Origin of the sequence: Shimia sp. R11_0 (assembly GCF_017744035.1) — a bacterium.
GTDB lineage: Bacteria > Pseudomonadota > Alphaproteobacteria > Rhodobacterales > Rhodobacteraceae > Shimia > Shimia marina.
Genome location: NZ_JAGHQY010000004.1, coordinates 341,902 through 399,572, shown reverse-complemented (window position 1 = coordinate 399,572; position 57,671 = coordinate 341,902). Strand labels below are relative to the sequence as shown.

Here is a 57,671-nt window from a genome sequence, read left to right as displayed (position 1 = left end):
CGGAAGATCCGCAAAACAATTTCATTCCAGACTACGGCCGGATCACGGCCTATCGTTCTGCCACTGGTATGGGCATTCGTCTGGATGGAGGCACCGCTTACGCTGGTGGGGTCATCACGCGCTACTATGATTCTCTCCTGACCAAGGTAACGGCTTGGGCTCCGACGCCAGAAAAGGCGATTGCACGGATGGATCGGGCGCTGCGCGAATTCCGTGTGCGGGGTGTTTCGACCAACATTGCGTTTGTGGAAAATCTGCTGAAGCACCCGACGTTCCTGAACAATCAATACACCACCAAGTTCATTGATGAGACCCCGGATCTGTTCCGTTTTGCAAAGCGGCGTGACCGGGGTACCAAGGTGCTGACCTATATCGCGGATATCTCTGTCAACGGGCATCCGGAAACAACGGACCGCCCAATGCCTGCGGCAGATCTGAAGGCTCCGATGCCGCCCGCCAAGCATGGCGACATCATGCCGGGAACGCGCAACCTGCTCGAGGAGCAGGGCGCACAGGCCGTGGCGGATTGGATGAAGGCGCAGAAGAAACTCTTGCTGACCGACACGACGATGCGCGACGGACATCAATCGCTTCTGGCGACGCGCATGCGCTCTATCGACATGATCAAAGTGGCGCCAAGCTACGCCGCCAACCTTCCAGAACTCTTCTCCGTTGAGTGCTGGGGGGGAGCAACCTTTGATGTGGCGTATCGCTTCTTGCAGGAATGCCCTTGGCAGCGTCTGCGTGATTTGCGCGCCGCGATGCCGAATGTGTTGACGCAGATGCTCCTGCGGGCCTCAAATGGTGTGGGCTATACTAACTACCCAGACAACGTGGTGCAGGCCTTTGTAAAGCAGGCGGCAACCACGGGGGTTGATGTCTTCCGCGTGTTTGACAGCCTGAACTGGGTTGAAAACATGCGCGTCGCGATGGATGCGGTAGTTGAGAGCGGCAAAATCTGTGAAGGTACCATCTGTTACACGGGGGACATTCTGGATCCGAACCGGGCTAAATATGACATTGGGTACTATGTTGATATGGCTAAAGAGCTTGAGGCCGCTGGTGCGCATGTGCTCGGCCTTAAAGATATGGCTGGTTTGCTGAAGCCTGCTTCTGCGCGGGTCTTGGTCAAGGCATTGAAAGAAGAGGTCGGCCTGCCGATTCACTTCCACACGCATGACACATCGGGCATTGCCGGTGCGACGATTCTCGCCGCAGCGGATGCTGGTGTAGATGCGGTTGATGCAGCCATGGACGCCTTCTCTGGTGGGACGTCTCAGCCATGTCTTGGATCTATTGTGGAAGCCGCCCGCAATACGGATCGCGACACCGGTATCGATATCAAGTCTGTACGGGAAATCAGTGATTACTGGGAAGGCGTGCGTGCACAATACACAGCCTTTGAAAGTGGTCTCGCCGCGCCTGCGTCTGAGGTGTATCTGCACGAGATGCCCGGCGGGCAATTCACCAACCTCAAGGCACAGGCGCGTAGCCTGGGGCTGGAAGAGCGTTGGCATGAGGTTGCGCAAACCTATGCAGATGTGAACCAGATGTTTGGCGACATCGTCAAAGTCACCCCTTCGTCGAAGGTGGTCGGTGACATGGCGCTGATGATGGTGAGCCAAGGCTTGACGCGTGAGGAGGTCGAAGATCCCAGCAAAGAGTTGGCGTTCCCGGACTCCGTGGTCGACATGATGCGCGGCAACTTGGGGCAACCACATGGCGGCTTCCCGTCCAAGATCATCGACAAAGTTCTGAAAGGTGAAAAGCCGAACACAGAGCGCCCGGGTAAGCACCTCAAGGCGATTGATCTGGAAGACACCCGCGCGGAGCTTTCCGCTTTGCTCGAGGGCTTCAAAGTTGATGATGAAGATCTGAATGGCTATCTCATGTATCCTAAGGTCTTCCTCGACTACATGGGACGTCACCGCCAATATGGTCCTGTTCGAGCGCTCCCAACACGTACCTTCTTCTATGGAATGGAGCCAGGCGAGGAAATCACCGCTGAAATCGATCCAGGCAAGACGTTGGAAATACGGCTGCAGGCGATTGGTGAAACGGATGAGAATGGTGAAGTTAAAGTTTTCTTTGAGCTCAACGGCCAGCCACGTGTAATCAGAGTGCCAAACCGTCTGGTAAAGTCTGCAACGGCATCACGCCCCAAAGCCGAAGTTGGCAATGCCAATCACATCGGCGCGCCAATGCCTGGTGTTGTGGCGTCGGTAGCGGTCAGTGCAGGTGCTGAAGTCAAAGAAGGTGATTTGCTGCTCACGATCGAGGCGATGAAAATGGAAACGGGCATCCACGCAGAGCGTGATGCGGTTGTAAAAGCCGTCCATATCGCCCCGGGAGGTCAGATCGACGCCAAAGATCTGTTGGTCGAGTTGGAGTGACATCGACATCTTCGCGCACAGAAAAAAGCCCCCGCATCTGCATGATGTGGGGGCTTTATCTGTTTACTCGCTGGGTGCGGCTTCCTCAGCGGGCTCTTCTGCGACCGGCGCTGGGGCCAGCGATGCGAGATAGGCAACGACATCTTCGCCGCCTTTCTTCAGTTTGAAAGACATTTTGGACTTGGTGGCATACCCGTTGTCCTTCAGCCATGCTTTGGGGTCCACCACATAGGCGGCAAGCATGTCCTCTGTCCAGACGGCGCCAGCTTCGTTCGCTTCCAAAAGTCCTGCGCCATATTTGAAGTCCTCAGACCCAACGGCGCGTCCGACAACACCATAGAGATTGGGGCCGGTTTTGCCGCCTTTGTAGAGTACGTCTCCCTCCGGGTTAACGATGGAGTGGCAGGCTTTGCATTTCTTGAAGCCTTTTTCGCCAGCTTCGACATCACCTTCTGCAAGAAGTGGCGAGGCTGCCAAAACGGCGGCCATTGCTGCTGCTGCAACTTTCATGTGAGTTTCCTCGTATTAGATTCCTACGATGCGCATTCCGCGCTCATACACTTAGGCAAAGATGGGGAATGCACAAATCAAAACAACTGAAACGGGGCTTTGATGCGCCTTCCGCGACGATCGGGCGCGGATGCACAAGCAGGGAATCGCGCGGGCAGGGAGATTAGAACTTCAGCCGGAGGCGCAGGGCTGCCTTGGTGTTTTCCAGAAGGCTGCCACGTGACTCATTTGTGTCGGTGTTCTGAAAGACCTCAAAGTTGAGCGCTACCCCATCTTCGATCGGGCGCTCTACACCAAAACCAACCACCGCAGAGCTACCGGAAGCCCTCGCGACGCTATTTGCTTCAGAAGTTCCTGTGCCGGTGAAGAGGCCGTACACCGATCCATTCTCTATATCAAAGCGCATGACATCGCGAATTGAACGTCTATTGGCTGTGTCCGTTGAAGGCAGTTGGGACAATTCCGACGCATCCTTTTGCGGCGGGTGGATAAGGGTGCCAAGCCCCGCAAGTAGACCTTTGTCCTCTGTAAAGGCTTTGCGCAATAAGCTCTGTTTGGCGTCCGTCTTTTGTTCCGCGTGTGCAAAATGACCAACACTCCCGATCAGGGCTAAGATCATGCAGATCGTTGAGGTCTTCAGAGTGCGCATGGACTATCCGCCTTTCACAGTGTCGTGCATTTCAGATATCATTCAGAAGCCGTCAGACACGCAAAGTAGGAGCGCGTATGCTTGAAGCTAGCAAACGCGGAGTTAATTTTGTCTTGCGTAGGGCGCGTTTTCTTCTGAGAGGGGCGCGGACTTCAGTTAGGACGCCGACGGAGATTGGCTCTCAAAGACCTGCTCAAAACTGCGCTTGAGGGCGACGTCAACGTCTTCTAGGGAGACAGGTAGCCCAAGGTCCACAAGGGACGTCACGCCGTGTTCTGAGATACCACAGGGCACAATTCCCTCGAAGTGGGAAAGATCCGGTTCCACATTGATCGAGATGCCGTGGAAGCTGATCCATTTTTTCAGCCGGATACCAATTGCGGCGATCTTATCTTCGGCTTTGTGGCCATTGGCTTGCAAGGGTTTGTCATCGCGCTCGATCCACACGCCAACGCGTCCCGGCTTGATCTCGCCCTTTAGGTTGAAATCGGCGAGTGTATCGATAACCCATGTTTCGAGATTTTCGACAAACTTCCGGATGTCCCGGCCACGAGTGTTCAGGTTCAGCATGACATAAACAACGCGCTGTCCTGGTCCATGATAGGTATATTGCCCGCCGCGTCTGGCTTCAAAAACAGGAAAGCGTTCGGGATCGGTCAAATCCTCGCGCTTTGCAGATGTGCCTGCCGTGTAGAGTGGGGGGTGTTCCAGAAGCCAGATACACTCATCTGCACGCCCTTCGTGAATGTCTCGGACCCGCTGCTCCATAAACGCCAAGGCGACATCGTATGCGACTTGATCGTTACTGTGAATCCATTCAACCATAGGCCACCCGTCTGCTTTCTGTGCTCCTTCATCTAAGCCCGCTTAACAGGGTCTTCAATCGCTGTGTTTCTGCCGTCTGGGGAAAATACTCTGGTGAAGAAGAGGGGAAGGACCTGATGTAATCAGAAAAATTTTCAAAACAGGTCTTTTGGGGCTTCACATCCTCGCCTGGTCTCGGTATTAGCCCCTCACCCACCAGGGCAAGTGCGGTCGTGGCGGAATTGGTAGACGCGCAGCGTTGAGGTCGCTGTTCTTTAACCGGAGTGGAAGTTCGAGTCTTCTCGACCGCACCAAAATCTCTAATGATTTCGTAAGTAGCGGCTCAGATTTTCTGAGCCCTTTTGCGTTTGTGTAGTATATAATAAAACCCCGCCGGAGCGGGGTGTTTTAGGGCTATTCACGGAATAGGCTGCACTTTCGGGTGTGTACTAAAACAACTGCACATCCCCAATGCTGCTGTCGACTTGGGGCTTGCGCGCTGCCGGTTTGGGGGCGGCTTCTTCCTCAAGGATACGAGTGTCTTTCATAAAGCGCCGTTGAATGCGGCCGCCAACAGGCCAGAAACGTAGGTTGCGGCCACGTTGTCCGCCAAGGCAGCAATCTACCAGTTCAAAACCCTCATTTTTGACAAACCACGTCGCAAATTCTGCGTTCTTCGTGCCTATGTCGATCCGGCTATTGAACATTTTAGCGCCGCCCAAGAGTTTGACGCGAAGACGATCTCTGCTGGCACCGGCTTGGATCAGGCCGTTTACAAGGAGTTCCATAGCGTGCACACCATGGCTCATGGCACCAGCGCTGCTGTCATCATTTCCCGGTAGCAGGAAGTGATTCATTCCCCCCACTCCGGCGATTTCATCCCACATGCAGGCAGCAACGCAAGACCCGAGAATTGTCGTCATAACCAATTGGTCGTCGTTGGAGACCTTAACGTCACCCTGCAAAAGAGCTTGGACCTGGTACCCTTTGATCGCTTCTGCTTCACTTAGGCTCATAGCGCGTTCCGTTTTTTGTTGGTTTTATTGAATTGAGGCAACTACATGCATGCTTTGCATGGATGATGAGAGTTTAGAAATCCTCCCAATCCTCGCTTGCCAAGTTGCTTGCGGCGGGAGTGACTTTGGGGTTGGGGTGCGCCTGCTGTTGCATCGTAATTTTGACCTCTGGGGTGCCACTTTGTGGAGTCGCTACCTTCGGGCCTTCATCTTCTTTGAGGGCTTTGGCAGGTTTTGCAATTTTTTTCTTTGCAGACTTCTTGGGCGCGGATTTTTCAACCTTTGCATCCTGCTCGGCGTCTGCGTCCCATTCCTGTGCAATGGCCTCACTCTCGGACGCGGATACAGACGAGCTGTTGTCTTCTTTCCCACTTTGTTTTGAGGGTTTCGCAGGTTTGGGAACTTTTGTCGTGCTATGCTCTTCAACGGCCATTGGTGTCAGTTTGAAAACTTGGAGCACATCAGCCATGCGCCCGGCTTCTTCAAAGAGGTTGCGGCTTGCAGCGGAGGATTCTTCGATCATGGCCGCATTGCGCTGTGTGACGCGATCAAGTTCGGTCACACTCTCTTTGATTTCGCGTAAATTATCGGCTTGATCTCGTGAGCCCGTTGCAATCAGGGCAACCAATTCAGAGGCTTGGGTGACGCCTGTGATGATCTCCTGAAGGGAACTGCCGGCTTTGTTCACAAGTTCGCTTCCTTGAGTGACTTGCTCGCCAGAGCGCAAAATGAGCTCTTTGATTTCATTTGCCGAATCCGAAGCACGCTGCGCTAGGGCGCGGACCTCTGAAGCGACAACTGCGAAGCCGCGACCCGCTTCACCAGCTCGTGCCGCTTCCACACCCGCATTCAAAGCTAACAGGTTTGTTTGAAAGGCGATGTCATCAATCACACCAGTAATGGCTGCAATCTGTTCAGAACTCTCTTCGATATTGCGCATGGCCTGAACGGTCAGTTCCACAACTTCTCCGCCTGCTTGCGCCTGCTTGTGGTTCTGCAAGATCCGCTCACTGGCGTCTGCGGCGTTTTCCGCAGTTGTCTCCACCGAAGAACTTAGGGTTTCAATTGCTGCAGCAGACTCTTCCAATGTGACCGCTTGCGCTTCGGAGCGTTTGGACTGGTCAACAACACTGTCGGAAATTTCACGTGCGCTGGTTTTTACAGATTCTGCTGCCTGCGTGGCTGTGGAGAGCACGCTCCTTAGGTTGGAGAGAACATCGTTGAAGTCTTCGCAGATCCGGAGGTAATCTTGATCAAGGTTTGAGAAGTCTTGGATGTCGATAGGGCGATCGACACGACCGTCTGCAATCTCTGCGAGGCCTGCCCCCAGACGATCAAACAGTCGCATGCGTTCTTGATCTTCGGCAGCACGTAGATCGCGCTCTTCATCGTCTTTTGTTAGGCGGTTACGAACATGCAGAAGGCTTGTTGCAATTTTACCGATCTCGTCTTTTCTATCAGTAAATGAAATCTCTGCCTGATAGTTGTGCTCGGCAATCTGCTCTAGTTCATGGCCGATTTGCAAAACCGGGCGGGTGACCATGCGACCGATCAGAAGGATCATCAAGCCAATACCAATAACGGTTGCGATTGCACTGACAAGTAAGCTTTTGAAGGCATCGCGCGATGCCATCGCATGCGCTGGAGAGAGATCCCAAGCTATGATGAAGAAACCAACAGGTTTGGAGCTGCTGGTTGATTTTATGGGGGAGGCTGCAACGACCACTTCAGTATCGATTAGAGAGGCCTGAAGTTCACCGCTTTCAAGAATTCTCTGGGCTTCTAGCATTGTCGCTGCGACAGAAGGCGCGCGCTCTTCGGTCGCACTAAAGGAAGACAGGCTGCCTTCCGTCGCATGAATGACATCCACTGCGATAATGCTAGGATCGTCTTCAACCACGGATCCGTAAATCGCAGCCACCCGTGTGCTGTCTAGAAACTTTGTCGGCGCACCGAGTTGGCTTGCCACCAAATCAGAAATCAAACCAGAGTTCTGCACCAGTGTTGCTTCCAGCGACGCTTTTTTGTTGGCCACTTGCAAATTGTAGCCAACAGTCAAAGCAAAGGTGGCTGTAAGCGCTACAGCCCCCGCTAGTTTTGCCTGAATGCCAAGGCCTGTCATGCGAGAGCGAAGTCGTGCGAACAGAGTCATCTGGTATTCCTGTTTGGTGAGTTTCCAGTCACGAAAACGGATTGCTGATTAAAGTGAAGCACCTTTCTGGGTGATTTGGGATGACTTGGCCGAGAGTTCGGCGAGATGGCGATCTGTGTTGTCGTGAAAGTTCTCCAAACGGGCAATGATACCATCTAGGCCGCTGTCCACATCACGCATGCGGCCGCTTTCCACTTTGCAGAGCAACTTCACCACATCCAGTCCATTGATGCGTCGGCGCAAACTACGGCAGATATCCGGGATGGATTTGCCGACAGATGCGATTTCGATCAAACGCGTGCGACTGAGTTGTTGCAGCCGTTCGTTGTGATCTTCCAGTAAGCGCATGCCTTCAGATGCCATGTCGGTATCTGTTGCCGCGTCGCTTCTTGCTTGCTTTAGCAACTGTGCCATTTGAAGCGCTGCGCGGCCGTCGCTCACAGCATCATTCATCTGGCGTAGTGCCCCAGATTCAGGATCATGCAAGCGCCCAACGAGCCCATGCATTTCCTTGGCCATGGCATCGTAGTTTTGCGAAATCGTGCCAAGGGCTGCGCCCGCGCCTTCAAGCCGCCCGGCCAGGATCCGCAAGTTCACAGGCTCACCACGCACGCGCGCAAAGCCCTGTTCAATGCTGTTCACTAAGCTTTGCATATCATGTACGAGGCCAGCCAAATCATCCATAAGAGCGAATGAATTGATATGCTCTGCTTCAATGATATTTCGTAGTTTGAACTCCTCGTTCAAGATGCTGTACCCGTAGCCTTTTATATCGTCGAAGCCCATCTCTTTGAGCTTTTCGGTCAAGAGCGCTGCGCTGTGCTCTGGGGTCATTCCCGACGCTTCTTCTTTCAAGAGGTCGGCATATACAGCTTTGGTTGCCTCAAATAGCTCTGAACCTGGGCGAATACGGGCGGATAGATATCCGTTTTCAGTGTGTGTGATGACAGCCAGAACCCAGTAGTACCCGCCAGATTTCGTCTTATTTTTGACATAGGCGCAAACTGGCTTTCCTGCTTTCAGGTGATCCCACAAAAGATAGAAAACGCCCTTAGGAGTATCCGGGTGGCGAACGAGTTTATGGGGCGCGCCGAGAAGTTCGTCACTGGTGAAACCGGCCACTTCGCAAAAGCGTGGGCTTGCGAAGCCAATCACACCACGTTGATCTGTTGCAGAGGTTAAAATTTGCTCAATGGGAAAGCGCACCTCGGTTGAAGCAGTATCTGTCCCGGAGCTCGCGATCTTGGTCATGGCGTTCATTTTGACATTCCAGTTTTGACTGATGAGCTGTTCGGCTCAGAAGAGGTTAACAGTGCCCGCGTCAGGGGACATGTCGGCGGTTTTCTTGCTGTCGCAGAGGCGCGACTTCAGGTAGTCCAGTCGCACGCTGTCTTTTAGGTCCTGCACACTCAATTCAGGCCCGGCACCAATCATTTTCGACATGCTTGTCAACAGCACTGCGATGTCATCGAGATGCTGAAAGAGCGCGTCAACCCGCTGTAGATCACGGATTTTGTTTTGATCAACGCCGGACAAGTCTAACTCGCTGGTTAGGTTGTCCAAGGCGTGAGCAATGGACGCCAGATCTGCCACGTCTTCTGAGATCGTGGAGAGGACATCTGCTGTGGTGCGTGTGCTCATGTTAAATCCTTTTTAGGTGCCCCCATCACAGGGGCCCTACGACCTTCTCGATGCATGCTTTCAATTGGGCCGTTTGGAACGGCTTCTTGATGAAGTTGTTCATGCCCAGCTTCACGCCCTTGTTGATTGTATCCGGATCTGCGCGGCCCGTGATCAAAATGAAACCTGTGCGAGCTGTCGCTTTGTTCGCGCGAATGCCCTCCAAGAGCTGCAGACCGTCCATCCCGGGCATGTTGAAGTCTGACAGAATCAAATGCACAGGCTTGGACGCCAAGCTACGCCATGCTGTAGCACCGTCGTTTTCTGTACGGTAATTGGTAATCCCGATTTCATCGAGTGCCTGCGTGATCAGACCACGGCTCGTGGACATGTCATCTACAACCAGAATATGCAGCTTATCTTTCAAGCTCATTGTATGTTCCCCATGTGCAAAGTTGCATTGGATGTGCTGTTTCCAATGCGAGAGGTGTCTGTTGAAAAAACGCCTCGCCCAACCATTGTGAATAGTTCGGCATGTTCAGGGCCAATCCCCTCGGAATGGCCTATGAAGAGGAGTCCGTTCTGGCAAAGCTGCTCGCCAAACCTTTGCCAAAGCCGACTCTGGGTCGGCGCATCAAAATAGATCGCAACATTGCGACACATAATGATGTCAAACTTGCCTTTGAACGGCCACTCGCCGTGCAAATTTAAGCGCCGGAAGCTGATCAGGTCACGCACTTTGTCGTTCACTGAACGCCGCTCTCCAGACCCATCCACAGGCATGAAGTACTTGTCTCCCTGACCGTTGGGGAGCGAACCCGTGGATGACGCTGGATAGACACCGCGTTTGGCCGTGGCCAAAATTTCGGTATCAATGTCTGTCGCCAAGATTTTGACGTCTAAATCACCGGCCTCAGGACAGGCATCCAATACGTTGAATGCCAAGCCATAAGGCTCCTCGCCGCTGGAGCATCCCGCAGACCAAATACGAACCCGTTTGCCTTTGCGGGCCTGGTTCATAAGGTCAGGTAAGATGTCGTTGGCGAGCTGCTCAAAATGATGCCCTTCGCGATTGAAGCGCGTCATGTTGGTTGTATACGCGCTTACAAAGCGCGTTTGCTCATCCTGCCCTTGGGGCGAAAGCATGTAGTCGATGTAGCTATCGACGGTGTCATAACCAGTGGCGCGCAAGCGCTTTGAAAGCCGGGATGCAACCATCGTGCGCTTGTGCGGTTGTAGGTCGATGCCCATCATCTCCCGCACGAGCCCGGCAATGCGGCTAAAGTCCGCATCACTGATTGAGCCTTCTTCAAGTGTATGCTGCGCCATCTGGGTCATGCTGCTGACAGAGTTTCCTGGGGCATGATCTGATGAACGTCGATTGCCCGAACGATGGTTTCTTCCAGCGTGTACACACCACGGATAAATGCCGTTGTTTTTGTGGATGAAACCTCCGGCGTTGGTTTCATTTCCTCGGTGTTGACGGTGATAATGTTGGACACTGCATCCACCAGGAAGCCGACGCTCTTTTCATCGATATGTGCGATGATGATCACATGCCGGGATTCTGGAATGGTTTTGCCCAAGCCAAGACGCATAGAAAGATCGATCACAGGAAGAACCGCGCCCCGCAGGTTCATCATGCCGACGACATAGTCTGGGGCATGCGGCAGCGTGGTTGTGTTGGTCCATCCACGAATTTCCAAAACGTGGCCGATGTCCAGACAGAAAGCCTGTTCACCGATCGTAAAAGACACAATCTCAATCCGATTGTCGGTCTTCTCGAGTGTTGCTTGTTCAGACATAAGAGTTCACCTCTGCGAGTTCGGACCCCTTGCGCAGTCCTGGATTTCCGTTGCCGGGTGATGGGATCATTTGGTCGGTGTCTACGATCAAAGCGATTTTGCCATTGCCTAGAATTGTGGCCGCAGCGATGCCCGGGATGGATTGATAGTTCTGCTCGAGCCCTTTGATGACAACTTCGCGCTGTTCCACGATGCCATCCACAGCAAGCGCGGAGCGCCGCCCGGACTCACCTTCAATCAACAGGAGGGATTGATTGTTGAAGTCATCCAAGGGGGTGCGGAAGCCAAGTGCTTCTCCCAGGTCCACAATCGGGAGCATGGAGTCGTTCACTGACAGGCCGCGATCACCGTCACAGAAATCGTGTATGTTGGCCTGTCCTGGCTGTAGCGTTTCGCGCAAGGCCACCGTTGGCACGACCAGAGATTCTCCGGCGACTTCGATTAGCATACCTTCCATAACTGCGAGCGTCAGAGGCAGGGAGATCGTGATCGTTGTGCCTTTGCCTGGCTCCGACTGTAGATTGATCCGGCCGCCAAGCGCTTGAATTTCAGAACGCACCACGTCCATACCGACGCCACGACCGGAGAGCTGCGAAATTTCATCCGCGGTCGAAAACCCGGGACGGAACAACAGATTGTCAATGTCGCTATCTGTCAGGTCGTCCTCTGGACGCACCAGACCTTTTTCCTCGGCTTTCTGGCGCACTTTGACGCGGTTCACGCCTGCCCCATCATCAGAGAGTGAGATCACCACTCGACCAGAGCGGTGGGCCGCCTCAAGCTTGATGGTGCCCATTTCCGGCTTGCCAGCAGCGAGCCGGTCCTCGGCAGTTTCCAAGCCATGGTCGACTGAGTTTCTGATCATGTGGGTCAGTGGTTCGACGAGCCGTTCGGTAACGGTTTTGTCGACTTCTGTTGCTTCACCCACCATGACGAGACGTGAAGTTTTGCCCGCCTGACGCGAAGATTCACGCACAATGCGGCTCATGCGTTGAAACAGACCACGCACGGGTTGCGCGCGAATGGCCATGACGCTTTCTTGCAGCACGCCAGAGAGTGTTTTGAGTTGTCCGATTGCTTCGCTCACCGCGCTGTTGGCAGAGACTGGCAATTCATTCATGGACTGGCGCAACATGGCTTCACTGATCACAAGTTCCCCGACGAGGTTGATCAGACGGTCTACGCGATTCAGATCCACGCGGATGGTGCTGTTGCGCGGTTCAGAAGACTTTTTTCCACTGTCTCCGCTTTTGGCCTCCTGTTTCTCAGCCTTCGGCGACGCTACTGGCGCCTTGGCTTTAGGCTTAGGAGCGGTTTTGACAGGAGCTGCTGCGATTTCCTCTACGGGCGCCGGCGCTGGCTCTGGCGCTTCAGGCTCTTCTGCGGCAACAGTTTCGGAGATGGTCAAAGAGCATTGACCTTCCACAAACTCGAAGATTTCGCGGATCGCGCTTTCATCTATGCCGTCATCTGGACGCAGTGTGAGTGTCCATGAAATTGCGGCCGGAGGCTCCTGCAGGTTTTCTAGTGGCGCAACGCTGGTGCGATCCGCTTCCACAGTCAGGTCCCCCATTTCTCCAAGAGCTCTGAAGAGAAGGGCTGGGTCGTGGCCACGAGCATAAAGTACTGGCTCAGCTTTGAATGTGACCACGTAGTGTGTCGCACTGTCGGCTGCGGGCATCAAGGGGGGCAGACCAGGCAAATCGCCCGGGCCATCATCCTCTCCGCCCAAGTCCAGACCGATGTCCAATGTCAGCGCAACAAAGTCATCCTCGGAAACTTCGTTTGCATCGTCCTCGTCATCGGCGGCGCCACCGTTGGCGTTTTGGGTCGTCTGTTTTAGCTCGGCAAGGACAGCCGCACCGTCGGAATCCGGCAGATCGTTGTCTTCGCGGGCTGCATCCACCAAATCGCTCAGGTGGTCAAACCCGGAGAACATAAGAGCGGTGATGGTGGGGTCTACGTCCAACTTGTTAGAGCGTAGGTCATCCAGCACATTTTCAAATGCATGGGCAAATTTAATCAGGCGATCAAGGCCAAAAGCCCCGGCGCCGCCTTTGATGGAATGCACGGAACGGAACATCGCATTGATGGTTTCCGCATCCGAGGTCTCGTTCTGGAGATCATCCAGACCGGTCGACAGAACCTCTAGCAGGTCGTCGCATTCCTCAAAGAACATGTCACGAAGATCGGACATCACTCAGTTCCTTTCAGACAACCAGACGGTTAATGATTGCAACAAGCTTCTCGGCATCAAAGGGTTTGACGATCCACCCCGTCGCGCCAGCGGTACGAGCGCGTTGTTTGAGCTCTTCGCCACTTTCGGTGGTAAGCACTAGTATAGGCAGCGAAGCGCACTCAGGGCGGGCCCGTACGCCCTCGATCATGCCGAAACCATCCAGGCGTGGCATGTTGATATCAGTGATGACGAGGTCTGGATCGGAGCCGCTCAGTTTGTCGAGCCCGTCTACACCGTCTTCGGCAAGATCAACGTCAAAACCAGCATCAGTGAGAGCGGTTTGAATCATCGCGCGCATCGTGCGCGAGTCATCAACAGCGAGAATCTTGGTTGTCATGCGTTGCCCCTTTCAACAAGACAGTCATGGGGCAGGCCGAGCCGCTCCATGCCTTTCAGGAATTCATCGGATGGTTGTTTCAATTCAAAAGCTAGGCCGCGCGCATCCCATTCCGCGCGTGTCGCTAAAAGCAATTCTGCTCCAGCCCCGCCGAGGAATTCCACATGGTGCGCATCAAGTGCCAGTGGCTGACCGCGAGAGGCTTCGATTGCAAGTCGCAGTTCAGAGCAGTGAGCAAAATCCAGCTGCTGCGGCAGCGCAATGCAGTCTGGTTGAGGAGAAGTGTTTTCTGTGTTCATGGCTCAGTTGGATTTCGGTTTCGGACAGGCTGATTTGAAGCACCGTAATGCGACATGCCTTAACACCGCGTTACCCCCTGTTCTCCCGGTTCAAAGACGCCAAAATTATTGAAAAGTTCCGAGGATAAACCATAGGAGGGAAGTGATTTAAGGCACTGAAAAGGAAAAGAAATCTGGACTTTTCTGGCGCAAGATACACGTCGGGAATTCCAGTGCGAGAGAATGGCACAATGAGAAACAGCGCCCGTAGGGACGCTGCTATGCCGAGCTGTAGATTTTAGTGCTAAGCTGTGGAATCGTACGCGATTTCGTGCTCAGCGAGAATCCTATTGTGTCTCGTTGCTAAGATGCGATTTTAGCTTCAAATAGCGCCGTTAAGAGCCAGCGAACTCTGTGAGAATTCTTGTGAAAGCCTCGACACCTTGGGCTCCCGACGTGGCCTGTTTGGCGCCGAGAATCATAGTTGGAACGCCGGAGACACCGCGCGATGTCCAGAAAAACTGTTTCTTTCTGACCTCTTGCGCATAAGTTTGGCCGTCTAAAGCCGTTTGTGCTTTGGCGACATCTAATCCAAGTGAGTCGATAACATCTAGCAAGACATGCTCGTCACTCACATCACGTCCGTCTGTGAAATAGGTATCAAACAATGCAAGTTTCAACCGATGTGTTTGACCGATGGTGGAGGCCCAGTGCAACAATTGATGCGCTTTAAAGGTGTTGTAGATGCGGCTCTCTTCCGTCCAGTTAAATGTGATGTTCAGCTGCGCTCCCACTGTTGAGAGATGTGCGCGAGCGTCTTCTGATTGTTTTGCCGTTGAGCCATATTTGCGCATGATATGCTCTTTTAGGTTTTCCCCCTCAGGAACCATATCCGGATTGAGCTCGAAAGGATGCCAATAGGGCTCAATTTGAATGCCAGTGTTTCTGGATGCTTGCTCCAATTGACGGAAGCCGACAATGCACCAAGGACAGACAACGTCAGAGATGATGTCGACACGAATAGGATCAGAGGTCACGAAATTTTCCTTTGCGGCTGGAGCGTTGTTGCATGCTTGGCGGCAACCAATGCAGGAGGCAAATCACCCTTGGGTGATATCAAGGCAGAGTCCCCAACCACAGCCAGACCGATACAACAGAGAAGGCCGTCCCGATCAGGACGGTAGAGGCCGCTACCCGCATGCCTCTGCCATACATATTTGCAAAGAGATAAGCATTGATGCCTGGCGCCATGGAGGCTGTGACAACCGCTGATCGTAGGCTCTCTGTCGCGATGCCGTTGATTGTGCCGAACCCATAGGTGAGAGCAGGGTGTAACCCGAGAGAAACTGCGCAACAAAATAGAATCGTGCGCATGTCGCCTTCTGGCCGGTATCGATACAAGACACCGCCCATGCCAAACAATGCTGCAGGCAGAGCGGCCGAGGCCAGAAGGTTGACGGCATGCATCACTGGTTCGGGAACAGGAACGCCACCAAGGTTAACTGCAAACCCAAGGCCAATTCCCAGTATCAGCGCGTTTGAGAACATTGCCTTGAGCACCGTGAGCAGGACGCGAGACTGTGCCGTACGGCGCGCGCGCATGACTTCCATAGTTGCTATGCCCAAGCCATAGCAGAATGGCGCATGGATAGAGATAATGGCGTAGTTCCCTGTCAAACTATCGGTGCCATAGGCCCTCTCCATAATTGCCAAGCCCAGAAGCAACGAGTTTGAGAACAGGCAGACAAAACCAATAGCGGTGGCGTCCTCCCAATCGCGTCCAAACAGAAACCTGGCGCCAATCAATCCCGTTCCAAAACACAAGAAGGCTGCGCCATAGAAGCTACCCATCATGCTCATGTTGTATTCCGCGGCGAGATCCAAATTGGATATCGCACGAAATAGCAGCACAGGAACCGCGAAATTCGTCGCAAAACGCATGAGGCCATCGACATTGGTTGGGCTGAAATAGCCTCGCCATGCTGCCAGATAGCCAAAACCAATCAAAATAAAGACTGGCATGATGACGGAGATCAGCGTTTGCATGGGGCATATGTCTCCGCGCACACAGAGGGTGTTATAAGTCGAAGACCACCTTCATGCCGTCAAAAGCCGGAACGACATGATCCGGCGTTTCTGCTGCAACAGTGTCATAGTCCAAATCGATGTGCATGTTAGTCAGTATCGCCTGTTCTGGCGCAAGTTTTTCGATCCACTCTAGAGCCTGATCTAAATTTGCATGCGTCGGGTGCGGGGCACGACGCAGCGCATCAACGATAAAACACTTCTGACTAGCCAATTTTGGCCAAGACTCATCATAGATTCTCGCCGCATCAGGCATGTAAACAACGTCATTCACCCGAAACGCCAATGCATCAATGCTACCATGGTCTACGCGGATGGGCTGAAAAGTAATATCACCACCTGCCCCCGAGATGACGAAGTTGTCTTCGTCAATTGTGTGCAATTCCAAGATCGGAGGGTACGGTGAATCCGCCGGTTGCACAAAGGCATAGCCAAAGCGTGACAAAAGGTCGTTCTGCGTTGCTCCATCCGCCCAAACCGGCACACGTTTGCGCATGTTGAAGACGATCATACGCAGGTCATCAATGCCATGTACGTGATCAGCATGAGGATGCGTGTAGACGACAGCATCCAGTGCGCCCACATCTGCCGATAGCAACTGCTCTCGCATGTCCGGTGATGTGTCGACCAAAACTGTGGTCTTGCCTACATCAGTTTCCTTTTCAATCAGAAGGGAACACCGTCTGCGCCTGTTTTTGGGGTTGTCAGGATTACATTCACCCCAGAGGCCACCGATGCGCGGCACACCTCCTGAACTGCCGCAGCCTAAGATCGTAAAGGTGAGGCGAGATGTCATGCGGCGTCAGCTTTCAGTTTTGCTTTGCTGAACAAACGTTCGAAATTTGCCTGTGTTTGAGCTGCAAAGGCAGGATAGTCGAGATTGAAAACCTCCGCACCGATGCGCGCTGTTTTCTCCACATAGGCAGGCTCGTTGCGTTTGCCTCGATAAGGGGGAGGCGCAAGGTAAGGTGCGTCAGTTTCCACCAATATGCGCTCGACAGGGGCTGCAGCAAAAATATCTCGAACGTCTTGAGAGCGCGGAAACGCAGCAATGCCTGACATGGAAAGATAAAAGCCCAAATCCAGCATGCGTTTTGCAAGCTCTGGGCCAGAGCTGTAGCAGTGCATCACACAGGAAAAGTCCGCTTGTTTGTGCTCTTCCGTAAGAATCGCTGCCATGTCATCGTCTGCATCGCGACTGTGAATGATAAGGGGAAGCCCTGTTTGACGCGCTGCCTCGATATGCACACGAAGCGACGTTTGCTGCACCGCCTTGCTGTCCGCCGTGTAGTGGTAATCCAGACCTGTCTCGCCGATCCCGACCATCTTCGGGTGCTGCGCGATTTCCACCAGTTGATCAACGGTTGCCATCGGTTCGTCTGCCGCGCTCATGGGATGCGTTCCGGCCGCATAGAAAACAGGTACATGCGCTTCGGCGATGGCGCGCACCGATGGCTCATTTTTCAGTTTTGTGCATATCGTGACCATTCTTGTCACACCAGCCTCTGCGGCCCGTGCAATAATCTCAGGCAGTTGGCCTTCGAAATCGGGAAAATCCAGGTGGCAATGGCTATCGGTGATGAATGGGACGTTTGACAAGGTTCAGGCAGCCGCTGTTTGGTGTATCTTGAACACCGTATCCAGCACCAAAGAGGCCGGGTCAAGGTTCACGGCCTTACCGTGGCGCGTTCTGTCTGTAATCTCCTGAGCAGCTTGCGCCCATGCGCGCGCTTTATGCGCCGAGGGGGCGAACCGCATCAAAACCTCCGCCTCATGAGGGACAATTTCCACTGACGGCGGATGGCCCAAGGCACCTGTGCGGGCGAGACGTGTCAGGAAAAGGTCGATAATCGTCAATAACATTTCAAAGCGAGCTTCGGCACCTTTGGTGCCAACAGAGTTCACCAGGTTCAGCGCCTTGGCACGATCAAATCCACGCGGCCCCGCGAACAGATTGAGCAACTCGGCATAAAGTGGCAGCCCGTCCTGTTGTAGGATCCGCAAAGCCTCGCCAACAGATCCTCCCGCCATTTCGGAAAGAGCTGGGCTCTCACCTGCTTCAAAGCCTGCTTGCTGTAGCGCAAGATGCATATCGTCTGGAGAGAGAGGGTGTAGACGCAGCTCTCGACACCTCGACCGAATGGTAGGTAAGAGCCTTGAGGGTTGATGCGAAATCAACAGCATGACCGTTCGCGCAGGCGGCTCCTCAAGCATTTTGAGCAAAGCATTTGCGGCGTTTACGTTCATCTCGTCAGCACTGTCCACAATAACCACACGGCGTCCGCCGTCAGCCATGGACATATGTAGGAAGCTACTGAGTTCACGTACTTCGTTCACGCGGATCTCGGCAGCAAATTTGCCGTCTTGTCGCGACTTTTCTCGTGCACTGTCCGTGCTGCCGGCAAAGCCACGTCTCAACAAGAATACACCCGGTTCGGACAAAGCGCGAATGCGGTGTGCAACAGGGTGTTCCGAGTCTACGGTGAGTGAGGTATGCTCAAGGGCTTCAGTGGCGAACATCCCACCACCCCCTTCTGCCGGTTGGCTGAGCAGGAAGCGAGCAATACGCCATGCCAGCGTTGCTTTTCCAACCCCCATTGGCCCGGAAATCAACCATCCATGATGCAGGCGATTGGAGTTGAACGCGGTAAGGAAGTCATCCTCAGCACCCGCCTGACCGTAAAGGTGGTCAGTTTCTCGCGGATGTGGAGCACCTTCGACGCGATCAGGTTCATGTTGAGGATCTGCGCTCACGCGTTCAGACCTTTTTGAAGATGCTGGGTGACGGCGGAAAGCACATCGCCCGCCACAGCCTCCTTGTTGTCTGCGCCATTAATAACAACAAACCGCTCGGGAAATTCTCTTGAAAGACGAAGGAAACCTTGGCGCATCTGCTGTTGCAGACCTTCTCCAAAATCTTCAAAGCGTTCTTCACTGGTTTGGCGAGACTTGGCGCGAGCCAGCCCGACAGAGGGATCCATGTCAATCAGAATAGTCAAATCCGGTTCTCGCCCGATCATCAGGCTGTGCAACTGATCCACAAGCGAACGCAGATCTCCTCTGGAGAGACCCTGATACATGCGAGTGCTATCTGCAAAGCGGTCGCAGATTACGGTTTTCCCTGCAGCAAGCGCTGGCAAAATTGTACGCTCTAAGTGATCACGTCGCGCCGCGGTAAACAGCAAAATCTCAGTTTCTGCAGACCAACGATCCGGGTCACCTTCCAGAACAAGGCTGCGAATTTCCTCAGCCCCGACCGATCCTCCGGGTTCGCGGGTTAAAATCACATCATGTCCCAAATCACGCAGTAGATCCGCCAGCAGCGCAGCCTGTGTGGATTTTCCAGAGCCATCAATGCCCTCAAAGGAAATAAAACGGCCTTGGGTCACGAGGCACCTTCGGCTTGAGGACCAAACTGTGAAATCAAAAGGCTGGTTGCTGTCCGCAACCTCACCATGAAGCCGCCCTCAGGAACATCGGTCTCCGCAACCAATGGAATACGCATTTCAGGCAGATCATCTGGGGACAGCACTAGTTCTGCAAGTGGCATGCCTTTGGTGATGGGGGCTTGGATCGGTCCATTGAAAATCACTTCGCCCTTGACGGCACTGCGAGACAAGACCGGAAGCAAAATTTCAAGATCTTGGGCAGGGACAAGACCCACTTTGGGAGTTTTCCCCATCCATACATCCGCTTGTGCGACACGCTCCCCCTCCCGAACCAAAGTGGTTTCGGAAAACTGGCGGAAAGCCCAGTTTACGATCTGTTCTGAGACTTCTGCGCGATCCTTCGCGCTATCCAATCCTGAGAAGGCAAAAATCACCCGACGCGGGCCCTGCTTGGCAGATCCGACCAGCCCATAGCCCGCCTCCTGTGTGTGGCCGGTTTTTAACCCATCTGCACCAATGTCCAGCCGCAGCAATGGGTTCCGGTTCTGAGTGTTCTGTGGTGCCCGTCCATCAAACGGGAACTCGGTCTCAGAGAACATCGGGTAGAACTCAGGAAAATCGGTAATCAACCGATTTGCAAGCAGAACCAGATCACGCATACTCATTCGGTGACCCGCAGCGGGCCAGCCATTTGAATTTACAAAAGTTGAATTGGTCATGCCCATCTGGCGGGCGCGGCGTGTCATTTGGCGCGCGAAGCCTGCTTCGGTACCGTCTGGGCTGAGCGTTTCCGCCAATACAGCACAGGCATCGTTGCCCGACAAAACGATCACGCCGCGCAAAAGGTCTTCCACTTTCACACGATCGGTCGTGTCTAGAAACATCGTGGACCCACCATAGTTCATGGCGTGTTGGGACACCGGCAATGTTTCACTCATGGACAAGCGGCCATCCCTGACGGCTTCGAACGCCATGTAGAGAGTCATCAATTTAGACATGGACGCTGGTGGCAACGCATCATCGGCGTTTTTGGCCATCAAAACGGTGCCCGTTGTCTGGTCCATCACAAAAGCTGCCTTTGCTTTGGTCTCAAAGGCCGCAGCCTGTACGGCAAAAAACACGCCGCATAGTGTTGTCAGCATAACGTTCAGAAAGGGCTTGCCCATCGAAATCTCTCCGTCAGTTCGTTACGGCGTAGGCGTCGGTGAATCCAACGCCGTGAACTTTGTCTGTCATGGCCTTTAATTCAGATTTGCTACTGGCCGGACCGACCAGCACACGCCAGAACTGTTTGTCGCCTGATGTGGTCTTGCGAATGAGTGGCGTCAGCCCCGCACCGGACATTTGCGACGCAGCGCGTTTCGCATTGGCTTCTAACGAGAAGATACCAATCTGCACGTAAGGCTTTGTCAACGAAGACGACGCAGGCTTAGGCGCAACTTCGGATTTTGCTGCTGTCGCGGCTGAAGCTTCGGCAGCAGCAATAGCAGCCGAAGCAGCGGCCACCGGCTCCAGTGGGGCCTCTTCAACAACGCTTGGCGATATATCTTCGGCTGTGGAGTCGGGGGCTGCTGGTGTTTCTTCAGCAACGGCTTCCCGCCGCAAAGCGGTGACATTGAGCGCGACAGGCTGCCCGGCGATCATACCGAGTGCAGCAGCCGCGTCAGACGACACCTGAATACGGGGGCCAGGAATGTCCCGTTCCCGCCGGAAAAGGGCACCAATCACGAATTTACCATTGGATTGGTTGCGGATGATGACGCGCTCCGGATCCGTGACATCTGGATGCGCGGCCCACACGCCGCCCAGGGAAGGGCGACCGTCCCAAAGCCCCGACTCTGACGTAGAGAAGACCTCTGGTGCCTCCACATCGCGCTCCACCAATTTCGTCGTCTGCCCCGGCGTTCCGACCTCTTGTTCAACAGGCCCTGATCCATTTGAAGCAAAGGGATTTGATACATCCGAGCACGCTGACAGCGCCGCAGCAGCGGCCAGTGCGATAGCCAGAAGTTTGCGGTGTGAGTGGATTCCCATTGCGCCTGAAAAAAATGTCATTCGGGTCCCTTTGCCTGCTCGTCGTTACGCGAATGTATTGCGTATGTTTGGTGCTGGTCCTTTTGCGATTTCGCGCTTTGCCAGCTTTGTTTTGCCCAAACTCTAACCTGCACTCTTGTGCAAGGAAAGTCCGCCTGTGCCTCTGCGCAAAAAATTGCACGGGTTTTTCGCTTGAACCTGTGCGATTTGCAATTTAGTGAAGCCCTGTCGGAGGAGTGGCAGAGTGGTCGAATGCACCGGTCTTGAAAACCGACGAGGGTTAACGCCCTCCGTGGGTTCGAATCCCACCTCCTCCGCCATTTTCCTTGTTTGAAACGATGGCTATCGCGAGTTGAAAGGGTTGCGCAAAAGCGTGAGCCTGTTAGGCGTTGCGCATGCTTCAGTAGGGTTTCAACACGGCGGTGGAGTTATGAGAGGTAAGCGAGTTACAGCGCAGGATGTTGCTGACAAGGCTGGCGTGTCTAGGCATGCGGTGTCGCGATGCTTTCGCGAAGGTACTTATCTTTCTGAAGCGAAGCGTGCCAAAATCGTGGCCGTGGCCAATGAGCTTGGGTATCGGCCTAATGCCCTCGCAGCGAGTTTAAAGGGCCAAAATACTAAGCTGATCGGAATCGTTTCTGGCAACCTCTCAAACTTCTACGATGCTCAAATTATTAGCGGGCTTGTGGAGCGCCTTTCAAGCAATGGGAAATGGCCTGTGGTTTTAAGTGGAGGGGACGATGATTTGTTGCAGTCACATGTTCTGGATGTTTTGGCGTACCCTCTTGAGGCTATGATTTTGCGTGCTGGCAGTCTGGATTCTGCACTGTCGGAGCAGTGCGGTAGATTGGGGATACCCCTGATTTTGTCAGGCGCGCGTCCGGATGATCGTAGCGTCGGCGATTCCGTGTGCTGCGAGAATTCGCTCGGTGTCGGGCTCGCCGTCAAATGTCTGCATGATAGGGGGCGCCGGCGAATTGCCTATGTTGGCGGGCCAAAGCACCTCGTTTCCGAAAAGGAGCGTTTCGGTGGGTTCTTGGGCGCTTTGGGGGCGCACGGATTGTCGCCGGTTCGCGTGGTGCATAGCGATTTTAGTTTTCCTGGTGGGGAATGTGCAGCGGGGGAGCTTTTTGGGGGTAGTGAAAAGCCTGATGGCATTTTTTGCTCCAACGATGCCCTTGCTTTGGGGGTGCTTTCGGCTGTTCGCGCGCGCTTTGGGGTTTCGGTGCCGGACGACGTTTCCATTATCGGGTTCGATGATATCCCTATGGCGCAATGGCCGGATTTTCAGCTGACAACTATTGCGAACCCTATTTCTGCAACTGTTGAAGGGGTTATGGAGCTGCTTACGGAGCGTTTGGCCAATCCTGGGGCGCCGTCTCGGCATGTTGCAATCAAGCCGGAAATCATCTTGCGAAACACGCACTAGTCTGGATTGTGAATGCGCGCACTTGTTGTGCGTAGGATTTTCCATTGCGAAATCGGGCGGTTTTCCGAGGATGCCACCAGTGCAAAGCTGCCAATGGCGGTCTGCAACCCGCTAAACTCGTCTTCTATCTCTGCGATGGGAGCCCCGAGTTCGGGTGACTTTTTTGCGCCGTATGCGACACTTATGTGTGGTGGGAAATCTGGTTGTAGGTCCCGCTTGGCGAAAGCTTCTTCGCGTAGAGCCGCAATTGGGGCGGGAAGGCGAACAGGCAGATAAATTGACTGAAAGTAGCGCTGTCCCCAAGCGATCCTATCAAAGCGAAGTGTATCTTCCTGTGTGCAGTTCAGGATCGATGCCTTGTGTTCAATTTCAAGGCAGTCTTCCCAGGTCAGGTCTGAGGCGATGGTGATATGGGGTTCGAAGCTCGGGCTATCGGCGAGTTCGCTGAGACGATTTATGTGTTGGCGCAGTCGTTTCGAAACGTCATGCGGCAGGAGTAGCCACAAAGAAAATAGATCGGCTGAGGTGTTCATGGGAGTTTGATAAATGTCTAAGAGTCAGTATGATCACGTGATCATATGTCGTATTTGTAAAAAAAAATGAAATCAACTTAGATTTTTTGTTGATTTGGATTTTTGAAGAGGCAACAGTGATCACGTGAGCATAATTGGAAGGTGCGAGATGTTTCTTTTGGTCAGATGTGGCGTTGGTTCATGTTCTCGATTGTGGCGCCTGGGGGTGTAGGTGGTGGTGTCGCTGTCGCGGAAGGAAGTATCTGACTTGTCATCTCGGTGTCGCGAGCTTGTCGCTATTGCGCATGAAGCAGGTGAGCTCGCTCTTGGTCTGCGTCGAGATTTGAAAAGGAGCTCGATCCAGGCAAAGGGTCCGCAGGACTTTGTGTCTGATGCGGATCTCGCAACTGAGCGGTTTATTCGCAATCGCATTGCTGAGGTGTTTCCAGAAGAAGCGGTGCTTGGCGAGGAGGGCGGAGCAACCGGTGATGGGGTCGGGCTGTGGATTATTGACCCAATTGATGGCACGACCAATTACCTTCACGGCTTGGAGGATTGGGCTGTGTCCATTGCTTTTGCGGATCAGAAGGGCTTGGCGTGTGGTGCTATCGTTGCGCCTGCATTGGGTATTTCGGTCTGGGCTGAGCGTGGGGTAGGTGCATATTGCAACGAAGGCTCCCTTGCGGTGTCTGGTTGCGGCGAAGCTGCGCATGCATTGCTTCTTTTGGGGCGTTCAGAGCGTGCGGGCCGGAAGTCTTATCTGCGCGGTGTGGAGCGTACTTTGGAATTGGGAATGGAGTACCGTCGTGTTGGTTCCGCTGCGGTGAGTTTGCTTCAGGTGTGTATGGCGCGAGCGGAGGGGTACATTGAGGCGCATCTCAATCCTTGGGATGTGGCCGCTGGTCTGCTGGTAGCAAGGGAGGCGGGGGCCATTGTCCATGCGCCTAATTTTGCTGAGCTCGTAGCCCAAGGAGGGCCTGTTTGTGTCGCGGCGCCCGGGGTATGCCCCGAGGTTGAGCGGGTATTTGACGTCATGATTTCGGGTTAGTGGAGGAACATGGTGAGCATTCCGCAATTATCTATGCCTGAAATGGCGAAGGCTTTGGCTATGAGGCACCTTTTACCTGAGGTTTTTAGGGGGGAGTCGCTTTCTGTGTTGCTGGGGGGCTTTTGTGTTGAAATTCAAGAAGGTTTTCCACTGCGATGTTTGTCACAAAACCGTTAGCTTTCGCGGCTATACGCTGCCCGTGAACTCGAACGAATTGCTCTCTTCTTAGACTGAGAAAAACATGCCTCATGAATTCTGTATGCGCACGATTGCACAGCTCTTGGTGCCATGTCTTGTCTATGAAGCTTTTGAAGAGGGTGTTTGCTTTCCGCGCGCCGGTTCAAATTCGAAGATGAAATCAAAATAAATTCATGCTCAACGGAGGAATAAACCCTATGAGACCGCTACTTACCGTCAGCCTCATCGCGCTTGGGACCGCGGCATTTGCCGAGTGCCCGGCGATTACAGTTGCCGACACTCAGGGCCTGGAAGGGGCGTACCCAAAGCAGTTTGAGCTCGGCGCTTTTGAAGCGGCAGCGAACTGTGATCTGTCTTTTAGTGAAAACCCGGCGATCACAGAGTTGAATGCGCGTATCGTAGGCAACCCTGAGTTGCCATCTGTGGCCGATCGCTTGCCGCAAGAGCCCTTGGTTGTTCTGCCTTTCGCTTCTGTTGGTAAATATGGTGGCGTTATCGATGGTTATTCTAACGCGACTGAGTCAGGTACATCCGATCTTCTGTCTCTGCGTCATGCAAGCCTGACCCGCTTTGACAGCGACCTGCTGACAGTGAAGCCCAATGTCGCAAAATCGTTTGAGTGGAATGACGATTTTACAGCTATCACTTTCACTCTTCGTAAGGGACATAAGTGGTCCGACGGTGCGCCGTTCACTTCTGCGGATGTGGAGTTCTGGCTGGAGAATATGACCAAAGACGAAAACGTCGTTGGCTCCATCAAAGACGTCTGGCAGGCTGGCGGTGAGCCAATGGGCATCGAGATTATCGATGATCAGACCTTCAAGTTCACCTTTGCGGCACCAAACCCGGGCTTTCTGGCCGCGATTTCTCAGTATTATGGTCAGCCTTTCCAACCCAAGCATTTCCTTGGTCAGTATCATCCGGCCATCAACCCAGACGCTGATAAACTGGCCAAAGAAGCCGGTTTCGAAAACGGCTACGAGGTTATCGCTTTCTACTATGGTGGCTCTGACTGGAAAGACGTGCCGTCTCCATACCTGAAGGACGCCAGTAAAATTGCATCTTTGCCAGCCGCGGTTGTGCCAACTCTGGAAAGCCACATCGTGGTCGAAGACACAACAGAGACACGTCGTGTTGTTGCGAACCCTTACTATCACGTTGTTGATACCGCGGGTCAGCAGCTGCCATATGTCAATGAGATCTATGAGCAGTATATCCCTGATGCTGAAGTGCGTTTGCTCAAGTTGCTCAACGGTGAAGCAGACTACAAATCGCAATCTAACCTTCTGCCACAAGCGCCTGCACTGCTCGACGGTCAGGACGGCGGGGACTACACTGTGATCCTGCGTCCTCAGATCACGTTTGAGACCTTCGGTTTCAACCATACTCACGAAGATGAAGAGAAGCGCGCGGTGTTCGCGTCTCAGGATTTCAATTTGGCCATGAGCCACGCGATCAATCGTGATGAGCTGAACGAACTGGCTCAGTTGGGGCTGGGCAAACCTTCGCAGTATATTTCTTTTGATCCTGCACCTGAGTTTGCCACTGAAGAGCAAATTAATTTTGCAACTCAGTTCGATCCCGCCAAGGCATCTGAATTGCTTGATGGACTTGGTCTGGCTGATACCGATGGCGACGGCTATCGTGAACTGCCCTCTGGCGCCAAGCTGACCGTCAATATCCAGTTCTCCACTCAGGGCACCTCTGTTGAAACTGTCGAAGCGGTTGCTCAGTACTGGAGCGATGCCGGTATTCAGACCGCGATCAAGGAAGTTACTTCCGATGAATATCGCGCCGCTCAGTCTGCAAACGAACTTGATGTAACTGTATGGCGCAATGGTCGTCCTGCAGCAACGATGCAGGGTAACATTGACCGTCTGGTGGTTCCATTCGGATCCTTCTTCCACCAGCGTAACGGCATGTTGTGGGAACGCTATGAAACCACCAATGGTGCAGAGGGCGTAGAGCCACCAGCATGGGTCGCAGAACTTGCTGAGCTGGCCCGCGAATGGCAGGCCACAACCCCAGGCAGCGACGCATATAACGAGTTGGGTTCCAAGATCATCGATCTGCAACTTGCGAATATGCAATACATCGGCACTGTTCAGACACAGAACCTGGTCTATCGGTCCAACAAGTTGAAGAACTTTGATGAGTTCAAGACCTGGTCCTACGACTACTACCGTGCGCACCCCTACCACCCAGATCAGTGGTGGCTGGACGAATAAGATCCGTACTTAAAGCAATTGCCCGGCCGGTGACCGCTGGCCGGGATTCTTATTAGGCTGAGGGCTCATGTCAGCGTTTTTACGATACATCACCACACGTTTCTTTGCAGCATTCACCACAATGCTGCTGGTTTCGTTTCTGGTTTTCACCTTGATGGAACTTGTGCCAGGCAACTGTGCCGAACGGTTTCTCGCATATAAAGACACTCAGGGCCTGAAAATCACGGCCGAAGACATTTTGGCGGAAGAAATCCGCATGGGGCTCGACCAGCCTTATGTGATCCGTTGGGCCAATTGGGTGACAGACATCTTCTTGCGGTTTGATTTGGGTGAAAGCTGTTTGTGGCGTGTGGATGTGACACAGCTGATTGGGGATAAACTGCTCATTTCGCTTGGTTTGTCATTTGTTGCTTTGCTGCTGACCTATGCAATTTCTGTACCCGTTGGCATCATCTCTGCGAATTTGCGCGATGGCTGGTTTGACAGCTCTCTGCGTATTTTCAGCTATATGGGACTGGCTCTTCCAAACTTCCTGCTGGCGCTCTGCGTCATGCTGTTGTCGACAATCTACTTTGGCGAAACCATGACGGGTTTGTTCAGTGATGCGTATCGTGACGCCCCTTGGTCATTTGCGAAATTTGCGGACATGATGAGCCGCGCGTGGTTGCCGATTGTTATTTTGGCATGGTCTGCGACGGCCATTCAGATGCAGACAGTGCGGGCTCTGGTCTCTGACGAAAAGGACAAGCTTTATGTGACGGCGGCTCGGGCCAGAGGGCAATCTGGCTGGGGATTGTTGTGGAGATACCCCTCCCGCCATGCGCTCGGTCCTGTGATCAATTCGGTTGGGTACGATTTGAACCGTATCTTTAATGATCTGCCCATCGTCGCGGCCGTCTTGGTTCTGACGGATGCCGGTGCGTTGTTGTTGGACGCGTTGGCGAAATCCAATGATCAGCAATTGGCTGGAGCCATCATCATGGCATTGACGGCCACCATCGTGATTTTCAACTTTGTGACGGACATCTTCTTGGCACTCTTTGATCCGCGCGTAAGAAAGGGGTTCTTCTGATGGCACTTTTCTCTAAAGCCCCAGCCGCTGACAAAGATGTCGAGCGCGATGAAAGCTATTATACCGCAGGTCAATACACGCTGATCTGGGAGCGTTTCCGACGCAAACGGTCCGCTGTCGTGGCTTTGGCCATTCTCATTGCGTTCATTCTATGCGGTGTCTTTGCCCCGTTTCTCTCACCTTATGAGCCTAATGCAGCGGGGCGGAACGCGGACTACGTGAATGGAGCTCCGCAAATTCCACAGTTTTGCGATGCAGCGGGGTGCTCTATCCGGCCTTTTATTCATAAAGTGGAGCGCTATCGTGGTGCGGATACCAATTTCCGATGGGTGACCCGCCCGACTGAGGAGCGTAACTATGTTGTGTTTTTCCCATCGGGCTGGGACTACAAGTTCCTAGGGCTTTCCATGGATCGCCATCTCTTTGGTGTCGAAGACGGGTTCATGCATGTTTTTGGCACGGATTCTGGTGGTAAGGATATCTTCTCGCGGTTGCTGCACTCCATCGGTGTCAGCCTTGCCGTGGGCACGATTGGGGTTCTGATTTCGTTTGTTCTTGCGCTGGTCATTGGGGGTGCTGCCGGGTATTTCGGAGGCTGGGTTGATACGATCCTGCAAGCGCTCATGGATACGGTGAAAGCTGTGCCAACCATTCCATTGTTTATGGCCATGGCTGCTTTTGTGCCGCAGGAATGGTCCGCGGAGGAGCGTTTCTTCTTTATTTCAATGCTGCTTGGCCTGTTGGGATGGTCCACGCTGGCCCGGCGCATCCGAACCCATGTTCTTGCGGAGCGTAGCGCGGAATATGTGCTGGCCGCGCAATTGAGCGGTGCATCGGCGGCACAGATCATTCGCCGCCATCTTCTGCCCAGTTTTACAAGTTACATCATCGTCGATCTGGTGATCTCCTTCCCCTACATGGTGCTGAGCGAAACTGCGCTGAGCTTTATCGGTTTGGGTTTGAAAGATCCGGTCAACTCTCTTGGTGTCATGCTTCAAAATGTGACACGCGTGGACGTGTTGTTGAATTATCAGTGGTATTTCATCCCTGTGCCATTTTTCATTGGGCTGGTGTTGGCCTTTGTCTTTGTCGGTGATGGCTTGCGTGATGCTGCTGACCCCTATTCGGAGCCGAAATGATGGAAAAGCTGCTTTCTGTTCGTGACCTGAATGTTGCCTTTGAAACCCATGATCGCACCGTTGAAGCGGTTTCTGGCGTGTCATTTGATGTCGCTCCGGGCGAGGTTCTGGGGCTGGTTGGTGAATCCGGTTCCGGCAAGTCGGTGACGGGCCGTTCCTTGATGCGCCTGAACCCAAATTATGCGCGCTTCTCTGAAGGATCATCAATGGTCATCACTTCTGATGACGGGCCGGTGGATATCCTCTCATTGAAAGGCAATCAGCAGCTCCGCAAAGTGCGTGGTGATCTGATTTCGATGATCTTTCAGGAGCCTATTGCCAGCTTTGCGCCTGCCTTGACCATTGGTAAGCAGATGACCGAACAGCTGATGTTGCATCGCGGCATGAGCTATCCTGAGGCGCGAGAGCTCTCGATCGATATGCTGGACCGGGTTGGCATCACGATGCCGGAAAAACGTATTGATCAATATGCGTTTGAGCTGTCAGGCGGAATGCGCCAGAGGGCCATGATTGCGACGGCTTTGTCCACGCGGCCCAAACTTCTGATTGCGGATGAACCCACAACAGCGCTTGATGTCACCATTCAGGCGCAGGTTCTGAAACTGATGAAAGAGCTGATCACCGAATTCGGGATGGGTGTTATTTTCATCACGCATGATCTTGCTGTGATTTCAGAAATCGCAGACCGCGTTGCAGTGATGCAAAAGGGAAAAATTGTAGAGCAAGGTACAGTTGATGAGGTGATCCGAGCACCACAACACGCCTATACCAAACGTCTTCTCGCGGCGGTGCCCCGCATTGATGAGAGCATTCTCAACGCTCCGGCCAAACCTGTTAAAACCGAAGGTGACACTGACACGCCGATCGTGTCGGTGAAAGACCTGACCATCCAATTCTCAATTGGAAAGTCTTTGCTGGGGCGCCACACCTATTTTACAGCGGTGGACAAAGTCTCCTTTGATATTCCCAAAGGCAGCTTTTTTGGATTGGTTGGCGAAAGTGGATCGGGAAAGACCACGGCTGGCCGTTCTATGCTGAAGATCAATCACTTCGCGAGCGGCTCAGTCACTTATGACGATGGGGATGTGCGCTACGATATTGGGTCGTTGAAAAAGGCGGAACTCAAAGACTACCGCAGCCGCGCGCAGCTTATCTTCCAGGATCCCTACGCTGCACTTTCACCACGTATGACCGTGCGCGATATCATCGCTGAGCCACTGGAGATGATGCAGTTGACCAAAAACCGGTCTGAGACCAATGAAAGGGTCAAAGAGATCGCCAGCCTGTGCAAACTGGATGTAGAGCACTTACGCCGCTTCCCGCATGCCTTCTCGGGCGGGCAGCGCCAGCGGATCGCGATTGCACGTGCGCTTGTCTCTCGCCCCAAGTTCATCATTGCGGATGAAGCTGTCGCGGCGCTGGATGTGTCTATTCAAGCTGAGATCCTTGACCTGTTGAAATCATTACAGAAAGAGCTGGGCCTTACGATCCTCTTTATCAGCCATGATCTGGCGGTTGTGGCCAATCTCTGTGACCATACTGTGGTCATGCAGCAGGGTAAGGTGGTTGAAAGTGCCCCAACACCTGAATTGTTTCGAAATCCACAGCGGGATTATACCAAGGCATTGCTGGCCGCGGCCCCAGTGCTGAGAGCTGGATAAAAAGATGACCAAGAAAAAACTCAACGTTCTGTTCATCACTGCCGATCAATGGCGGGGAGATTGCCTTGGCCTTGCTGGGCACGGTGTGGTGAAAACGCCGCATACGGATGCCTTGGCCGCAGAAGGCACAGCATTTTTGCAGCACTATTCCGCCGCTGCGCCATGTTCGCCAGCCCGTGCGGCGATGTATACGGGGCTGTGGCAGATGAACAATCGCGGGGTGGCCAATGGCTCCCCTTTGGCGCATCGTTTTGACAATATGGCACGCGCGGCGCGACGGGCTGGTTATCGACCAACTCTTTTTGGATACACTGATATTTCTGCGGATCCGCGCAGCCATGCGCCAGAAGATCCTGCCTTGAAAACCTATGAAGGCATTCTGCCCGGATTCGAAGTGGAGCAGGAGCTTATCGGCAATGCTGCGCCTTGGCGACGCTGGCTAAAATCACTGGGTTATGGCCCTGAGGTGACTGAAACGCCCTACCAGCTGGCGGAGCAAGAAGGTGAGCGCATTTCTACCGCGCCGACTGGCTTTGCGGCGGAACATAGTCAAACAGCGTATTTGACAGGGCGTTTGATTGAGTGGGTAGAGGAGCAGCCGTCTGATCAGCCATGGTTTGCGCATTTGTCTCTGATCCATCCACATCCCCCATTCGGAGCGCCTGCGCCTTATAACACGATGTATGCGCCAGAAGAGGGGCCAGGGTTTGCGGAGCAGGAAGAGGAATTGGCCAAGCATCCAGTGATTTCGCTCTTGAAACGCAACACTCGGGTCTCTGACTATGTCCCGGGCGCAGAAGCGGCGCTGGACGAGTTGACGGAAGCAGATTTCAGGCGCATTCGGGCGGTCTATTATGGCTTGATCTCCGAGGTGGATGCACAAATCGGCCGTTTGATGGACCGTCTGAAAGAGCTGGGTGTTTGGGACAATACGCTTGTCATCTTAACCTCTGATCATGGTGAGATGATGGGAGATCATGGACTTTTGGGTAAGGGTGGATTTTTCCCGGAAAGCCAGCATATTCCGTTGGTTATGCGGCTTCCAGGTGCGCCAGCTGGCCAGGTCTGTGAAGGGTTGACGTCGGCTATTGATCTGATGCCTACCTTGCTTGAGTTGTGGGGCGTTGAGCCCAGCAATTCACTGGATGGACGCAGTCTGATGCCTCAATTGCAGAATGCGGGTGCGCCACCACGGGAGGCTGTGTTCTGGGAGTTTGATTTCCGGTCCAACTGGCCTGCACCTGAGGGCGTCGAGCCGCGCGACTATGCTCGGGGCTCTCACTTGCTTGCACGCCTTGGTGCGGAGGCTTTGCAAGTGCGATGCCCCAATGCGCCTGATCTTCTGTTTGATCGAAAGAAAGATCCAGGCTGTACGCGCAACGTATTGAATGATCCGGATTATATCGATTTGCGCTTGAAAGAAGCTGAGGCTCTGATTGCGGATCGCATGCGCGCCAATGAGCAGACTCTTTGCAATCTGCGCCTGTCTGATAATGGAGCGACGGACCTTTTTGGCACCTAGGGTTCGATCAAAATCAGTGTGAGTCGGCGGTTGTTTTGTGCCGACTCACGGCTCTCAGACGATGGTTTGGAGCGCCGCTCGCCCTCTGTTTGATCTTGTGAAGCTACGCGCGGAAAAGATCTTGTTTGATGTAAAATATCAATATGCATCAGGTGTTTGCGTTAGTGGGTCTGGGTGGGGTTTGCGGAAATTCTGCAGGTGCAAAGAGTTTTTCTGGACCTGTTAGAGATGGCGTGGCAGAAGGGCTTTGATGGTGCCGCTTTTGGGAGTGGCTGAAAAGGGAACGTGGTGCGAGCGAGAGCTCAAGGCCACGACTGCCCCCGCAACTGTAAGCGGTGAGCGTACTTGAAAAATACCACTGGGCCTCTGCCTGGGAAGGTTCAAGAGCGTGATGACCCGTAAGTCAGGAGACCTGCCATCTCCGGCGCGGTTCCCGCGTCGCAGTCACTCAAACCCAGGCGGGGTGCCTTGGGCAGCAGAGACATCGTGATGGATCCAACTGGGCCGATGACATCGCTGTTCTTTATGGCACGCCGCAGGCGCGGAGGGCGCTATGCTGTTGGAAAGCACACTTAATACGTTGCAAACACGTACAGAATCCCCAAGACGAGCGGAAGAGCTCGGGACTTTGGGCTATTTGCAGTGGTTGGCTGGACTGCCTCGGAATGTCGGCTATCCGAAAGAAGCGGAGCGGGCTTTGGAGATGGCGGAAGCTTTTGAAGATACTGATCCGGCGGTGCAGGCGTTCTGTGCGCTGCTGCGGGAGTCGCTTCGGAATCCTCTGCAGGTTCTGTCTTTGGATATGCCCGAGCGCAGGCGTCGTGGTGGGGCAAAAGCGCGGCGTCGGATGGTGTAATGCGCTGCCCCGGTCGGGGGCGCCGCGCCACATCTGGGGCTGTTTTAACTTTTCTCACGGTCCAAATGGCACGTCGGTATTGCGTCGGTTTCCCGTCAGTATCGCGCAGGTGCGTTGTTTTGCCCGAAAAAACTGCGGGGCGGCGTTAAGACAATTCACGCCGCCCCGCACAGTTGTTTCATTCAGTTGTCAAGCTCTTCGAGCTGGGCCATCGGACCGAGTGCCTTGGGATCAATGCGCAGCTCGATGATGGCGGGGCTGTTGGCCGCGCGCGCTTGTGCCAGCGCATCGCGGAATTCGGCGTCTGTTTCTGCAACCGCGCCAAAGGCACCGTAGCTTTGGGCCAGCTGTGCAAAGTTGGGGTTGAACACAGTGGTGCCGCTGGGCCGTTTGGGGAACTTCTTCTGCTGGTGCAGGCGAATGGTGCCATACATGCCGTTGTTGGAGATCAGCACGATCAGATTGGCGTCCTGTTCGCAGGCCACACCAAATTCCTGCATGGTCATCTGAAAACAGCCATCGCCAGCAAGGCAGATGACTTCCTGCTCTGGGCGTTCCAACTTGGCCGCAACAGCGGCGGGCAGACCGTAGCCCATTGAGCCGCACGTCGGCGCTAGCTGGGTGCCGAAATCGCGATAGCGATAGTAGCGATGGAGCCATGCGGCGTAATTGCCCGCGCCATTGGTGAGAATGGCATCATCGGGTAGCACCTCGTTGAGGTGCTGGATGACATTTTCCATCTTGAGCGCACCGGGGGTCTCCACCGGTTGTTGCCAGGCTTCGTAATCGGCGCGGGCCTGGGTCACACGGGCGCTGGGCGCGACAGCAGGCTGATCGGCGACGCGGGCGGCAAGCTGGGCCGCAAACACGCCGGCATCGGCGGTGACGGCATGGGTGGGATGATAAACCCGCCCCAGTTCATTGGCATCAGCATGCACATGCACAAGTTTCTGCGTCGGGGTTGGGGCGGACAGTAGTGTGTAGCCGCTTGTGGTCATTTCGCCCAGACGTGCGCCAAGGCAGAAGATATAATCTGCATTACGTACACGCTCGGCGAGTTGGGGATTGATGCCAATGCCCACATCGCCCACGTAGTTGGGGTGGCGATTGTCCAGATAGTCCTGACAGCGGAAGGTTGCGGCCACGGGCAGATCCAGTTTTTCGGCAAGCGTGCCGACGGCCTGTGCGGCCTCTGGTGTCCAGCGGCCGCCGCCCAGCAGCACCAGAGGATTCTGCGCGGCTTGCATCAGAGACAGAACCTGATCGACGTCGTCGTCATGGGCTTTGGCAGAAGGGAGCGTTGCTGCAGGCGCAACGGCGGCGTCACAGGGAGATGACAGCATGTCTTCGGGGAGGGCGAGCACAACCGGGCCAGGACGACCGGACATGGCGGTGCGATAGGCGCGTGCGACATATTCGGGGATGCGATCCACACGGTCAATTTCGGCCACCCATTTGGCCAAGGGACCAAACATGGCGCGGTAGTCGACCTCTTGGAAGGCTTCGCGATCCCGTTGATCGCTTGCGACCTGACCAATGAAGAGGATCATTGGCGTGCTGTCCTGAAACGCCACGTGCACGCCGGAGGAGGCATTGGTGGCACCGGGACCACGTGTCACAAAGGCCACGCCGGGTTCCCCGGTGAGTTTGCCGTGGGCATCGGCCATCATCGTGGCGCCACCTTCCTGACGGGTGACGATGTTTTCGATCCCCGCATCATAAAGGCCATCCAATGCGGCCAGAAAGCTCTCGCCGGGCACGCTGAAGACGCGTTTGATGCCTTGTTGTTCCAGTGCGTCTACCAGCACTTTGCCGCCGTGTTTTGAACCTTGCACGGTCATTCCCCTTTTGGTCATTCGCGCGGATGTTATGGCGGGCGTTTGGCGGGTTACAAGGGCTGCGTTTTAAAAATGCCCTTGCGGCACTTTGTGGAGAAGAAGAGGGGCGCACATGCGCCCTCTGCTCCAGACAGGCGTCGCGCCATGCGAAGTGAGGGTCGAGCCGGAAAGACAGAAGGTTTTGCCGAAAATTGCCTTGATATTACTTTTGGTTGCGTGATGCGGTGCTGTCATTTTAGAAAAACACATGGACTGAAAGGCCGCGACGTATTGTGTTGGGGTAGCACTGGGGAGATTTTTGAACATGGGATTGAAATGGGTCACACAGCTGGCTGTGGTGGCGGTAATGCTATTGCCGACTGCCGGGGTTGCCAGTGATCGAGACAGAGCAAGCGGGCGACACGATGATTACTCCGCCACGATTTGCAATGAATCCGGCTCAAAGATCTATGTGGCCTATGCCTGGCGGGTGAACGACACCGATGAGTATCGGACCCTGTTTGGCTGGCGCAATATTGAAACGGGTGATTGCTCCACACTTTTTGAAGGCAATTTTGGCCAGTATTCCAACAGCTATCTTTATTATTATGCGGAAGATGATGATGGGTACTACTGGAGCGGCAACGCAGAGACAGAACTCTGCGTCCCAGAGTATAGGTTTGAGCGGGTACTTTATGACGATTATACCTGTGATGATGACGAAGAGCTGGTCGAATTTGGCGTGAAGGAAATCACCTCTGAGCGTCCACATTACACCCTCACTCTGGAGTGAGTGCCGGCGCTGATCCGAGAGGATCGGCGCTTTTGCGTTGCAGGATTGCCTGTCAGCCCTCACTTAGTGTCGCAACGCTTTGGTGATCAAGTGAGGGCCTTATGGATACAGATAGTCTGCGCCTCTTTGTGCTTGCGGCGGATAAGCTCAACATCAGTGCAGCAGGACGCAAACTTGGGCTGGCCCCTGCTGTGGCCAGTGCGCGGCTTGCCAAGCTGGAACATGCGCTGGGCGCGGATCTGTTGCACCGCTCCACGCGCAAGGTTTCCCTCTCGCAGCAGGGCGCGGCTTTCTTGCCTTATGCGCGTGAGATGCTTGCGCAGGAGGAGGCCGGTCTGTCGGCGCTGGGGCGGGGAGAGGAGACACCCAAAGGGGTGTTGCGATTCACCGCGCCCAGTACATTTGCGCAGCTCTATATTGCGCCGATCGTGCATAAATTTTTGGCGCGGTATCCGGAGATTACCCTCGATCTGCGACTGTCTGATCTGGTGTATGATCTGATTGAGGGCAGTTTTGATCTGGCGATCCGCAATTCGGCGCTTGAGGACACCAGTCTGAAGGGGCGCAAACTGGCGGAGGATCACCGCATCCTCTGTGCGGCGCCTTCATATCTGGAAAGGCGCGGCACGCCACAGACGCCGGAGGAACTGGCCGGGCATGATCTGGTTGGCTTTGCCGGGCAGGAGGTAAAGCAGCTGCGTGGGCGCAACGGGGCTGAGGGGCGGTTTGACCCAGGTCTCGCGCGCAATCGGTTGATTGTGGATGATGGCGCCAGTCACAAGATTGCCACGGTGGCGGGGGCGGGGATTGCCTTTAGCGCGGTGTGGAATGTGCACAAGGAGCTGCAATCAGGTGCGCTGGTTCGTGTGTTGCCGGAGTATGATGTGGACGATGGGGCAGTGCTTTGGCTGATTTACCCCAAGAGCAATGAACTCTCTGCCAAGGTGCGAGTGTTCATGGATTTCCTGATTGAGGAAATTGGCCAAGCGCCAGCGTGGAAAGCGTAGATGCGGAGAGGGGCGCAGGGAGGATCCCCGCGCCCGCCTTGATTCAGAACCAGCTGACAGTCTCGTTCATGCTGCGGCGGGTCTTGCCAAACTCGGGGTCATTTGCGCGATAGCCGAAGGCCACCATGACCGCAGGTTTGTAGTCTTTGGGATCAATGCCAAAGTCGTCTTTGAGGACGGCGATGGTCTTGTCCATGTCAAAGCCTTCGATCGGACAGGAGTCGATGCCCATCAGCGCGGCGGCGGTCATCATATTGGCCAGCACGATATAGGCCTGCTTGCCGGACCAGTCGGTGATCTCGCGATCACTGGTGACTTTGTGGTCGGTCTGCTGAAACTTGCCGTAGGCGTCGGTGAGGAAAGCGATGACCTCTTCAGGGAGCTGCTTCACCTCGCGGTAGAACGTCATGAGGTGGTCGGAGCCTGCGGTCATGGAGGTGGCGGTGTTGGCCAGCAGGATGGCAAAATGACTGGCGGTGCCGATTTGCCCGTCGGTGCCATTGAAGGCGCCGTTTGCGCCCCAGGCGAAATCGCGGAAGAGCGCGCGTTTCTCGGGGGATTGGATCATCAGGATCTTGAAGGGTTCGTGGCCAAAGGAGGTCGGCGACAGGCGCGCGGCCTCTAAAATGGTGTCAAACTCAGCCGGCGGGATGCTGCGGCTTGGGTCAAACACTTTGCAGGCGTGCCGGAAGTTGAAGGCGTCAAGGATCTGGCTCTGTACGGCGGAGGGGGAGGGAATGTCTTTCATGTCGCTCACTCTGACTAACTGATGCAGCAGACCTAGGACGGATGCGCGACAGGAGTTAGAGCGCGAAGAGGGGATTCAGAATTCGGGTTTGGCAGATAATGTCGGTGGGGGGGGGGCCGCAGTCCCCCTCTGTAAGAGTTTGTGGATGATCGCAGTCTGTTTGACGAAAGTGTAGGTTTAAGTGCAAAGCTTCCGAGCGGGTTCCCTTCTGGTGCCTTTGGGCCAGTACGAACATCGCTTTAGAAACGGCATTTTGATGTAGGAAATCAATATTTGGAATAATTGAATTTATTGAATCGGTTGAAATCACGATGCAATATCTAAAAGCGTAGTACATGCCGCACCACAGCGTGAAATCGGTCATCCATGAGCGATTATGGATAAGGTGATGAATGAGAAATAGAAGCCCATCAAAGGACCGGGTAATGAGACTTGCGAATGTTACTTATGAGGAAAAATCAGCAGCAGAGAAACGCTTCAAGTATTTGGGCATTTCGAGGCCGCAAGTGAGCTCTTTCGTCCTTTACGGGGGCGCTATCTCTGGCTTCGTGGCCGCCGTTTTTGAAGGACTGGCGGGGCCAGGTAAGATGGAGGAGAATATATTGTTTTTTCTCGTACTTATTTTGGTCGGGGCAGGAATTGGCGCATATGTCGGGCGCGAGAAGGTCAATAAATATGAAAAGTCTTTAGAGACTGTTATAGCCGAAATACGGTTTGAGCGCAGCTCTACGTCGCCTTCGTAAGTGTTGATCTAAAATATTGCGGAGATTTTGCGATTTCTCCCAGTGCACTGCTGGGCATTTGTTTTCGTGTGCTTACAAGATCCAGTCTTGTACTGTTAGATGCCGTGGTGCTTTGTGAGTGGTTTTCGAGAGAAACATTCAGGTTGTGAGACACAACGGGCCGCCTCTTTTGCGAGAGACGGCCCTTTTTGATGGTTGGTCGGCGCTTTAGAAATGTGCGGACTTGGTGTTCGCAGGGATTTCAAGCGGCGGGGCGAAGGTGGTCAGGTCGATGCCCTCCACCGCTGCTTTGTACTCTTCCAATGTGGGCGTGCGGCCCAGAATGGCGGAGAGCACCACCAGCGGGGTGGAGGCCAGCAGGCTTTCGCCCTTCTTCTCGGGCAGATCGGCCACAACACGACCCTGGAACAGGCGGGTTGAGGTGGCCAGCACGGTGTCGCCTTTTTCCGCTTTTTCCTGGTTGCCCATGCAGAGGCTACAGCCCGGACGCTCAAGATAGAGGATGTTCTCATACTCGGTGCGCGCCTGAGTTTTCGGGAACAGATCGTCAAACTCAAAGCCTGAGTATTTCTGCAGGATGTCCCAGTCGCCCTCTTCCTTCAGCTCATCAATGATGTTGTAGGTTGGGGCCGCGACAACCAGCGGGGCGTTGAACTCGACTTTGCCATTGGCCGCTTCGAGGTTTTTCAGCATCTGGGCGACGATCTTGATGTCACCTTTGTGCACCATGCAGGAGCCCACAAAGCCCAGATCCACCTTTTTTTCTGCCTTATAGTAGGACACGGGGCGGATGGTGTCGTGGGTGTAACGCTTGGACACGTCTTCGTTGTTGACGTCCGGGTCGGCGATCATTGGTTCGACGATCTGATCCAGATCCACCACCACTTCGGCGAAGTATTTGGCGTCCGCATCTGGGGTCAAAGCAGTCTTTTTGCCCGATTTGATCTCTGCGATGCGGGCATCTGCTTTGTCGATCAGACCCTGCAATGTGTTGGTGCGGTTTTCCATGCCCTTGTCGATCATGATCTGGATGCGCGATTTGGCCAGCTCCAGCGAGCCGATCAGTGTCTCGTCATTGGAGATACAGATCGAGGCTTTCGCCTTCATCTCTGCGGTCCAGTCGGTGAAGGTAAAGGCCTGGTCCGCCAGAAGCGTGCCGATATGCACCTCGATGATGCGACCCTGGAAGACGTTGTCACCATGCTGGTCCAGCATCTGTGCCTGCGTGGCGTGCACCACATCGCGGAAGTCCATGTGATCGGCCATTTTGCCTTTGAAGGTGACCTTCACGGACTCAGGGATCGGCATTGCCGCTTCACCGGTGGCCAGCGCCAGCGCAACAGTGCCCGAGTCCGCACCAAAGGCCACGCCTTTGGACATACGGGTGTGGCTGTCGCCGCCCACGATGATGTCCCAGTCATCCACGGTGATGTCATTGAGCACCTTGTGGATCACGTCAGTCATGGAGTGATATTCGCCCAGAGGGTCACGCGCGGTGATCAGGCCAAAGTCGTTCATGAACTTCATCAGTTTGGGGATGTTGGCCTGTGCCTTCTTGTCCCAAACAGAGGCGGTGTGACAGCCGGACTGATAGCCCACATCCACGGATGGGGAGATCACGGTGGCCGCCATGGCCTCCAGTTCCTGCGCGGTCATCGGGCCGGTGGTGTCCTGAGAGCCAACCACGTTCACTTTGACGCGTACGTCAGAACCAGCGTGCAGCACCTTGCCCGGGGCAACACCACGGGCGTTGCGGTTGAAAATCTTCTCAACTGCGGTCAGACCTTGGCCGTCGATAGAGATTTCTTTGGAGGGCGCGTAGGCCGACTTCAGCTCCTGGCCCAGAGCTTCGGCAGCGAATGTTTGCAGTTTCTTACCGAAGACCACGGCGTAAGAGCCGCCCGCCTTCATGAACTCCACCTTTTGTGGGGTGAAGGCGGCGGACACGTCTTTCAGCACGTTGCCATCCGCATCCTGCAAGGTCTTGGACTTGGTGTTGATGATCAGCACGGTGCCGGTTGCCACCGAATAGGCCTCTTCCAGAACCGCTTCGCCGTCTTCGTCCACAACCACGTTGCCATCTGCATCGGTTTTCTTGACCCAGTTTTCCAGATCAAGGCCGATACCGCCGGTCACGCCCACGGTGGTCAGGAAGATCGGCGAGATGCCGTTGGTGCCTGCCACAACAGGGGCAATGTTGATGAAGGGCACATAGGGGCTGGCCTGCTGCCCCATCAGGAGGGCCACGTTGTTGATTCCCGACATACGGGAGGAGCCCACACCCATGGTGCCTTTCTCAGAAATCATCATAACGCGGGCGTCAGGATGCGCCTCTTGCAGGGCGCGGATCTCTGCTTGGGCTTCAGGGGTGCTGAAGCACTTGCCGTGCAGTTCACGGTCTGCGCGCGAGTGTGCTTCGGCGCCCGGCGACATCAAGTCGGTCGAAATATCGCCAATACCTGCGATATAGGTCACAACTTTGATTTCTTCTTCGACCTCAGGCAGCTTGGTGAAGAACTCTGCCTTGGCGTAGCTTTCCAGCAGCTCTTTGGCCACGGCGTTGCCGGCTTTGTAAGCGGCGTCCAGACGATCTGTATCGGCTTCATAGAGGAAGACCTGAGTCTTCAGGACTTCGGCAGCCTGTGTGGCAATGCTGGCGTCATCGCCCAGAGCGAGATCCAGAAGCACCTCGACGGAGGGGCCGCCTTTCATGTGCGACAGCAGTTCGAAGGCGAAGGTTGGGGTGATTTCCTCAAGGGTTTCGGCGCCCAGAATGATCTGTTTGAGGAAAGCAGCCTTCACGCCCGCCGCACTGGTTGTGCCAGGCAGGGTGTTGTAAATAAAGAAGTTCAGCGCATCGTCGCGATGTTCGTTGCCGCTGTCTTTGATCAGGGTGATCAGTTCGCTGACAAGGTCGCCCGCGTCAATCGGCTTGGGGTGAAGACCCTGCTCTTTGCGCGTTTCAATCTCATTCAAATAGTCGGTGTACAAGCTCATGATGATCCTAGCGATTTGATGTTGGCTTAAGCATGAACGCCGAGTCTCAGAAGATGATTCAGAGCTCGGGAAGCTGTTTGTATGCGGATGTATACCAAAGATCCCGCAGTTGCAAGATACTGGCAGATTTTGTGGTGAACAGACCGTGACGATGTCGCAGCCCAAGCCGCGCGCACCTCCAAAATGACGGCGTTTGCGACCTTATGGGGCCTATATAGACAGAGAGGGGCTGTGACCCAAGTTAAATCACGGGGATGTTTGCGCAGAGGCTTGCCTGCACCACGTATGCATGCCACGCAGGCAAGGGGGCGGTTCAGAGGGAGGCCATTTGGGGCAGCACAAAGGGGCCGTGTGTGGGGGCAGCGCCGACTTGCAGGGTGCAGCCGTATATCGCGCTAAGGGCTTCAGAGGTCAGGGTGTCCTGTGGTGTGCCCTGCGCCACCAGTCGGCCGTTGGCGATCAGAGCCACGGAGTCTGCAAACATGGCGGTCAGGTTCAGATCATGCATGACGGCGACAACGCCGCCGCCGGTTTCAGTAAATTGGCGGGCGATGTGCATCACGCGCAACTGCTGGCCTATATCGAGGCTGGACACCGGCTCATCCAGCAAGAGCCAGCGCGGCCCGAGATCGCGGGTGGCGGACCAGCTCTGGCAGAGCACACGGGCCAATTGCACCCGCTGTTGTTCTCCGCCGGACAGGGATTGATAGAAATGACCTGAGAAGCCGTCCATGTCGACGCTGTGCAGGGCCTGATCGATCAAGGTCTGGTTGGCATCCCCGCGCAGGCCCAGACGTACGATTTCCCAGACAGTGAAGGGGAAGGCCAGCGGGGTGGCTTGTGCCAGCACTGCGCGCTGTTCGGCTAGTGTGGCGGCGTCTTCGGTAGAGATATCCCGTCCATTGAGGTGCACGCTGCCGTGATAGGTAATGTCCCCGCAGAGGGCCTTTAGCAGGGTGGATTTGCCCGCGCCGGAGGGGCCGACGATAGCGGTGAGCTGACCGGGGATGGCTTTGAAAGACAGCTTCTGCAGGAGCTGCGTTTTGCCTGCGAAGACATTGATCTGGTCGGCGGTGAGCGACATGAGAGCCTCTTAAAGATCCACGATGCCGCGTTGGCGCAGCAGGATCCAAAGGAAGAAGGGACCGCCGAGAATGGCTGTCAGAATGCCAATGGGCAGTTCAGAAGGGGCGATGATCACGCGGGAGATCACATCTGCGATCACCAGCACAATGGCGCCCAGTAAGGCGGAGTTGATCAGCAGATAGCGGTGATCCGGTCCGGCGATCAGGCGCAGCAGGTGCGGCACAACGATACCGACAAAGCTGATGCCACCCGAGATCGCCACGGAGAGGCCTGTGGCGGCGGCCACACAGAGAATGGCGAGGCGTTTGACGGTCTGGACAGACACGCCCATATGGCGGGCGGCGGCCTCACCCAGAGCAAGACCGTTGAGCCCATTCGCCAGCATCCGTGCCAGCCCGAGGCACAGCAGGATCAGCGGCGCGGCAAGGCTCAGTTTGGCCCAGTTGGCCCCAGAGAGGGAGCCGAGGTTCCAGAAAGAGATGTCGCGCAGCTGCGCATCATCGGCCAGAAAGGTCAGCAGCCCGGTGAAGGCCATGGCCAGTGCAGAGAGGGCGATGCCCGCCAGCAGCATGGTGGCCACCGAGGTGCGGCCATCGCGCGTGGCAATGCGGTAGAGCAGCAGCGTCGCCCCCCACGCGCCGGTGAAGGCGGCCATCGGTACCAGCCAAAAGCCGAGCTGTAGCGCCATGGGCAGGCTTGCCCCAAAGACAATCGCGCTGGCAGCGCCAAGGCTGGCCCCTGCGGACACCCCGATGATGCCGGGATCGGCCAGTGGGTTGCGAAACAGCCCCTGTAGCAAAGCGCCAGATGTGGCCAGTGCCGCACCGACCAGCAAGCCAGTCAGCAGGCGTGGCAGGCGAATGTGCCAGAGGACGATTTCATCGCGCAAAGACAGTTCACGCCCGGCGGCCAGATCCAAAAGCGCGTGCCAGAGTGAGGTGTCAGAGGCACCTACGGCGAGCCCAAACACTGAGGTGATCAGCAATGTCAGACAGAGACCCAACGTCAGACTGCGTGCGCGGGGCGCGCGATCCCCGGCAGAGATCAGGGGCGCATCTGGGCTGATCACGGCCATGGATCAGTGACCTGCCGTAGCGAGCGCGTTGGCGAGTTCGGTCACGGCCTGTCCGGTGCGCACCGAGAAACCAAGCATCAACATGCCGTCCATTTGCAGAACAGCCTGATCCCGCCCAGCGGGGGTTGTGGAGAGGGCGGGGTGGCTCAGCAGATCATCGGCGGTGATCGCGCCGGGACGGTGGGATTGCATCATCAGGATGACATCCGGCGCTGCGGTGATCACGGCTTCGTCGGTGATCAGTTTGTAGCCTTCAAAGCCGTCAATGGCGTTCTGAGCGCCAGCCATTGTGATGATGCCATCGGCAGCTGTGTTACGGCCAGCGGCCATAATGCGTCCACCCTGCATGGAGAGCACAAAGAGAATGCGCTGATTGTGGAGGCCTGCGGCTTTCTGCGCGCCTTCGACCTCTTCGGTGACCTGTGCCACAAGGGCTGCGCCTGCCTCCGGCACGTCCAGGGCGGCGGCCACAGCGGTGATTTTCTCCTGTACCGCTGGCAGGTCAAACCCCATGGGAATGGTGATGATTGGCAGGCCGCTGCCCTCAAGCACTTCGAAGGTTTCCGGCGGGCCAGCACCCTCTTCGGCCAGAATGAGATCGGGATTGACCGACAGCAGACCTTCGGGAGAGAGGCGGCGGACATAGCCGACATTGGGCAACTCCAGTGCCTGTGCCGGGTGGTTGGACGTGGTGTCGCGTGCCACAAGGCGGTCTTGCTGCCCCAGAGCATAGACAATTTCGGTGATTGAACCGCCCGCGGAGACAATCCGGACGGGCTCATCTGCGATGCCGCGCTGGGCAATACCAAGGGCTGTGACAAGGCCAAGCGCCAGGGTCATTGCCAATTGCAACAGGGTCAAAGGGGCGGGCCGTGTCATCGGGGCCGGGCGTGTCATGCGGATACTTCCTCTTCTGGGCTTGGTTCTGGCAAGCTTGGGAGGCTGGCGACGGTTTCATTCCATTTCGCAGCGGCGTCCGGATCTGCAAGGACACCGAAGATTTGCAGGATCACCGCGCCATCTTTGTCGAAGGCTTCCACAGAGACGGCATCGCCCCGGCGGGTTGATTTTGTGACCTGCCAGACCTCGGCGATATGATCGCCACGCAGATGCAGGTTAAAACGGGGATCCAGAACATTGATCCAAGGGCCCATCGGTTTGAGCGAATGGATGGGGCCGGTGTGAATCTCGATACAGCCCATGTTGCCCACAAAGATCATGATCGGCAGGGCGGTGTCGCAGGCTTTTTGCAGTAGATCCTCTACCGCTTGAGGAGGGAGGGGGCGCACATAGGGCGCACCGGCCAGTCGATAGGCCCCCAGCCGGTTCATTTTCAGACCGTTCACCATTTGCAGGAACTGATGCGTGTCTGTCATCTTGTCCCATTTGTCGCGCAGACGCTGTGCTTTGGTTGGATCCCCTTTGGCGGGTTCTGTGGGTTTGCGGGGGGAGACCGTGATCTCCGCTGATGTATCTTGCGGCGCAAGCCGGGTCAGTAGATCGTCCCAAGTGTCGGCGATGGCCGGGTCTTTGAGGAAGATTTTGTGCACCGCATCCCCTGCGGCGTCAAAGATCTGTAGCGACCGGCGGGTTCCCCCCTCTGGCAGGGCTTTTTCTACGGCAAAACCAAAGTGCCAGTGGCGCGGGAACATGCGCAGATCAATGTCTTCGTTGACCACCAGAGCGGCATGGGGGGCGCCGCGATAGTCCTCATAGACCCCGTGTTTTTCGATGACACAGCTGTCATTGCGGGTGAGGGCCATGGTTTCGCCCAGTTCCATGACCGCCGGGATCAGCTTGTCCAGTTCTGATGAAATCCGGGTGACACCCTGGCCGATATGGGCCGCAAGCAGTTCGGCCTCTGAAATGCCCAGGCTGTCCGCCAGATCGCGTTCGCGCATTGTGGGATTGTCGATCCGGGCCTGACGAATGGCATCGGGGGTAGGGCGGGATTGTGTGGTCATAGGCATCCTCCATCACATCGCGGAAGAAGCAGTGGCTATGACGAAAAATCTCGGTCTGGCTGTGCTTTTGAAGAGTGGTTGAATTGGGAGGTACGGCGGAAAATGCAACAGTTCAAGAGGAAGAGGTTAATTTCTGATAAAAAAGATATGGTATTTTCCCCTTTGGTAAATTATGCCGCGTGGGACTCGCAGGATCAGGGGATTGATCCGCGATGATCATCAGACCCAGCACATGCCAGGTAGTTAGGACACACGAGCCCCCAGTTGCGCGGCCTCGTGATCAGACATGGGGATCTGCCCCCTTTTGAAGGGACAAAATAGTGAAGACTTCCGTATTCCGTTTGCCATTGGCATCAAGCGCGCTTTTGAGTGCGGTGTTTGCCAGCAGTGTTGGCGCGCAAGAAGCCGCGCGCGCTGCTGATGAGGACATTCAACTGGGCGCCATTACGGTGACCAGCACGGGCCTGCCCACTGAAGTGAAATATAGCCCGTCTTCGGTGACGGTGCTGGAAGAGGGGGATATTCGTGAGATCCCGCCCAGCTCGGTGGCCAATCTTTTGAAAGGTGTGCCTGGCGTGCGCGTAAGCGAATCCGGCATTGAGCGGATCCGTATCCGTGGGGAAGCCTCTCAGCGGGTGGCAATCCTGATTGACGGGCAGCGCATTTCCGATCACACGACCTATGGTACGCCGATCCTCATTGCGCCAACTGAGATTGAGCGCATTGAAGTGGTGCGGGGGCCATCTTCTGTGGTCTCGGGCAACCGCGCGATTGGTGGTGTGGTGAACATCATTACCAAACGGGGCGCGGACAAACCGGTCGAAGTGACCGTGTCCGGCGGCTATCTGGGGGCCAATGAGGGCTATCGTGCCTCCACCAGCGTCGCGGGCACGGTGGGCAATTTTGACTATCGTCTGGGGCTGTCACAATCTGATCTGGGCAACCGTCAGACGCCTGAAGGCGAGTTGGACCCGTCAGGCAGCGAAGACCGCGATCTGAATGCCTTCATCGGCTATCGCATGGGCAATCACTACATCGGTCTGCGCGCGCAGGACTATGACCTGTCCGCGGATGTGTATACGGGGATACCGAACTTTTCGATCGAGCTCCCGAAGCGGGATTTGCGCAAATATAGCGCTTTCTATGAAGGTGAAAATCTGACGCCATGGATGTCCATGCTTAAAGTCAGCGCCTATACACAAGAGATAGAACGACAGTTCCGCAACAGTAGCAACTTTGGTGGCCCAAGCACATCTACATCTGATGATGTTCAAGATACCTATGGTTTGCAGGCGTCCGCCAACTTTGAGTTCGCGCCCGGCCATCGGACGGTTGTCGGCTTTGAATACGAAAACGACAGTATGTTTTCGGACAAGGTTTCGACCAGCACACGAGGTACGACAACGCGCGTTTCAGACGCAAGTATCGAAACATTTTCGGCCTTTGCACAGCATGAGATGGCACTCAGCAGTGCTCTGACTGGGACGTTTGGTTTGCGCTACTACAATGTGGATGCGGCATTGGACAGCTATTTGGTGAATGGCGCAGCACAAACGCTTTCCCAGAACAAGGATGATCGTTTCCTGGGATCTGCTGGGCTGGTCTATGAGTTGCACAACGGGGCTGTACTGCGCGGGAGCATCTCGCAGGGCTATACCTACCCCTCGTTGAGCCAGTTGTTCCTGACATCCGTTGGAGCTGGGGGCACCGTAATCGGAAATCCTGATCTGAAGCCGGAAACAGCGACAAACTACGAGCTTGGCGCGCGTATTGATCGGGGTAACCTCGTGTTGGATGCGGCCGTTTTCTACACCGACTCCGACGACTACATCACATCCGTGACCGTCGCGCCGCGTACCTCGGTTTATCAGAACGTCAACAAGGCACGCAGCTATGGGTTTGAACTGGCTGCGGAGCTTGATCCGGGTTGGGTAAATGGCATTCGTCCTTATGCAAACATTGCCTTTGTGACGCGCAAGTTCACTTATTCCAATGGGTATACCACCGCCGATTCTGGTACGCCGAAATGGAGCGGTGATCTTGGCGTGCGGGGCGACTGGGCCCTGGCGAATTTGGGCGGCACATGGGATGCCTTCCTGCGCGGGGAAAGCTCTGCAACACAGCGCAGTTCAAGCGGTGCTGTTGCAGATGAAACTGCAGGCTGGGGCACAGTGAACCTGCGCGGAACGGTTGATTTGACCGAAACCGTCAGCATGTCGGTGGAGCTGGGCAACCTGTTTGACAAATCCTATCGCTCCATCGGCCAAATCGACGGGGCTGGGCGCAATGCAAGTGTGTTCCTGACTGCGAAGTTCTAAGGTCCGTGGGACGCTTAGGTCCGCCCTCTACGGCGGGCTTTTGCTTCCTCTTGATAAAAATATCTCGGGGTGAATGCGCCATAGGCGCAGAGGGGCTGGCCCCTTCAGGACCTTGGCAATATCGATACTGAAAGGCCTCCGGTTTCGGGGGCCTTTTGGCTGTTGTGTGCTGGTCAGCGCGATGTGATCAAAGCGCATTAAAAATAGGGCCTATTGGGTAAAATTCGCCTTCCGTCAAGGCAAGATGCGAAGAATTGCCACCGAAACCGGTTGCCGAAACCGGTTTCGGGAAAAATAGTTCCGGTATGACTACGATTCGACCCACGCCAATTGATGCAAAATCCCGGACGTCTGACCGGAGAGGGCGGCGTGTGACGATCAATGATCTGGCGGCCCAGCTTGGCATGTCCAAAAGCACAGTGTCGCGGGCCATGAACGGCTATGGCGACATTTCGGAATCCACGCGTCAGCGGGTGGCGCGCACAGCCAAAAAGATGGGCTATCAGCCGCTGAGCCATGCGCAGGCGATCCGCACAGGGCGTGTGCGCGCGCTTGCGCTGGTGTTGCAGATGGATGAGCCGGATCGACACAATCCTTTTTTGCAGGAATTTCTGATGGGAGCCTGTGAAACCGCCAGTGGGTTCGGCTGGACGGTGACCGTGTCCACGGCGACGTCTGATGCGGATATGCTGGATGTGTTGGGGCGGTTGATTGATGAGCGCAAGGCCGATGGTTTCATTCTGCCGCGCACCGAGGTGCAGGATGCAAGGGTTGCGTTGCTGCGCGCGCGTGACGTGCCACATGTGATGTACGGGCGCACCGAGCATGGGCTGTCCGCCGGGCAACAGCAGGGGTCGTGGTATGATATTCTCGGCGAAGCGGCCATGTGTAGTGCGGTGACACGGCTGGCCAGTTTGGGCCACACACGGATTGGGTATGTCGGCAGTCGATTGAACTTCAATTACGCGCATTTGCGGCGCGAGGGCTTCAAAGCGGGGCTCGTGGCGGCGCGGCTGCCTCTGGAGGCGCAGCTGATGCGCGATGGGGCCCGCACGCGCAAGGAAGGGGCCGAAGAAGTGCGCGCCCTCATGCAATTGGCGCTGCCGCCCACAGGCATTGTGTTTGCCACCGATATGGCCGCGCTGGGCGCGTATGATGCTTTGGCCGATCTGGGGCTGACGGTCGGGGAGGATGTGTCGGTCATTGGATATGACGGCGTGCCGGAGTCGGAATTCGTGCGTCCCGGTCTGACCACCTATCATGTGGACACGCGGCGTGCTGGCGCGCGGTTGGCGGAGTTGCTGATCCGTCAGATCCGGGGGGAAGCGGCGGAAACGCTGCGCGAGGTTTCTGAGGCCAGATTGATTGAACGGCATTCGGATGGCCCACCGAGATGCAGCGCAGAGATGTTGGCAAAAAAACTAAAAGAACGATGAAGAAATAACAGGGAGGACGACTGATATGTCGCGTCATTTTGCACCAAAACTATTGATGAGCACGTCGCTGGCGCTTGCGCTGACGGCGATGTCTGTTCAGGCCGATACCATCCGGTTCTGGACCACGGAAGAACAGCCGGAGCGGCTGGCCAAGCAGCAGGAGATGGCGGAGCAGTTCAAATCCGCAACCGGCACAACCGTGGAGGTGATCCCGGTCACCGAAAGTGATCTTGGCACGCGCGCCACAGCGGCCTATGCGGCGGGTGATTTGCCGGATGTGATTTACCATACGCTGCAATATGCGCTGCCTTGGGCGGAGGCTGGCATTCTGGATACCGAAGCGGCAGCAGAAGTTGTCGCAGATCTTGGGGTGGACACCTTTGCGCCGGGTGCGGTGGCCATGGCGGATTTCAACGGCGAGGTCGCCTCTGTGCCGGTGGATGGCTGGACGCAGATGGTGGTCTATCGCAAAGACCTGTTTGATGCGGCCGGTCTGGCCGCGCCAAGCAGCTACGCCGATGTGCTGGCCGCTTTGGAAAAGCTGCACAACCCGCCAGAGATGTATGGGTTTGTTGCCGCCACCAAAGTCGATGAGAACTTCATGAGCCAGGTGTTGGAACATGTGTTCCTTGCCAATGGTGTCAGCCCGGTGGGTGCGGATGGCTTCCAGCCGCTGGATGAAGCCAAGACCACCGAGGTTCTGGATTTCTACAAGGCCATTTCCAAAGCCTCGCCTCCGGGTGAGCTGTATTGGAAACAGTCCCGCGAGCTGTATTTCGCAGGCAAAGCGGCGATGATCATCTGGTCGCCGTTCATTCTGGATGAACTTGCGGGCCTGCGGGACAGTGCCCCGCCCACCATCAATGAGGATCCGACCTCCAATGCATTGGCCGGAATGACCGGGATCGTGACCAATTTCTCTGGCCCGTCCAATCCGGATGGGGCTGCCTGGGGTGATGTGCGCTATTTTGGCATTACCTCGGATGCAGACACCGATGCGGCGATGGACTTTGTGAAATACGCCATGGATGAGGGCTACACGCAGACGCTTTCCATTGCGCCTGAGGGCAAGTTCCCGGTGCGCCGTGGCACAGCCGACAATCCAACCGCGTTCAGCGAGGCTTGGGCCAAGCTGCCCGTGGGTGTGGATCGCAAAGCCCCATTGGGTGAGCTCTATGATCAGGCGATGATTGATGAGATCGTGGGCGGCCTTGATGTGGCGCAGCGCTGGGGGGTGGTCGAGGGGCAGCTTTCGCTGGCGTCTAAAATCATCAACAGTCAGGCCATCAACCGCATCGTGCGTCAGTATATCGACGATGAGATTGATGCGGCAGGCGCGGTTGCGGCAATGAACGACGCACTGGCGAAAGTGCAGTAATCTTAAAAGCGCAGTGGCGGCCTGTTTGGGGCGCCGCTGCTTTCACTGTCCCTCTCTTGCATGAGGTTTCCCATGTCTACGGCGCATCCGCCAACAGGCACGGGCGCATTGGCCAAACGTGAGGCGCGACTGGCTTGGGGTCTTCTGGCCCCAACCCTGATCAGCGTTGCCTTGGTGGTGGTCTTGCCCCTGCTGGCGGTTTTCTGGATCAGTTTCAAACCCTTCACCCTGTCGGATCTGCGTCCGCCAGCGCCGATTGTGCGTGAAAGCCTGCGTGGCAGTGGCGAGGAGATGCGGATTGAATACCGTCTGCGCAATTCCTCGCAGGACGAGATGATCAGCGGAGTGACCCTGTCAGATCAATTGCCTGAAGGGGTCGCCCTGCGAGAGGCTCTGCCAGAGCCGTGCCGGCTTGAGGGACGGGATCTGTTCTGTGACTTTGGCGAGATGTCAGGTGGGGCGCGGGAGCGCCTGCGGCTGCCAATTGCGACCGATCTGGCGGAAGACGTGTTGGAAGAGGCTGTTGAGGGCAGTGCGCCGGTGGTCACAGGGGGCGGTCAGAGTGTTTTGAGTAGTCCGAAACTGTCGCTGGAGAACTACAAGCGGCTGTTTGACGGGGGCGAATTCTGGACTGTGTTTGGCGTGACCCTGTTTTACACGGTTTTTGGCACGATTGGGGCGCTGGTGATGGGGCTGTTTGCTGCGCTTCTGCTCAACAAAAGCTTCAAGGGGCAGGGCTTTATCCGCGGGCTTTATCTGTTCCCCTATGTGGCACCGGTGATCGCGGTGGCCTTCACCTGGGTGACATTGTTTGACCCGTTTTCAGGATCGGCAAACGCCTTGCTGATCCAGATGGGGGTGACGCAGGAGGCGATCAATTTCTTTGGGGACCGTCCTTTGGCGTTGATCATGGTAACGGTGTTTGAGATCTGGCGGTACTTCCCGCTGTCCTTCCTCTTTATTCTGGCGCGGATGCAGAGCATCGACACCGCCATGTATGAGGCTGCGGACATGGATGGGGCCTCACCTTTCCAGAAATTCTGGCTGCTGAGCCTGCCGCAGCTCTTGGGCATCCTGTCGGTGCTGTTCCTGCTGCGCTTCATTTGGACGTTCAACAAGTTTGATGACATTTTCCTGCTGACCGGGGGCAATGCAGGCACCCGCACCTTGACGGTGAATGTCTATGAGCAGGCCTTTGCGATCTCCAACATCGGTGCGGGGGCGGCGGTGGCCGTGGTGATCCTGCTCTGCCTGCTGTGCTTCTCGGTCTTCTTCTTCAAATTTATCAGCCGCGAGGAGGGCTTGTGATGCGCAAAGGTTATCTGACCGGCCCTGTGCTGGGGGCGCTGTGGCTTTGCGTGATGGCGACAACCGTGGCGGTGGCGATGTCATTTGCCACTGGGGCGGCGTTTCGTCCGCAGATTGGGCTGTGTCTGATCTGGGGCGCTGTTGGGGGGCTGATTTATGTGCGGTTCGCGGCGCCACATGCGGTGGCGCGGCTGATGATCAGCGCCTTGATGGCGCTTGCGATGATGACCGTCTGGGGGCCGATTGTCACCGGGGCGGATATGGCGCTTTCTGCTGTTGTGGTGGCGATGGCGGCCTTGGCGGCGGGGCTGCATTTCGGCTTGGCCGCGATCTTGCATGACACGCCATTTGGGGCGTTGACCCGGCATGAGTATGAGGCGGCGGTGATCCGTTTCCTCACCGGGTTTGGCTATATTTTCTTCACCGCGATTGTGCTCATTCCCTTTTATGTGATGGTGATGACCAGCCTGAAGTCACAGCAGGCGCTGCTGCAGAACCCGCTCGATTTCTCCATTGAGATCAGCAAGGGCACGGAACTGTTCCGCAGCTATGTGGAGCTGTTTCGTGATTTCAATTTTGGCACCTATCTGTGGACGTCGTTCTATGTGTCTGTGCTGACGGTGTTTATCACGCTGGCGTTCAGCGTGCCCGGTGCCTATGCGGTGGCGCGGTTCCGTTTCAAAGGGCAGAAGGCGTTTTCGCGCTCTATCCTGCTGATTTACATGGTGCCGATGATCGTGCTGGCGCTGCCGATCTACATTGCCTTCTCGATGACGGGGCTGCGCAATTCGATCCTTGGCATCGTGCTGATCTATCCGGTGACCACCATCCCTGTCGCGCTTTATATGTTGCAGGGCTATTTCCGGGGGTTGCCGACCGAGGTGGAGGAGGCCGGGTTGATGGATGGGCTGTCGCGATTGGCGGTGATCTGGAAGATCACTTTGCCACTCAGCCTGCCCGCGCTGGCCTCCGTCTCGCTTTATGTGTTCATGATCGCCTGGAATGAATTCCTGCTGGCCTTCATGCTGCTGGATGATCCGTCAAAATTCACGCTCACCCGTGGGGTGGCGATGCTCAACTCTTCTGAAATTCCACGCCAGCATCTGATGGCCGGGGCCGTGATTGCCACCGTGCCGATCATGGTGCTGTTCCTTGGATTGGAACGCTTCATGACCAAAGGCCTGACGGCCGGGTCTGTCAAAGGATAAGCCCATGACCCATGATATTTCTCTGACCGAACAGGCGCGGGACGTCCTGATCACCAATGACCGAGGTAGCTATACCGTGCCAACGGCAGGGCTTTATCCCTATCAGTGGAATTGGGACAGCGCCGTGGCCGCGCTGGGTTTTGCGCAGTTTGATGTGGAACGTGCCTGGGTGGAGCTTGAGACACTGTTTCAAGGGCAATGGGCCGACGGTATGGTGCCGCATATCCTGTTTCACAAGAATGATCCGGGCTATTTTCCGGGGCCTGAGGTTTGGGGCTGTGAGGGGCCTATTTCCTCCTCTGGGATCATCCAGCCGCCGATTGCCGCGACCATGGCGCATCTGGTCTGGCAACGTGACCCGGAGATGGGCCGCCCGCGGATGGCGGCGCTTTATCCCAAAATGGTGAAATGGCACAGTTGGATCATGCGCTGGCGGTTGCATCGTGGGGCGGTCTGTACCACGCATCCGTGGGAAACCGGACGGGACAATGCGCCGGATTGGGACAAGACCATGGCACGGATGGATGCGTCCGATGTGGGAGAGTACACCCGCCGTGACACCTCCCATGTGAATGCGGAGGATCGCCCCACCAAATATGATTATGACCGCTACATCACACTGGTGCAGCTGGGGCGGCGGCTGAATTGGGATCAGGCGGCGATGTTGGCGCAGAGCCCGTTTCGGGTCGCGGATCCCACAATGACCTTCACCACGCTGCGCGCTGCGCGCGATCTTGTGAAAATGGGTGCAGCGCTGGGCGAAGACACGCAGACGCTTGAGGCGGATGTGGCGCGGCTTGAGGCCGGTGCGGCCACGCTTTGGAATGAAGAGCTTGGCGGGTTTGACAGCCGGGATGTGCACAGCGGCGAATGGGCCGGATGCCTGTCCAACGCCTCTTATCTGTGCTGGTTTGCCGGGGTGGAAAACCGCGCCATGCTGACCAAACTGCGCAGCATTATGGAGCGGGTGGCCTATCCTGTGCCCAGCAATGATCCGGATGCAGAGACCTTTGATGCGCGCCGCTACTGGCGGGGGCCGACATGGGCGATTGTCAATATGCTGATCGGCCTTGGCCTTGCGGATATGGGGCATGAAGAGGAGGCCACAGATCTGGCAAAGAAGACCGCACATCTGATCAAAGAGCACGGGTTCGCCGAGTATTTTGACCCGGCCACCGGAAGTGCCGCAGGGGGCGGTAGCTTCACATGGACAGCGGCGGTTTGGTTGGCATGGGCGGGGAAAGTCTGATGGGCAGTATCACTCTAAAAGCGGTCGAAAAGTGGTTTGGTGAGGCTCAGGTTATCAAGGGCATTGATCTGGACATTCAGGAGGGGGAGTTTGTGGTGTTTGTCGGCCCCTCGGGCTGCGGCAAATCCACCTTGTTGCGCATGATTGGCGGTCTCGAAGATATCAGTCGCGGCGTGCTTGAGATCGGTGGGCGGGATGTGACAGATCATCCGCCCAGCAAGCGCGGGCTGACCATGGTGTTTCAGTCTTACGCGCTTTACCCGCATCTGACCGTGGCTGAAAACATGGGGTTCTCGCTGAAGGTGGCGGGCGTGGCTAAGGACGAAATTGCACGGCAAGTCGGGGCGGCGGCGGAGATCCTGAAGTTGACCGACTATCTGGAGCGTCGTCCCAAAGATCTGTCCGGTGGGCAGCGTCAGCGGGTGGCGATTGGACGGTCTATTGTGCGCGATCCGACGGCCTTCCTGTTTGATGAGCCGCTGTCCAATCTGGATGCCGCGCTGCGGGTTGAGATGCGGTATGAGATCGCAAAACTGCATCAGAACCTGAAGCGCACGATGATTTATGTGACCCATGATCAGGTCGAGGCGATGACGCTGGCGGATCGGATTGTGGTGTTGGAGTATGGTCATATTGCGCAGGTGGGCACGCCGCGCGCACTGTATGAGAAGCCAGCAAACCTGTTTGTGGCGCAGTTCATTGGCAGCCCAAAGATGAACATACTGAGCTGTCGTGCGCAGGCAGGCGATAGCCAGTACGCGCTGGCCGTTGGCGGGCAGGGGGCCTTTGGCCTGCAGGGCACGGCGGAAAAAATCGGCATCCGTCCGGAGCACATTGGCATCTGTGACGCGGGGCAGGGGCAATGTGATGGCACGGTGGAGGTGATTGAATACCTCGGGGCGGACACTTTCCTGATCCTTGATGTCGGACAGGAGGATAAGGTGACGGTGCGCATCACGGGGGGGGAGATACGTCAGGTAGTGGGCGACCGGGTTGGGTTGTCTTTCCCAGCGGAGCGCGTGCATTTCTTTGATGTGCAGGGGCAGCGGTTGGAGGAGTGAGATGGTGCGAATCTCTATGCGTTGCCGGGCTATGGGGGCGGGTTGAACGGCCATATTGTGAGTGAATGGGCGGCTCTTGCGACAATAATGCACGCTTTGTGACGGGTGTTTGTCGTCAGGTAAGGGTCATTTTACGCTTTGGGTGTTTTTTGCAGCTCACCGGGCTGGGAAAAGCTGCAAAGGAGTGCTATCCCCGCCGCAGCCGGATTTGGCCATAGTTTTATTCAGACGCTGGAGAGCCCGTCATGACCCGCATCAATCGTCGTCGTTTCCTGACCATCGCCGCCGCAAGTGCGGCGCTGCCAGCCGGTGTGGCTTTGGCGGCCACTGAGACCGCCACCTGGAGCGGTGTGGCTCTGGGCGCGCCGGCACAGATGAAAATTGTCGGCATGACCGATGCGCAGGCGGCACCAATCTTTGCGCAGGTGAGCGCGGAGCTGGACCGTCTTGAGGGTATCTTCTCTCTCTATCGTGACAGCGAGCTGACCCGCCTGAACCGTGATGGCGTGCTGGGCACGCCTTCCTCCGAGATGCTGGACGTGCTGGAGCTTTCTGCCGCATTGAACCGCGCAAGCGGCGGTGCGTTTGACGCTTCTGTGCAGCCACTGTGGCTGGCCAAAGGTGGTCAGGGCGATGTGGCTGCGGCCAAAGCTCTGGTGGGCTGGGATGCGGTATCCTTTGACGCGGAAGAAGTGCGTTTTGAAACCCCTGGCATGGCGCTGACGCTGAACGGGGTGGCACAGGGTTACGTGACGGATCGTGTGGTTGCGATCCTACGCGATGCTGGGCTCACTGATGTGCTGATGGACATGGGCGAAGTGGCAGCGCTGGGCCATCGCGCGGATGGCGCGGCTTGGGTTGCGGGTGTTTCCACCCCGGCGGGCGAGATTGTTGAACGTGTGCAGCTGTCTGAGCGCGCATTGGCCACCTCTGCGCCGATGGCCACCGTTCTTGCAGGCGCGGATGCCCATATCTTTGGTCCTGATGGTGCCGAAGGTGGCGTGGCGCTGGCCTCTGTGTCTGCGCCAAGCGCAGCGGTTGCCGACGGTCTGTCTACCGCGTTGTGCCTGATGGATGCCAAAGCGGGTGCCGCAATGGTGGCGCAGTTTGAAGGTGCCAAGATCGAGGCGCTTAGCTAAGACTGACCACCCAGACCCCAGAAGTTTTTGCAACGGCCTGCACCATGGTGCGGGCCGTTTTGCATTTTGCCTTTCTTTTGAGTGCCGCTCTGAGGATTTTGCCGGCAGTTAATGTTTTTCGCCCCAGCTAAGGCTTTCATTAACCATGCGGGCGGTAATGGTTAATTCACACGGAATCGGGATATCGGCAGCGGGGGCGCTCAAACATGGTCAATGCATTGAAAACGCTTGTGAAAAACTACGGTTTTGATGAGGCGAGTTCGGCGCAGCTGAAACAGGTGGCGGACCGCGTTTCCGGGGCGCTTGAGACGGCATTTGATCCGTTTGAAGCCTTGATCCTGAGCCAGAATGACGTTTTGGCGCAGCTGGACGATATGGCTGTTCTGGCAGGCTTGCGGGCGGCCCAGAAGCAACATTGGCTGAGCTTGCTCAGCCAGGGACTTGATGCGCAATATGCAGCCTCTGTGCAGACCCTGTCGCAGATCTATTTCAAGCAGCTCCGCCTTTCAGAAGAGCTTGTGATGGCGGGATATGCGCAGGCGGCGACCCATATGCAGACGGCGTTGATTGAGCGCGCTGGCATATTTGCGAGCAAGAAGCGGCTGGCACGAGAGGCCGGGCTGTTGCTGCGCGCGTTTCAACTTGATCTGGGCGTGATCATTGACACGCATCAGGCCGCAGAGCGGGCGGTGAAAGAACGGGCGGTTGCAGAGCTTGAGCAGGCGATGGCGCGCATGGCGTGCAAGGATTTTTCCAAGGACATTCAGCCGCCGGAGGAAGGGGCCTACCCTGAGGCTCTTGAACGGGTACGGCAAGCTTTCAACACGCTGCAATCCAATATGCGGTCTGTGATCAAAGCCATCAAATATGCGACGGATGATCTTAAGCTGACGGCCAGCGAAGTGAATGATGGTGCGGATGATCTGGCGCGGCGCACGGAAACGCAGGCGGCCACGCTTGAGCGCACGGCGCAATCTCTGTCAGATATTAGCGGCAGTGTTCAGGGGGCCGCAGATGTGATGCAGCGCACGGATCAAATGATGCGCCAGACCCATGCGCAGGCCAAGACCGGGCAGGATGTCATGGTCGAAACTGTGGGCAAGATGCGCGAGATCGCAGAGAGCTCAATGCAGGTGTCTCAGATCACGACCGTGATTGATGATATTGCCTTTCAGACCAATCTTCTTGCTTTGAACGCAGGTGTGGAGGCAGCCCGTGCGGGGGAAGCCGGACGTGGGTTTGCCGTGGTGGCCTCAGAAGTGCGCAGTTTGGCGCAAAAGGCCGGGGAGGCGGCTAAGGAAATTAGTGAGTTGATCAAGCAATCGAGTGAACAGGTCGAAAGCGGCGTGGAACTGGTGGATCAGGCTG

At 55.7% G+C, this 57,671-nt stretch carries 49 protein-coding genes, 2 tRNA genes, 1 pseudogene and 1 riboswitch (2 of these 53 only partly in view); of the genes and pseudogenes, 23 read left to right on the top strand and 29 right to left on the bottom strand.

The window, feature by feature from the left end:
• Positions 1-2,393: the 3' portion of a pyruvate carboxylase gene (locus J7382_RS11195; RefSeq protein ID WP_209069106.1), read on the top strand. The gene continues 1,048 nt to the left of window position 1, outside the view; the window shows 2,393 of its 3,441 coding nt (coding positions 1,049-3,441); the start codon falls outside the window, past its left edge; the stop codon is at positions 2,391-2,393.
• 63 nt (positions 2,394-2,456) lie between these two features.
• Here the strand turns inward: J7382_RS11195 and J7382_RS11190 are convergent, their stop codons facing one another.
• From J7382_RS11190 to lipB, 3 genes and pseudogenes are all read right to left on the bottom strand, one after another.
• The gene (locus tag J7382_RS11190; protein WP_209069105.1) at positions 2,457-2,903 is read right to left on the bottom strand and encodes a cytochrome C; all 447 of its coding nucleotides are present in this window, start codon (positions 2,901-2,903) and stop codon (positions 2,457-2,459) included.
• A 163-nt stretch (positions 2,904-3,066) separates the two neighbouring features.
• Positions 3,067-3,552, bottom strand: coding sequence for a hypothetical protein (locus tag J7382_RS11185; protein ID WP_209069104.1), 486 nt, complete (start codon positions 3,550-3,552; stop codon positions 3,067-3,069).
• A gap of 156 nt (positions 3,553-3,708) precedes the next feature.
• Positions 3,709-4,383 (bottom strand): annotated as a pseudogene (gene lipB, locus J7382_RS11180) (lipoyl(octanoyl) transferase LipB); the annotation flags it as partial.
• Positions 4,384-4,583: 200 nt separating this feature from the next.
• Here lipB and J7382_RS11175 point away from each other — a divergent pair.
• A tRNA-Leu gene (locus J7382_RS11175) sits at positions 4,584-4,670 on the top strand.
• 135 nt (positions 4,671-4,805) lie between these two features.
• Here the strand turns inward: J7382_RS11175 and J7382_RS11170 are convergent.
• The 18 genes from J7382_RS11170 to J7382_RS11085 all read right to left on the bottom strand — a co-directional run bounded on the left by J7382_RS11170 (position 4,806) and on the right by J7382_RS11085 (position 21,332).
• Entirely contained in the window at positions 4,806-5,372 is a 567-nt protein-coding gene (locus J7382_RS11170; protein ID WP_209069102.1) for a chemotaxis protein CheD, read from the bottom strand.
• 73 nt (positions 5,373-5,445) lie between these two features.
• On the bottom strand, positions 5,446-7,524 hold the full coding sequence (locus J7382_RS11165) for a methyl-accepting chemotaxis protein (RefSeq protein WP_209069101.1): 2,079 nt from the start codon (positions 7,522-7,524) through the stop codon (positions 5,446-5,448).
• Between the two features lie 48 nt (positions 7,525-7,572).
• Positions 7,573-8,784 carry a PAS domain-containing protein gene (locus tag J7382_RS11160; RefSeq protein ID WP_209069100.1) on the bottom strand — a complete coding sequence of 404 codons (1,212 nt, stop codon included), beginning with the start codon at positions 8,782-8,784 and terminating at the stop codon, positions 7,573-7,575.
• A gap of 36 nt (positions 8,785-8,820) precedes the next feature.
• Complete coding sequence (locus tag J7382_RS11155) at positions 8,821-9,165, bottom strand: hypothetical protein (RefSeq protein ID WP_209069099.1); 345 nt, start codon at positions 9,163-9,165, stop codon at positions 8,821-8,823.
• 25 nt (positions 9,166-9,190) lie between these two features.
• Entirely contained in the window at positions 9,191-9,577 is a 387-nt protein-coding gene (locus J7382_RS11150) for a response regulator (protein ID WP_209069098.1), read from the bottom strand.
• Positions 9,574-10,482: a protein-glutamate O-methyltransferase gene (locus J7382_RS11145; RefSeq protein WP_209069097.1), complete on the bottom strand. Its 909-nt coding sequence runs from the start codon at positions 10,480-10,482 to the stop codon at positions 9,574-9,576. Before J7382_RS11145 ends, J7382_RS11150 begins: the two co-directional genes overlap by 4 nt.
• Entirely contained in the window at positions 10,479-10,949 is a 471-nt protein-coding gene (locus tag J7382_RS11140; RefSeq protein ID WP_209069096.1) for a chemotaxis protein CheW, read from the bottom strand. The genes J7382_RS11145 and J7382_RS11140 overlap by 4 nt, the downstream gene beginning before the upstream one ends.
• Positions 10,942-13,146, bottom strand: a complete 2,205-nt coding sequence (locus J7382_RS11135) for a chemotaxis protein CheA (protein WP_209069095.1) — start codon at positions 13,144-13,146, stop codon at positions 10,942-10,944. The genes J7382_RS11140 and J7382_RS11135 overlap by 8 nt, the downstream gene beginning before the upstream one ends.
• 13 nt (positions 13,147-13,159) lie before the next feature.
• Positions 13,160-13,525, bottom strand: a complete 366-nt coding sequence (locus J7382_RS11130; RefSeq protein WP_058239404.1) for a response regulator — start codon at positions 13,523-13,525, stop codon at positions 13,160-13,162.
• Complete coding sequence (locus tag J7382_RS11125) at positions 13,522-13,824, bottom strand: STAS domain-containing protein (RefSeq protein WP_058239403.1); 303 nt, start codon at positions 13,822-13,824, stop codon at positions 13,522-13,524. The genes J7382_RS11130 and J7382_RS11125 overlap by 4 nt, the downstream gene beginning before the upstream one ends.
• A gap of 374 nt (positions 13,825-14,198) precedes the next feature.
• On the bottom strand, positions 14,199-14,840 hold the full coding sequence (locus J7382_RS11120; RefSeq protein ID WP_209069094.1) for a DsbA family oxidoreductase: 642 nt from the start codon (positions 14,838-14,840) through the stop codon (positions 14,199-14,201).
• Positions 14,841-14,919: 79 nt separating this feature from the next.
• On the bottom strand, positions 14,920-15,849 hold the full coding sequence (locus J7382_RS11115) for an AEC family transporter (RefSeq protein ID WP_209069093.1): 930 nt from the start codon (positions 15,847-15,849) through the stop codon (positions 14,920-14,922).
• Positions 15,850-15,880: 31 nt separating this feature from the next.
• On the bottom strand, positions 15,881-16,684 hold the full coding sequence (locus tag J7382_RS11110) for an MBL fold metallo-hydrolase (RefSeq protein ID WP_209069092.1): 804 nt from the start codon (positions 16,682-16,684) through the stop codon (positions 15,881-15,883).
• Positions 16,681-17,487 carry a TatD family hydrolase gene (locus J7382_RS11105; protein WP_209069091.1) on the bottom strand — a complete coding sequence of 269 codons (807 nt, stop codon included), beginning with the start codon at positions 17,485-17,487 and terminating at the stop codon, positions 16,681-16,683. Before J7382_RS11105 ends, J7382_RS11110 begins: the two co-directional genes overlap by 4 nt.
• Positions 17,488-17,490: 3 nt before the next feature.
• Entirely contained in the window at positions 17,491-18,642 is a 1,152-nt protein-coding gene (locus J7382_RS11100) for a DNA polymerase III subunit delta' (protein WP_209069090.1), read from the bottom strand.
• Positions 18,639-19,277 (bottom strand): dTMP kinase, encoded by a 639-nt coding sequence (gene tmk / locus J7382_RS11095; protein ID WP_209069089.1) that lies wholly within the window; start codon positions 19,275-19,277, stop codon positions 18,639-18,641. Before tmk ends, J7382_RS11100 begins: the two co-directional genes overlap by 4 nt.
• Positions 19,274-20,419: a D-alanyl-D-alanine carboxypeptidase family protein gene (locus J7382_RS11090; protein ID WP_247744972.1), complete on the bottom strand. Its 1,146-nt coding sequence runs from the start codon at positions 20,417-20,419 to the stop codon at positions 19,274-19,276. Before J7382_RS11090 ends, tmk begins: the two co-directional genes overlap by 4 nt.
• Before the next feature lie 37 nt (positions 20,420-20,456).
• A complete protein-coding gene (locus tag J7382_RS11085) occupies positions 20,457-21,332 on the bottom strand; it encodes an SPOR domain-containing protein (protein WP_247744955.1) in 876 nt (291 codons plus the stop codon).
• 209 nt (positions 21,333-21,541) lie between these two features.
• Between J7382_RS11085 and J7382_RS11080 the strand changes: the two genes are divergently transcribed.
• Together J7382_RS11080 and J7382_RS11075 are read left to right on the top strand one after the other, a co-directional pair.
• Positions 21,542-21,631, top strand: a tRNA-Ser gene (locus J7382_RS11080).
• Positions 21,632-21,741: 110 nt separating this feature from the next.
• Complete coding sequence (locus J7382_RS11075; protein ID WP_209069087.1) at positions 21,742-22,740, top strand: LacI family DNA-binding transcriptional regulator; 999 nt, start codon at positions 21,742-21,744, stop codon at positions 22,738-22,740.
• Here the strand turns inward: J7382_RS11075 and J7382_RS11070 are convergent.
• Positions 22,737-23,273, bottom strand: a complete 537-nt coding sequence (locus tag J7382_RS11070; protein WP_209069086.1) for a hypothetical protein — start codon at positions 23,271-23,273, stop codon at positions 22,737-22,739. The two genes, J7382_RS11075 and J7382_RS11070, sit on opposite strands and share 4 nt — an antisense overlap.
• A 211-nt stretch (positions 23,274-23,484) precedes the next feature.
• Here J7382_RS11070 and J7382_RS11065 point away from each other — a divergent pair, with 211 nt between their 5' ends.
• The 7 genes from J7382_RS11065 to J7382_RS11035 all read left to right on the top strand — a co-directional run bounded on the left by J7382_RS11065 (position 23,485) and on the right by J7382_RS11035 (position 32,976).
• Complete coding sequence (locus J7382_RS11065) at positions 23,485-24,300, top strand: inositol monophosphatase (RefSeq protein ID WP_348540024.1); 816 nt, start codon at positions 23,485-23,487, stop codon at positions 24,298-24,300.
• 395 nt (positions 24,301-24,695) lie between these two features.
• A complete protein-coding gene (locus J7382_RS11060; protein ID WP_209069084.1) occupies positions 24,696-26,726 on the top strand; it encodes an ABC transporter substrate-binding protein in 2,031 nt (676 codons plus the stop codon).
• A gap of 67 nt (positions 26,727-26,793) precedes the next feature.
• On the top strand, positions 26,794-27,798 hold the full coding sequence (locus tag J7382_RS11055; protein ID WP_209069083.1) for an ABC transporter permease: 1,005 nt from the start codon (positions 26,794-26,796) through the stop codon (positions 27,796-27,798).
• Complete coding sequence (locus tag J7382_RS11050) at positions 27,798-28,937, top strand: ABC transporter permease (protein WP_209069082.1); 1,140 nt, start codon at positions 27,798-27,800, stop codon at positions 28,935-28,937. The genes J7382_RS11055 and J7382_RS11050 overlap by 1 nt, the downstream gene beginning before the upstream one ends.
• Positions 28,937-30,598: an ABC transporter ATP-binding protein gene (locus J7382_RS11045; RefSeq protein ID WP_209069081.1), complete on the top strand. Its 1,662-nt coding sequence runs from the start codon at positions 28,937-28,939 to the stop codon at positions 30,596-30,598. Before J7382_RS11050 ends, J7382_RS11045 begins: the two co-directional genes overlap by 1 nt.
• A gap of 4 nt (positions 30,599-30,602) precedes the next feature.
• The gene (locus tag J7382_RS11040) at positions 30,603-32,120 is read left to right on the top strand and encodes a sulfatase-like hydrolase/transferase (protein ID WP_209069080.1); all 1,518 of its coding nucleotides are present in this window, start codon (positions 30,603-30,605) and stop codon (positions 32,118-32,120) included.
• Between the two features lie 234 nt (positions 32,121-32,354).
• A riboswitch (cobalamin riboswitch) is annotated at positions 32,355-32,555 on the top strand.
• Between the two features lie 118 nt (positions 32,556-32,673).
• Positions 32,674-32,976, top strand: a complete 303-nt coding sequence (locus J7382_RS11035) for a hypothetical protein (RefSeq protein ID WP_209069079.1) — start codon at positions 32,674-32,676, stop codon at positions 32,974-32,976.
• Between the two features lie 182 nt (positions 32,977-33,158).
• On the opposite strand, the gene J7382_RS11030 is transcribed toward J7382_RS11035, so the two are convergent.
• Positions 33,159-34,817, bottom strand: a complete 1,659-nt coding sequence (locus J7382_RS11030; RefSeq protein WP_209069078.1) for a thiamine pyrophosphate-binding protein — start codon at positions 34,815-34,817, stop codon at positions 33,159-33,161.
• A 301-nt stretch (positions 34,818-35,118) separates the two neighbouring features.
• On the opposite strand from J7382_RS11030, the gene J7382_RS11025 reads away from it, so the two are divergent.
• Positions 35,119-35,586 (top strand): DUF1036 domain-containing protein, encoded by a 468-nt coding sequence (locus J7382_RS11025; RefSeq protein WP_209069077.1) that lies wholly within the window; start codon positions 35,119-35,121, stop codon positions 35,584-35,586.
• 101 nt (positions 35,587-35,687) lie between these two features.
• Positions 35,688-36,593 carry a LysR family transcriptional regulator gene (locus J7382_RS11020; protein WP_209069076.1) on the top strand — a complete coding sequence of 302 codons (906 nt, stop codon included), beginning with the start codon at positions 35,688-35,690 and terminating at the stop codon, positions 36,591-36,593.
• Positions 36,594-36,636: 43 nt separating this feature from the next.
• Here J7382_RS11020 and J7382_RS11015 read toward each other — a convergent pair whose 3' ends face one another.
• A complete protein-coding gene (locus J7382_RS11015) occupies positions 36,637-37,341 on the bottom strand; it encodes an NAD(P)H-dependent oxidoreductase (RefSeq protein ID WP_209069075.1) in 705 nt (234 codons plus the stop codon).
• A gap of 425 nt (positions 37,342-37,766) precedes the next feature.
• Between J7382_RS11015 and J7382_RS11010 the strand changes: the two genes are divergently transcribed.
• A complete protein-coding gene (locus J7382_RS11010) occupies positions 37,767-38,084 on the top strand; it encodes a hypothetical protein (RefSeq protein ID WP_209069074.1) in 318 nt (105 codons plus the stop codon).
• A gap of 207 nt (positions 38,085-38,291) precedes the next feature.
• On the opposite strand, the gene J7382_RS11005 is transcribed toward J7382_RS11010, so the two are convergent.
• The 5 genes from J7382_RS11005 to J7382_RS10985 form a co-directional block, all read right to left on the bottom strand.
• Positions 38,292-41,081, bottom strand: a complete 2,790-nt coding sequence (locus J7382_RS11005) for a bifunctional aconitate hydratase 2/2-methylisocitrate dehydratase (RefSeq protein WP_209069073.1) — start codon at positions 41,079-41,081, stop codon at positions 38,292-38,294.
• Between the two features lie 313 nt (positions 41,082-41,394).
• The gene (locus tag J7382_RS11000; protein WP_209069072.1) at positions 41,395-42,165 is read right to left on the bottom strand and encodes a heme ABC transporter ATP-binding protein; all 771 of its coding nucleotides are present in this window, start codon (positions 42,163-42,165) and stop codon (positions 41,395-41,397) included.
• A gap of 9 nt (positions 42,166-42,174) precedes the next feature.
• Entirely contained in the window at positions 42,175-43,242 is a 1,068-nt protein-coding gene (locus J7382_RS10995; RefSeq protein ID WP_209069071.1) for an iron ABC transporter permease, read from the bottom strand.
• Between the two features lie 3 nt (positions 43,243-43,245).
• Positions 43,246-44,139 (bottom strand): hemin ABC transporter substrate-binding protein, encoded by an 894-nt coding sequence (locus J7382_RS10990; RefSeq protein ID WP_247744954.1) that lies wholly within the window; start codon positions 44,137-44,139, stop codon positions 43,246-43,248.
• Positions 44,136-45,206: a ChuX/HutX family heme-like substrate-binding protein gene (locus tag J7382_RS10985; RefSeq protein WP_209069070.1), complete on the bottom strand. Its 1,071-nt coding sequence runs from the start codon at positions 45,204-45,206 to the stop codon at positions 44,136-44,138. The genes J7382_RS10990 and J7382_RS10985 overlap by 4 nt, the downstream gene beginning before the upstream one ends.
• Before the next feature lie 320 nt (positions 45,207-45,526).
• Between J7382_RS10985 and J7382_RS10980 the strand changes: the two genes are divergently transcribed.
• The 9 genes from J7382_RS10980 to J7382_RS10940 all read left to right on the top strand — a co-directional run.
• On the top strand, positions 45,527-47,524 hold the full coding sequence (locus J7382_RS10980; RefSeq protein WP_209069069.1) for a TonB-dependent receptor: 1,998 nt from the start codon (positions 45,527-45,529) through the stop codon (positions 47,522-47,524).
• A gap of 305 nt (positions 47,525-47,829) precedes the next feature.
• On the top strand, positions 47,830-48,960 hold the full coding sequence (locus J7382_RS10975; RefSeq protein ID WP_209069068.1) for a LacI family DNA-binding transcriptional regulator: 1,131 nt from the start codon (positions 47,830-47,832) through the stop codon (positions 48,958-48,960).
• A 25-nt stretch (positions 48,961-48,985) separates the two neighbouring features.
• Positions 48,986-50,338 (top strand): extracellular solute-binding protein, encoded by a 1,353-nt coding sequence (locus tag J7382_RS10970; RefSeq protein ID WP_209069067.1) that lies wholly within the window; start codon positions 48,986-48,988, stop codon positions 50,336-50,338.
• A gap of 72 nt (positions 50,339-50,410) precedes the next feature.
• Positions 50,411-51,646, top strand: a complete 1,236-nt coding sequence (locus tag J7382_RS10965) for a sugar ABC transporter permease (protein ID WP_209069066.1) — start codon at positions 50,411-50,413, stop codon at positions 51,644-51,646.
• On the top strand, positions 51,646-52,854 hold the full coding sequence (locus tag J7382_RS10960; RefSeq protein WP_209069065.1) for a carbohydrate ABC transporter permease: 1,209 nt from the start codon (positions 51,646-51,648) through the stop codon (positions 52,852-52,854). Before J7382_RS10965 ends, J7382_RS10960 begins: the two co-directional genes overlap by 1 nt.
• 4 nt (positions 52,855-52,858) lie before the next feature.
• Positions 52,859-54,103, top strand: a complete 1,245-nt coding sequence (locus tag J7382_RS10955; RefSeq protein ID WP_209069064.1) for a hypothetical protein — start codon at positions 52,859-52,861, stop codon at positions 54,101-54,103.
• Positions 54,103-55,164: a sn-glycerol-3-phosphate ABC transporter ATP-binding protein UgpC gene (gene ugpC, locus J7382_RS10950; protein ID WP_209069063.1), complete on the top strand. Its 1,062-nt coding sequence runs from the start codon at positions 54,103-54,105 to the stop codon at positions 55,162-55,164. The genes J7382_RS10955 and ugpC overlap by 1 nt, the downstream gene beginning before the upstream one ends.
• A 245-nt stretch (positions 55,165-55,409) precedes the next feature.
• Positions 55,410-56,303 carry an FAD:protein FMN transferase gene (locus J7382_RS10945; protein WP_209069062.1) on the top strand — a complete coding sequence of 298 codons (894 nt, stop codon included), beginning with the start codon at positions 55,410-55,412 and terminating at the stop codon, positions 56,301-56,303.
• A gap of 206 nt (positions 56,304-56,509) precedes the next feature.
• Positions 56,510-57,671, top strand: the 5' portion of a protein-coding gene (locus J7382_RS10940; RefSeq protein WP_209069061.1) for a globin-coupled sensor protein. The gene runs 293 nt beyond the window's last position; only the first 1,162 of its 1,455 coding nucleotides appear in the window; it begins with the start codon at positions 56,510-56,512; its stop codon lies beyond the right edge, outside the window.

Coding starts and splice junctions, on each gene's coding strand:
- J7382_RS11190 (WP_209069105.1), bottom strand. CDS start 2,903: ATGAAAGTTGCAGCAGCAGCAATGGCCGCCGTTTTGGCAGCCTCGCCA.
- J7382_RS11185 (WP_209069104.1), bottom strand. CDS start 3,552: ATGCGCACTCTGAAGACCTCAACGATCTGCATGATCTTAGCCCTGATC.
- J7382_RS11170 (WP_209069102.1), bottom strand. CDS start 5,372: ATGAGCCTAAGTGAAGCAGAAGCGATCAAAGGGTACCAGGTCCAAGCT.
- J7382_RS11165 (WP_209069101.1), bottom strand. CDS start 7,524: ATGACTCTGTTCGCACGACTTCGCTCTCGCATGACAGGCCTTGGCATT.
- J7382_RS11160 (WP_209069100.1), bottom strand. CDS start 8,784: ATGAACGCCATGACCAAGATCGCGAGCTCCGGGACAGATACTGCTTCA.
- J7382_RS11155 (WP_209069099.1), bottom strand. CDS start 9,165: ATGAGCACACGCACCACAGCAGATGTCCTCTCCACGATCTCAGAAGAC.
- J7382_RS11150 (WP_209069098.1), bottom strand. CDS start 9,577: ATGAGCTTGAAAGATAAGCTGCATATTCTGGTTGTAGATGACATGTCC.
- J7382_RS11145 (WP_209069097.1), bottom strand. CDS start 10,482: ATGACCCAGATGGCGCAGCATACACTTGAAGAAGGCTCAATCAGTGAT.
- J7382_RS11140 (WP_209069096.1), bottom strand. CDS start 10,949: ATGTCTGAACAAGCAACACTCGAGAAGACCGACAATCGGATTGAGATT.
- J7382_RS11135 (WP_209069095.1), bottom strand. CDS start 13,146: ATGTCCGATCTTCGTGACATGTTCTTTGAGGAATGCGACGACCTGCTA.
- J7382_RS11130 (WP_058239404.1), bottom strand. CDS start 13,525: ATGACAACCAAGATTCTCGCTGTTGATGACTCGCGCACGATGCGCGCG.
- J7382_RS11125 (WP_058239403.1), bottom strand. CDS start 13,824: ATGAACACAGAAAACACTTCTCCTCAACCAGACTGCATTGCGCTGCCG.
- J7382_RS11115 (WP_209069093.1), bottom strand. CDS start 15,849: ATGCAAACGCTGATCTCCGTCATCATGCCAGTCTTTATTTTGATTGGT.
- J7382_RS11110 (WP_209069092.1), bottom strand. CDS start 16,684: ATGACATCTCGCCTCACCTTTACGATCTTAGGCTGCGGCAGTTCAGGA.
- J7382_RS11090 (WP_247744972.1), bottom strand. CDS start 20,419: ATGCTGACAACACTATGCGGCGTGTTTTTTGCCGTACAGGCTGCGGCC.
- J7382_RS11085 (WP_247744955.1), bottom strand. CDS start 21,332: ATGACATTTTTTTCAGGCGCAATGGGAATCCACTCACACCGCAAACTT.
- J7382_RS11075 (WP_209069087.1), top strand. CDS start 21,742: ATGAGAGGTAAGCGAGTTACAGCGCAGGATGTTGCTGACAAGGCTGGC.
- J7382_RS11070 (WP_209069086.1), bottom strand. CDS start 23,273: ATGAACACCTCAGCCGATCTATTTTCTTTGTGGCTACTCCTGCCGCAT.
- J7382_RS11060 (WP_209069084.1), top strand. CDS start 24,696: ATGAGACCGCTACTTACCGTCAGCCTCATCGCGCTTGGGACCGCGGCA.
- J7382_RS11055 (WP_209069083.1), top strand. CDS start 26,794: ATGTCAGCGTTTTTACGATACATCACCACACGTTTCTTTGCAGCATTC.
- J7382_RS11050 (WP_209069082.1), top strand. CDS start 27,798: ATGGCACTTTTCTCTAAAGCCCCAGCCGCTGACAAAGATGTCGAGCGC.
- J7382_RS11045 (WP_209069081.1), top strand. CDS start 28,937: ATGGAAAAGCTGCTTTCTGTTCGTGACCTGAATGTTGCCTTTGAAACC.
- J7382_RS11040 (WP_209069080.1), top strand. CDS start 30,603: ATGACCAAGAAAAAACTCAACGTTCTGTTCATCACTGCCGATCAATGG.
- J7382_RS11035 (WP_209069079.1), top strand. CDS start 32,674: ATGCTGTTGGAAAGCACACTTAATACGTTGCAAACACGTACAGAATCC.
- J7382_RS11030 (WP_209069078.1), bottom strand. CDS start 34,817: ATGACCGTGCAAGGTTCAAAACACGGCGGCAAAGTGCTGGTAGACGCA.
- J7382_RS11025 (WP_209069077.1), top strand. CDS start 35,119: ATGGGATTGAAATGGGTCACACAGCTGGCTGTGGTGGCGGTAATGCTA.
- J7382_RS11020 (WP_209069076.1), top strand. CDS start 35,688: ATGGATACAGATAGTCTGCGCCTCTTTGTGCTTGCGGCGGATAAGCTC.
- J7382_RS11015 (WP_209069075.1), bottom strand. CDS start 37,341: ATGAAAGACATTCCCTCCCCCTCCGCCGTACAGAGCCAGATCCTTGAC.
- J7382_RS11010 (WP_209069074.1), top strand. CDS start 37,767: ATGAGACTTGCGAATGTTACTTATGAGGAAAAATCAGCAGCAGAGAAA.
- J7382_RS11005 (WP_209069073.1), bottom strand. CDS start 41,081: ATGAGCTTGTACACCGACTATTTGAATGAGATTGAAACGCGCAAAGAG.
- J7382_RS11000 (WP_209069072.1), bottom strand. CDS start 42,165: ATGTCGCTCACCGCCGACCAGATCAATGTCTTCGCAGGCAAAACGCAG.
- J7382_RS10995 (WP_209069071.1), bottom strand. CDS start 43,242: ATGGCCGTGATCAGCCCAGATGCGCCCCTGATCTCTGCCGGGGATCGC.
- J7382_RS10990 (WP_247744954.1), bottom strand. CDS start 44,139: ATGACACGCCCGGCCCCGATGACACGGCCCGCCCCTTTGACCCTGTTG.
- J7382_RS10985 (WP_209069070.1), bottom strand. CDS start 45,206: ATGACCACACAATCCCGCCCTACCCCCGATGCCATTCGTCAGGCCCGG.
- J7382_RS10975 (WP_209069068.1), top strand. CDS start 47,830: ATGACTACGATTCGACCCACGCCAATTGATGCAAAATCCCGGACGTCT.
- J7382_RS10970 (WP_209069067.1), top strand. CDS start 48,986: ATGTCGCGTCATTTTGCACCAAAACTATTGATGAGCACGTCGCTGGCG.
- J7382_RS10965 (WP_209069066.1), top strand. CDS start 50,411: ATGTCTACGGCGCATCCGCCAACAGGCACGGGCGCATTGGCCAAACGT.
- J7382_RS10960 (WP_209069065.1), top strand. CDS start 51,646: ATGCGCAAAGGTTATCTGACCGGCCCTGTGCTGGGGGCGCTGTGGCTT.
- J7382_RS10955 (WP_209069064.1), top strand. CDS start 52,859: ATGACCCATGATATTTCTCTGACCGAACAGGCGCGGGACGTCCTGATC.
- ugpC (WP_209069063.1), top strand. CDS start 54,103: ATGGGCAGTATCACTCTAAAAGCGGTCGAAAAGTGGTTTGGTGAGGCT.
- J7382_RS10945 (WP_209069062.1), top strand. CDS start 55,410: ATGACCCGCATCAATCGTCGTCGTTTCCTGACCATCGCCGCCGCAAGT.